The organism is Nocardiopsis deserti, assembly GCF_008638355.1.
Taxonomy (GTDB): Bacteria; Actinomycetota; Actinomycetes; order Streptosporangiales; family Streptosporangiaceae; genus Nocardiopsis; species Nocardiopsis alborubida.
On sequence record NZ_VWVS01000017.1, the window covers coordinates 57,127 to 112,058 of the forward strand.

56 protein-coding genes and 1 pseudogene (1 of these 57 running past the window's edge) are annotated in these 54,932 nt (G+C 72.8%); 27 read left to right on the forward strand and 30 right to left on the reverse strand.

Annotation, left to right across the window (positions count from 1 at the left end; all coding sequences use genetic code 11):
- Positions 1-1,488 carry the beginning of an AfsR/SARP family transcriptional regulator gene (locus FYW99_RS23075; protein WP_150254130.1) on the reverse strand. Its footprint begins 1,773 nt before the window's first position, so 1,488 of the gene's 3,261 nt are visible here — the first part of the coding sequence; the start codon lies at positions 1,486-1,488; its stop codon lies off the left edge, out of view.
- A gap of 352 nt (positions 1,489-1,840) precedes the next feature.
- On the opposite strand from FYW99_RS23075, the gene FYW99_RS23080 reads away from it, so the two are divergent.
- Positions 1,841-2,914, forward strand: coding sequence for a hypothetical protein (locus FYW99_RS23080; protein ID WP_190394767.1), 1,074 nt, complete (start codon positions 1,841-1,843; stop codon positions 2,912-2,914).
- A 101-nt stretch (positions 2,915-3,015) separates the two neighbouring features.
- Here FYW99_RS23080 and FYW99_RS23085 read toward each other — a convergent pair whose 3' ends face one another.
- The 5 genes from FYW99_RS23085 to FYW99_RS23105 all read right to left on the reverse strand — a co-directional run bounded on the left by FYW99_RS23085 (position 3,016) and on the right by FYW99_RS23105 (position 6,865).
- Positions 3,016-3,648 carry an MBL fold metallo-hydrolase gene (locus FYW99_RS23085; RefSeq protein WP_150254131.1) on the reverse strand — a complete coding sequence of 211 codons (633 nt, stop codon included), beginning with the start codon at positions 3,646-3,648 and terminating at the stop codon, positions 3,016-3,018.
- Positions 3,645-4,730 (reverse strand): S-(hydroxymethyl)mycothiol dehydrogenase, encoded by a 1,086-nt coding sequence (locus FYW99_RS23090; protein WP_061081071.1) that lies wholly within the window; start codon positions 4,728-4,730, stop codon positions 3,645-3,647. The genes FYW99_RS23085 and FYW99_RS23090 overlap by 4 nt, the downstream gene beginning before the upstream one ends.
- A gap of 158 nt (positions 4,731-4,888) precedes the next feature.
- Complete coding sequence (locus FYW99_RS23095) at positions 4,889-5,404, reverse strand: hypothetical protein (RefSeq protein WP_150254132.1); 516 nt, start codon at positions 5,402-5,404, stop codon at positions 4,889-4,891.
- Between the two features lie 120 nt (positions 5,405-5,524).
- On the reverse strand, positions 5,525-5,971 hold the full coding sequence (locus FYW99_RS23100) for a MarR family winged helix-turn-helix transcriptional regulator (protein ID WP_150254133.1): 447 nt from the start codon (positions 5,969-5,971) through the stop codon (positions 5,525-5,527).
- 132 nt (positions 5,972-6,103) lie between these two features.
- Entirely contained in the window at positions 6,104-6,865 is a 762-nt protein-coding gene (locus FYW99_RS23105; RefSeq protein ID WP_150254134.1) for an SDR family oxidoreductase, read from the reverse strand.
- 106 nt (positions 6,866-6,971) lie between these two features.
- On the opposite strand from FYW99_RS23105, the gene FYW99_RS23110 reads away from it, so the two are divergent.
- On the forward strand, positions 6,972-10,142 hold the full coding sequence (locus FYW99_RS23110; RefSeq protein WP_150254135.1) for an ATP-binding protein: 3,171 nt from the start codon (positions 6,972-6,974) through the stop codon (positions 10,140-10,142).
- Positions 10,143-10,203: 61 nt separating this feature from the next.
- Here the strand turns inward: FYW99_RS23110 and FYW99_RS23115 are convergent, their stop codons facing one another.
- On the reverse strand, positions 10,204-11,010 hold the full coding sequence (locus FYW99_RS23115) for a peptidoglycan recognition protein family protein (RefSeq protein ID WP_150254136.1): 807 nt from the start codon (positions 11,008-11,010) through the stop codon (positions 10,204-10,206).
- Between the two features lie 446 nt (positions 11,011-11,456).
- Here FYW99_RS23115 and FYW99_RS23120 point away from each other — a divergent pair, with 446 nt between their 5' ends.
- The gene (locus FYW99_RS23120) at positions 11,457-11,933 is read left to right on the forward strand and encodes a hypothetical protein (protein WP_150254137.1); all 477 of its coding nucleotides are present in this window, start codon (positions 11,457-11,459) and stop codon (positions 11,931-11,933) included.
- Between the two features lie 192 nt (positions 11,934-12,125).
- On the opposite strand, the gene FYW99_RS23125 is transcribed toward FYW99_RS23120, so the two are convergent.
- The 3 genes from FYW99_RS23125 to bla (FYW99_RS23135) form a co-directional block, all read right to left on the reverse strand.
- The gene (locus FYW99_RS23125) at positions 12,126-12,476 is read right to left on the reverse strand and encodes a DUF3817 domain-containing protein (protein ID WP_150254138.1); all 351 of its coding nucleotides are present in this window, start codon (positions 12,474-12,476) and stop codon (positions 12,126-12,128) included.
- A gap of 328 nt (positions 12,477-12,804) precedes the next feature.
- The gene (gene bla, locus FYW99_RS23130) at positions 12,805-13,758 is read right to left on the reverse strand and encodes a class A beta-lactamase (protein ID WP_150254139.1); all 954 of its coding nucleotides are present in this window, start codon (positions 13,756-13,758) and stop codon (positions 12,805-12,807) included.
- Positions 13,759-13,819: 61 nt separating this feature from the next.
- On the reverse strand, positions 13,820-14,737 hold the full coding sequence (gene bla, locus FYW99_RS23135; RefSeq protein WP_150254140.1) for a class A beta-lactamase: 918 nt from the start codon (positions 14,735-14,737) through the stop codon (positions 13,820-13,822).
- A gap of 208 nt (positions 14,738-14,945) precedes the next feature.
- On the opposite strand from bla (FYW99_RS23135), the gene FYW99_RS23140 reads away from it, so the two are divergent.
- Entirely contained in the window at positions 14,946-15,890 is a 945-nt protein-coding gene (locus FYW99_RS23140; RefSeq protein ID WP_150254141.1) for a LysR family transcriptional regulator, read from the forward strand.
- Positions 15,887-16,795 carry a serine hydrolase gene (locus FYW99_RS23145; RefSeq protein WP_150254142.1) on the forward strand — a complete coding sequence of 303 codons (909 nt, stop codon included), beginning with the start codon at positions 15,887-15,889 and terminating at the stop codon, positions 16,793-16,795. The genes FYW99_RS23140 and FYW99_RS23145 overlap by 4 nt, the downstream gene beginning before the upstream one ends.
- 184 nt (positions 16,796-16,979) lie before the next feature.
- On the opposite strand, the gene FYW99_RS23150 is transcribed toward FYW99_RS23145, so the two are convergent.
- Both FYW99_RS23150 and FYW99_RS23155 read right to left on the reverse strand, forming a co-directional pair.
- Positions 16,980-17,846 (reverse strand): LLM class F420-dependent oxidoreductase, encoded by an 867-nt coding sequence (locus FYW99_RS23150; protein ID WP_150254143.1) that lies wholly within the window; start codon positions 17,844-17,846, stop codon positions 16,980-16,982.
- Between the two features lie 194 nt (positions 17,847-18,040).
- Positions 18,041-18,934, reverse strand: coding sequence for a LysR family transcriptional regulator ArgP (locus tag FYW99_RS23155; RefSeq protein ID WP_150254144.1), 894 nt, complete (start codon positions 18,932-18,934; stop codon positions 18,041-18,043).
- Between the two features lie 72 nt (positions 18,935-19,006).
- On the opposite strand from FYW99_RS23155, the gene FYW99_RS23160 reads away from it, so the two are divergent.
- The 6 genes from FYW99_RS23160 to FYW99_RS23190 all read left to right on the forward strand — a co-directional run bounded on the left by FYW99_RS23160 (position 19,007) and on the right by FYW99_RS23190 (position 26,780).
- Entirely contained in the window at positions 19,007-19,627 is a 621-nt protein-coding gene (locus tag FYW99_RS23160; RefSeq protein ID WP_223839418.1) for a LysE/ArgO family amino acid transporter, read from the forward strand.
- 386 nt (positions 19,628-20,013) lie between these two features.
- Positions 20,014-21,192, forward strand: coding sequence for an L-rhamnose isomerase (gene rhaI, locus FYW99_RS23165; RefSeq protein WP_150254145.1), 1,179 nt, complete (start codon positions 20,014-20,016; stop codon positions 21,190-21,192).
- A complete protein-coding gene (locus FYW99_RS23170; protein ID WP_223839420.1) occupies positions 21,180-23,270 on the forward strand; it encodes a bifunctional aldolase/short-chain dehydrogenase in 2,091 nt (696 codons plus the stop codon). Before rhaI ends, FYW99_RS23170 begins: the two co-directional genes overlap by 13 nt.
- Positions 23,267-24,775: a rhamnulokinase gene (locus FYW99_RS23175; RefSeq protein ID WP_150254147.1), complete on the forward strand. Its 1,509-nt coding sequence runs from the start codon at positions 23,267-23,269 to the stop codon at positions 24,773-24,775. Before FYW99_RS23170 ends, FYW99_RS23175 begins: the two co-directional genes overlap by 4 nt.
- A 974-nt stretch (positions 24,776-25,749) precedes the next feature.
- Entirely contained in the window at positions 25,750-26,568 is an 819-nt protein-coding gene (locus FYW99_RS23185; RefSeq protein ID WP_190394768.1) for a helix-turn-helix domain-containing protein, read from the forward strand.
- Complete coding sequence (locus FYW99_RS23190; RefSeq protein WP_150254150.1) at positions 26,565-26,780, forward strand: DUF397 domain-containing protein; 216 nt, start codon at positions 26,565-26,567, stop codon at positions 26,778-26,780. Before FYW99_RS23185 ends, FYW99_RS23190 begins: the two co-directional genes overlap by 4 nt.
- Before the next feature lie 240 nt (positions 26,781-27,020).
- Here the strand turns inward: FYW99_RS23190 and FYW99_RS23195 are convergent, their stop codons facing one another.
- The 6 genes from FYW99_RS23195 to FYW99_RS23215 form a co-directional block, all read right to left on the reverse strand.
- A complete protein-coding gene (locus FYW99_RS23195) occupies positions 27,021-28,172 on the reverse strand; it encodes a methyltransferase domain-containing protein (RefSeq protein WP_223839422.1) in 1,152 nt (383 codons plus the stop codon).
- Positions 28,169-28,291 (reverse strand): hypothetical protein, encoded by a 123-nt coding sequence (locus tag FYW99_RS32860; RefSeq protein ID WP_263364088.1) that lies wholly within the window; start codon positions 28,289-28,291, stop codon positions 28,169-28,171. Before FYW99_RS32860 ends, FYW99_RS23195 begins: the two co-directional genes overlap by 4 nt.
- Before the next feature lie 39 nt (positions 28,292-28,330).
- Positions 28,331-28,585: a hypothetical protein gene (locus FYW99_RS23200; RefSeq protein ID WP_150254152.1), complete on the reverse strand. Its 255-nt coding sequence runs from the start codon at positions 28,583-28,585 to the stop codon at positions 28,331-28,333.
- A 90-nt stretch (positions 28,586-28,675) separates the two neighbouring features.
- Entirely contained in the window at positions 28,676-29,524 is an 849-nt protein-coding gene (locus FYW99_RS23205; protein WP_150254153.1) for a helix-turn-helix domain-containing protein, read from the reverse strand.
- A 25-nt stretch (positions 29,525-29,549) separates the two neighbouring features.
- The gene (locus FYW99_RS23210) at positions 29,550-30,077 is read right to left on the reverse strand and encodes a DUF6879 family protein (RefSeq protein ID WP_150254154.1); all 528 of its coding nucleotides are present in this window, start codon (positions 30,075-30,077) and stop codon (positions 29,550-29,552) included.
- Complete coding sequence (locus tag FYW99_RS23215) at positions 30,049-30,291, reverse strand: hypothetical protein (protein WP_150254155.1); 243 nt, start codon at positions 30,289-30,291, stop codon at positions 30,049-30,051. The genes FYW99_RS23210 and FYW99_RS23215 overlap by 29 nt, the downstream gene beginning before the upstream one ends.
- A 223-nt stretch (positions 30,292-30,514) precedes the next feature.
- On the opposite strand from FYW99_RS23215, the gene FYW99_RS23220 reads away from it, so the two are divergent.
- Positions 30,515-31,255, forward strand: a complete 741-nt coding sequence (locus FYW99_RS23220; protein ID WP_150254156.1) for a GNAT family N-acetyltransferase — start codon at positions 30,515-30,517, stop codon at positions 31,253-31,255.
- Between the two features lie 174 nt (positions 31,256-31,429).
- Here the strand turns inward: FYW99_RS23220 and FYW99_RS23225 are convergent, their stop codons facing one another.
- From FYW99_RS23225 to FYW99_RS23235, 3 genes are all read right to left on the reverse strand, one after another.
- Positions 31,430-32,233 (reverse strand): SAM-dependent methyltransferase, encoded by an 804-nt coding sequence (locus tag FYW99_RS23225; protein ID WP_150254157.1) that lies wholly within the window; start codon positions 32,231-32,233, stop codon positions 31,430-31,432.
- 142 nt (positions 32,234-32,375) lie between these two features.
- Positions 32,376-34,511, reverse strand: coding sequence for a serine/threonine-protein kinase (locus tag FYW99_RS23230; protein WP_150254158.1), 2,136 nt, complete (start codon positions 34,509-34,511; stop codon positions 32,376-32,378).
- 204 nt (positions 34,512-34,715) lie between these two features.
- Entirely contained in the window at positions 34,716-36,314 is a 1,599-nt protein-coding gene (locus tag FYW99_RS23235; RefSeq protein ID WP_394350375.1) for an MDR family MFS transporter, read from the reverse strand.
- A gap of 564 nt (positions 36,315-36,878) precedes the next feature.
- Here FYW99_RS23235 and FYW99_RS23240 point away from each other — a divergent pair.
- A complete protein-coding gene (locus FYW99_RS23240; protein ID WP_150254160.1) occupies positions 36,879-37,535 on the forward strand; it encodes a hypothetical protein in 657 nt (218 codons plus the stop codon).
- Between the two features lie 13 nt (positions 37,536-37,548).
- On the opposite strand, the gene FYW99_RS32865 is transcribed toward FYW99_RS23240, so the two are convergent.
- From FYW99_RS32865 to FYW99_RS23250, 3 genes and pseudogenes are all read right to left on the reverse strand, one after another.
- Entirely contained in the window at positions 37,549-37,812 is a 264-nt protein-coding gene (locus FYW99_RS32865; RefSeq protein ID WP_263364089.1) for a TetR-like C-terminal domain-containing protein, read from the reverse strand.
- 199 nt (positions 37,813-38,011) lie between these two features.
- Positions 38,012-38,140 (reverse strand): annotated as a pseudogene (locus FYW99_RS33005) (TetR/AcrR family transcriptional regulator); the annotation flags it as partial.
- 74 nt (positions 38,141-38,214) lie between these two features.
- The gene (locus FYW99_RS23250) at positions 38,215-39,159 is read right to left on the reverse strand and encodes an SDR family oxidoreductase (protein WP_150254161.1); all 945 of its coding nucleotides are present in this window, start codon (positions 39,157-39,159) and stop codon (positions 38,215-38,217) included.
- A gap of 261 nt (positions 39,160-39,420) precedes the next feature.
- On the opposite strand from FYW99_RS23250, the gene FYW99_RS23255 reads away from it, so the two are divergent.
- From FYW99_RS23255 to FYW99_RS23305, 11 genes are all read left to right on the forward strand, one after another.
- Positions 39,421-40,260, forward strand: coding sequence for a helix-turn-helix transcriptional regulator (locus tag FYW99_RS23255; protein WP_150254162.1), 840 nt, complete (start codon positions 39,421-39,423; stop codon positions 40,258-40,260).
- A 546-nt stretch (positions 40,261-40,806) separates the two neighbouring features.
- Positions 40,807-41,112: a gas vesicle protein GvpO gene (locus FYW99_RS23260; protein ID WP_150254163.1), complete on the forward strand. Its 306-nt coding sequence runs from the start codon at positions 40,807-40,809 to the stop codon at positions 41,110-41,112.
- A gap of 72 nt (positions 41,113-41,184) precedes the next feature.
- Entirely contained in the window at positions 41,185-41,598 is a 414-nt protein-coding gene (locus tag FYW99_RS23265; protein WP_130398325.1) for a gas vesicle structural protein GvpA, read from the forward strand.
- Entirely contained in the window at positions 41,595-42,326 is a 732-nt protein-coding gene (locus tag FYW99_RS23270) for a GvpL/GvpF family gas vesicle protein (protein ID WP_150254164.1), read from the forward strand. The genes FYW99_RS23265 and FYW99_RS23270 overlap by 4 nt, the downstream gene beginning before the upstream one ends.
- Positions 42,327-42,363: 37 nt before the next feature.
- Entirely contained in the window at positions 42,364-42,612 is a 249-nt protein-coding gene (locus FYW99_RS23275) for a gas vesicle protein GvpG (protein ID WP_017567116.1), read from the forward strand.
- Positions 42,613-42,633: 21 nt separating this feature from the next.
- Positions 42,634-43,287 (forward strand): hypothetical protein, encoded by a 654-nt coding sequence (locus FYW99_RS23280; protein ID WP_150254165.1) that lies wholly within the window; start codon positions 42,634-42,636, stop codon positions 43,285-43,287.
- Positions 43,271-44,527 carry an SRPBCC family protein gene (locus tag FYW99_RS23285; protein WP_150254166.1) on the forward strand — a complete coding sequence of 419 codons (1,257 nt, stop codon included), beginning with the start codon at positions 43,271-43,273 and terminating at the stop codon, positions 44,525-44,527. The genes FYW99_RS23280 and FYW99_RS23285 overlap by 17 nt, the downstream gene beginning before the upstream one ends.
- Positions 44,528-44,628: 101 nt before the next feature.
- Positions 44,629-45,093 carry a gas vesicle protein gene (locus FYW99_RS23290; RefSeq protein WP_150254167.1) on the forward strand — a complete coding sequence of 155 codons (465 nt, stop codon included), beginning with the start codon at positions 44,629-44,631 and terminating at the stop codon, positions 45,091-45,093.
- Entirely contained in the window at positions 45,080-45,874 is a 795-nt protein-coding gene (locus FYW99_RS23295; protein ID WP_150254168.1) for a GvpL/GvpF family gas vesicle protein, read from the forward strand. The genes FYW99_RS23290 and FYW99_RS23295 overlap by 14 nt, the downstream gene beginning before the upstream one ends.
- Complete coding sequence (locus FYW99_RS23300; protein ID WP_150254169.1) at positions 45,871-46,185, forward strand: gas vesicle protein; 315 nt, start codon at positions 45,871-45,873, stop codon at positions 46,183-46,185. Before FYW99_RS23295 ends, FYW99_RS23300 begins: the two co-directional genes overlap by 4 nt.
- A gap of 34 nt (positions 46,186-46,219) precedes the next feature.
- Positions 46,220-46,693 (forward strand): gas vesicle protein K, encoded by a 474-nt coding sequence (locus FYW99_RS23305; protein WP_150254170.1) that lies wholly within the window; start codon positions 46,220-46,222, stop codon positions 46,691-46,693.
- Positions 46,694-46,951: 258 nt separating this feature from the next.
- On the opposite strand, the gene FYW99_RS23310 is transcribed toward FYW99_RS23305, so the two are convergent.
- Genes FYW99_RS23310 through FYW99_RS23320 form a run of 3 tightly spaced genes read right to left on the reverse strand, consistent with a single transcriptional unit; the run spans position 46,952 to position 50,141 of the window.
- Positions 46,952-47,851, reverse strand: a complete 900-nt coding sequence (locus tag FYW99_RS23310; RefSeq protein WP_150254171.1) for a carbohydrate ABC transporter permease — start codon at positions 47,849-47,851, stop codon at positions 46,952-46,954.
- Positions 47,848-48,870, reverse strand: a complete 1,023-nt coding sequence (locus tag FYW99_RS23315; RefSeq protein ID WP_150254172.1) for a carbohydrate ABC transporter permease — start codon at positions 48,868-48,870, stop codon at positions 47,848-47,850. The genes FYW99_RS23310 and FYW99_RS23315 overlap by 4 nt, the downstream gene beginning before the upstream one ends.
- Positions 48,867-50,141 carry an ABC transporter substrate-binding protein gene (locus FYW99_RS23320; RefSeq protein WP_150254173.1) on the reverse strand — a complete coding sequence of 425 codons (1,275 nt, stop codon included), beginning with the start codon at positions 50,139-50,141 and terminating at the stop codon, positions 48,867-48,869. The genes FYW99_RS23315 and FYW99_RS23320 overlap by 4 nt, the downstream gene beginning before the upstream one ends.
- A 148-nt stretch (positions 50,142-50,289) precedes the next feature.
- Between FYW99_RS23320 and FYW99_RS23325 the strand changes: the two genes are divergently transcribed.
- Positions 50,290-51,339: a LacI family DNA-binding transcriptional regulator gene (locus FYW99_RS23325; RefSeq protein ID WP_223839426.1), complete on the forward strand. Its 1,050-nt coding sequence runs from the start codon at positions 50,290-50,292 to the stop codon at positions 51,337-51,339.
- A 91-nt stretch (positions 51,340-51,430) separates the two neighbouring features.
- Here the strand turns inward: FYW99_RS23325 and FYW99_RS23330 are convergent, their stop codons facing one another.
- On the reverse strand, positions 51,431-52,171 hold the full coding sequence (locus tag FYW99_RS23330; protein ID WP_150254174.1) for a class I SAM-dependent methyltransferase: 741 nt from the start codon (positions 52,169-52,171) through the stop codon (positions 51,431-51,433).
- Positions 52,172-52,536: 365 nt separating this feature from the next.
- Between FYW99_RS23330 and FYW99_RS23335 the strand changes: the two genes are divergently transcribed.
- Positions 52,537-52,785 carry a threonine dehydratase gene (locus FYW99_RS23335; RefSeq protein ID WP_223839428.1) on the forward strand — a complete coding sequence of 83 codons (249 nt, stop codon included), beginning with the start codon at positions 52,537-52,539 and terminating at the stop codon, positions 52,783-52,785.
- Positions 52,786-52,919: 134 nt separating this feature from the next.
- Here FYW99_RS23335 and rpsR read toward each other — a convergent pair whose 3' ends face one another.
- Positions 52,920-53,177 carry a 30S ribosomal protein S18 gene (gene rpsR, locus FYW99_RS23340; protein WP_150254176.1) on the reverse strand — a complete coding sequence of 86 codons (258 nt, stop codon included), beginning with the start codon at positions 53,175-53,177 and terminating at the stop codon, positions 52,920-52,922.
- 361 nt (positions 53,178-53,538) lie between these two features.
- Between rpsR and FYW99_RS23345 the strand changes: the two genes are divergently transcribed.
- Positions 53,539-54,351 carry an alpha/beta fold hydrolase gene (locus FYW99_RS23345; RefSeq protein ID WP_150254177.1) on the forward strand — a complete coding sequence of 271 codons (813 nt, stop codon included), beginning with the start codon at positions 53,539-53,541 and terminating at the stop codon, positions 54,349-54,351.
- Between the two features lie 57 nt (positions 54,352-54,408).
- Here FYW99_RS23345 and FYW99_RS31905 read toward each other — a convergent pair whose 3' ends face one another.
- Positions 54,409-54,762, reverse strand: coding sequence for a carboxypeptidase-like regulatory domain-containing protein (locus FYW99_RS31905; RefSeq protein WP_190394769.1), 354 nt, complete (start codon positions 54,760-54,762; stop codon positions 54,409-54,411).
- Positions 54,763-54,932: the final 170 nt, after the last annotated feature.

Here is a 54,932-nt window from a genome sequence, read left to right on the forward strand (position 1 = left end):
CTCGATGGCCAGGGGGAGGCCGTCCAGGCGCGCGCAGATCCGGTCCACCTCACCGGTGGGGGAGAAGTCCGGACGTGCCGCCCGCGCCCGGTCGGTGAACAGCCGCCGCGCCGCCTCCGGCGCGAGCGGGGGCACCGGGCACAGGGCCTCCCCGGCGACGCCGAGCGGTTCGCGGCTGGTGGCCAGGACGCGCAGTCGGGGACAGCGGCCCAGCAGTTCCTCGGCCAGCCGTGCGGCGGCGTCGACGACGTGTTCGCAGCAGTCCAGGACGAGCAGGGTGTCGGTGACCGACAGCGCTTCGACCAGGCGGGCCAAGGGGTCGGCCAGAACCCGCAGGCCCAGCGCCCCGGCGACCGCCTGGGGGACGTCGTCGGGGCCGCCGACCGGCCCCAGCTCCACCAGCCACACCCGGCCGCCGGTGTCGGCGGCGGCGACCGACGCCAGCCGGGTCTTGCCCACGCCGCCCGGGCCGACCAGGGTGACCAGCCGGTGCTCGGCCAGCCGCTCGCCGACCAGACGCAGTTCGCCCTCCCGGCCGACGAAGGCGTTGAGCGGGGTGCGCAGGTTGCCGTGTGGGGCGGACACGGGTTCCGGTGCGGACGCTGACGCGGACGTTGTCGCGGGGTCCGGCTGCGCGCAACCTTGCGGCTGTGCGGGAACGGGGGACGGCTGCGCTGCTCCGGGGTCCGATGGCACCGACTTCTGCGGCGCTGGCGCGGGAGTCGGGAGCGCGGGTGCGGGACCGCCCTCCTCACGCAGGATCCGCAGGTGGAGGGCGCGCAACCGCGGTCCGGGGTCGGTGCCCAGCTCCTCGGCCAGCCGGGTCCGGTAGGAGGCGTAGGCGGACAGGGCCTCGGCACGCCTGCCCTCGGCGTCGAGCACGGCGACGAGCAGTGTGCGCAGGCGTTCGCGCAGGGGGTGCTCGGCGGCCAGCGCCTCCAGTTCGGCGGCGCTCGGAGCCCGGCCGGGCAGGGCCAGCCCGGCCTCGGCCCGGTCCTCCACCGCGCCCAGACGCAGCTCCGCCAGGCGCACCGCCGCGGCCTCGGCGTAGGGCAGCGGGGCGATGTCGGCCAGCGGATCGCCCCGCCACAGTTCCAGGGCCCGGTCCAGGTGTTCGGCCGCCTCGCCGTGCCGACCTGCCCGTAGGGCGTCGCGTCCCCGCCGTGCCAGGCGTGCGAAGAGCACGGCGTCGACGGCGTCGGCGGGAAGGTCCAGGCGGTACCCGGCCGGTTCGGAGCGCAGGGCGCGGGGGTCGGGGAGGGCCCGCCGCAGCCGGGAGACCAGTGAGTGCAGTGCGGCCCGGGGGTTCTCCGGACCGACCGCGTCACCAGCTTCCGGCCACAGGTCCTCAGCCAGGGGCCGGTGACCGACCGGGCGGCCCGCGTCCAGGGCGAGCCGGGCCAGCAGCGCGCGCAGGCGGGGCCCGCCGACGTCCGCGCTCCGGCCGTCGGCGACCACTCGCAGGGGGCCCAGGATCGCGACGCGCATACCGGCATTCTCCCCCGGGTCGGGGCCCGACCGGATCCCTCCCTGCCCTGCCGGAGCCGACTCCGCCGCGTGCGGAGAGGCGGTGCGGACGGACCCGGGCCTCCTGGGAGGGACGGGCGACCGCCCCGGAGCCGGGCCGGTGGACGGGCCGCCGGGGCGAGTGCCGGGACGCCCCGGCCGAGGCGCGGCGGCGCGGAACCCCCGCCGTTCCCCGGCGCGGCCGCATACCGGGAACAGCGGAATGGCAATTCCCATAATGCGTGTGCTACTCTGGCCGGGTAAGGGTTTATGGGGAAAGAAAAATTGTCTTCCCCGGCCTTGTGTCCGGCCGTTTTCCGGTTATTCTCGGCCTATGCCAAGCCCCCTTTCTCCCGTCGTGCTGTCCGCGTCCGTCATGACCCACCCCCGCAGGATCGCCGACGCGCGCCGCGTCCTGGACTCCCTGGGGATCGCGGACGCCTGCATCGCCGTGGACCCCGAGCCCGACGGGCCGCCCAGTTCCCTGCGTGCCTCCCAGGTCGCCTTCTCCAGCGCGGAACGCTTCGACTCCACCCACCACCTCGTCCTCCAGGACGACGTCCGCGTCTGTGCGGATTTCGCCGATTCCGTGCGCGCCGCGGCGGAAAGGCATCCGGGGGCCGCGCTCTCCCTTTTCGTGGAATGGGGTTCGCGCACCGCCTGTCTGGCCCGGTGGGCGGTGTTCACCGGCGCCGGAGCCGTCCCGGTGGTCAACCCCTACATGCCCACGCTGGCCCTGCTCCTGCCGCGGGACCTGGCCGTGGACATGGGCCGCTTCATGGCGGACGCCGAGGGCCGCTCCGACGACCGCGCCGCCCTGCGGTTCCTGCGGGAGCGCGGCACCTCCACCCTGGTCGCGGCGCCCAACCTGGTCGAGCACGAGGACCTGCCCAGCATCAAGGGCAACGACGGCCACGGGCTCCGGCGCTCGGCCTGCTTCGCCGCGGAGGGAGCCCGCTTCGGCGGGCCGGTCCTGGACCTGCCCCCGCTGCTGCCGTTCCTGCGCTGGAACACCGGAGAGGCCGTGGTCATCGACACCGGCAACGACGTGCCCGAGGCCCACCGGCCCACACCGGACGTCCTGGCGGAGTGGGGCGCGGTGCCGGAAGAGCTGCGCCGGGACTGCGCCGAGCACCTGGGTGGCGACTCCGGCCCGCTGTTCGCGCTCTGGACCACCGCCGCCGCCTTCGGCGCGGTGCAGCAACAGCACTGGCCGGGCACGGTGGCCGGGCTGCGCGCCCGCCGGGACGATCCCCTGGTCGGGCGCGCGCTGGCCTCCTTCGCGCCGGGAGCGCTGCGCGTCGTCCTGGACCCGGACCGGCTGGCGCGGCTCTCCGGGCGGCTGGTACCGGCGGTGCTCGCCGCCATGGAGTACGGGGCCCGCCTCACCGAGGCACGCCCCGCCTGAACGGACGGCGGCCGCGCCGGCGCGGTCCGGCCCCGGCCCGTGGACGAGCGCGGCCCGGCCGGGCCCCGGATGGGTCCCGGCCCGGCTCGCGGGCGCACTCCTCAGTGGCCCCGGTCGATCCACTCCTGGAGGTGGGGGGCCTCGGCGCCGATCGTCGTGGACTCCCCGTGCCCGGTGTTGACCACCGTGTCCTCCGGCAGGGGCAGCAGCCGGTCGCGGATGGACTCCACGATCGTCGGGAAGTCCGAGTAGGACCGTCCCGTCGCCCCCGGGCCGCCCTGGAACAGGGTGTCGCCGCTGAACAGCACGCCCAGCTCGGGCGCGTACAGGCACACCGCGCCCGGGGCGTGCCCCGGGGTGTGCAGGACGGTCAGGGTGGTCCCGGCGATCCTGACGTCCTGTCCCTGGGACAGCTCGGCGTCGGGCGCACGGTCCGGATGGGTCATGTCCCACAGCACCCGGTCGGCCGGGTGCAGCAGGATGGGCGCACCCGTGGCCTCGGCCAGCGCCGGGGCCGCGTTGACGTGGTCGTTGTGCGCGTGCGTGCACACCACCGCCACCAGTTCGCGGTCGCCCACCGCTCCCAGGATCGCGCCCGCGTCGTGCGCGGCGTCGATGACCAGTGCCTGGTCGCGGTCGCCCACGATCCAGACGTTGTTCTCGACCTCCCACTCCCCGCCGTCCAGGGCGAAGACCCCCGAGGTGGTCAGGTGTTCCACGCGCGCGCCGCTCACAGGACCACCACCGAGCGCAGGACGTCGCCGCGTTCCATCCGGGCGAAGGCCTCCTCGACCTCGCCGAGTCCGATCTCCTCGGTGACGAAGCCGTCCAGGTCCAGGCGTCCCTGGAGGTAGAGGCTGATGAGCACGGGGAAGTCGCGCGAGGGCAGGCAGTCGCCGTACCAGGAGGACTTCAGCGCCCCGCCGCGGCCGAACACGTCCAGCAGTGGCAGCTCCAGGCGCATCTCCGGGGTGGGCACGCCCACCAGCACGACCGTGCCCGCCAGGTCGCGCGCGTAGAAGGCCTGCTCGTAGGTCCTGGGGGTGCCCACGGCGTCGATGACCACGTCGGCTCCGAAACCGCCGGTCAGGTCGCGGATGGTCTCGACCGGGTCGGCGAAGGAGGCGTTGACGGTGTGGGTGGCGCCGAAGCCGCGCGCCCATTCGAGCTTGCGGTCCTCCAGGTCCACGGCGATGATCCGCCCGGCCCCGGCCAGCCGCGCGCCCGCGACGGCGGCGCTGCCCACGCCTCCGCAGCCGATGACGGCGACCGAGTCCCCGAGGCCCACACCGCCGGTGTTGATGGCGGCACCGATCCCGGCCATGATCCCGCAGCCCAGCAGACCGGCCGCGGCGGGCGAGGCCTGCGGGTCCACCTTCGTGCACTGCCCGGCGGCGACCAGGGTCTTCTCCGCGAACGCGCCGATGCCCAGGGCGGGGGAGAGTTCGGTGCCGTCCTCCAGGGTCATCCGCTGCTCGGCGTTGTGCGTGTCGAAGCAGTACTGGTGCCGCCCCCGGCGGCAGGCGCGGCAGTCCCCGCACACCGCACGCCAGTTCAGGATCACGTGGTCGCCCGGTGCGACGGTGGTCACGCCCTCGCCCACGGACTCCACCATGCCCGCGGCCTCGTGCCCGAGCAGGAAGGGGAACTCGTCGTTGACGCCGCCCTCGCGGTAGTGCAGGTCGGTGTGGCACACCCCGCACGTCTGGACCCTGACCACGGCCTCGCCGGGGCCCGGATCGGGCACGACGACCGTGGTGATCTCCACCGGGGCCCCCTTGGACCGGGAGACCACCCCTTGTACCCGCTGAGACATCTTCGCTTACCCCCACACGTGGCCGGAGGCGGCGCGGGTACGCGCCGCTTCCGGCACCATTCCCCACCCGCGTCACACCTATCCCGGTCCCGGGGCGATGTCCTGCGCCGGACGGTCTCCGCCGGTTCCCGAGGGGCGGGGTCCGGGGACCGCGCCGGTCAGGTCCCCGAGCCCGGGCGGACGATCATGAGCACGACGACGGACGCCCACACCAGGTTGTAGATCCCGGTGATCATCGACAGCGTGCGCAGCGCGCGGGGGTCGCCGGGCTCGTGGAGCGCCTCGCGCTGGCGGGGGTAGATCAGCGCAGCCAGCATGAGGCCCGCGACGGCGGTGAGCAGCATCGAGACGATGATCCAGATCTCGCCCATCCGGCCCTGGAGCAGGGCCAGGGCGATCCCTACCGCGGGGACGACGATTCCGGCGACGGCGTAGCCGCGGGTGGTGCGGTGCAGCAGGGCGGCCACGGCGGCGTTGCGCTCGCCCGGGCCGCGCCTGTCGGGGGAGCGGGCGCCCGTGGGCGTGTCCGCGGTCCCCGCGTCGGCGGCGCCGACGGTGGCGGGCGCAGCGGCGGCGACGGGGGCGAACCGCGGGAAGAGGCTGGCCGCGACGGTCGATCCGCCGACGAACACGATGGCGGCGAGCACGTGGACCGAGAGCAGCAGGTGTTCCATGGGATCTCCTTCATCCTTCAGGGTGCCTGAAGCATATCCCTGGCTTCAGGCAGCCTGAAGGAGGGGTCGGTCCGCGACCCCGGAGTTTTCCTGGAAGTGGGACCGGCGGCGGACCGCCGCTCAGGAGGCGCCCGGGGCGCCGAACGCCGCGCGCACGGCGTCGCCCACCCGCCGCTGCACGGGGTCGGCGTCCGGCCCGAACATCGCGGTGTCCACCGCGGCCACCGCCTGCCTGGCCGCGTCGAGCAGGCGTGCGCCCTCGTCGGTGATCTCGATCGCCGAGGCGGCCCCGGCCCGCGACGTGTGGTCGCGCACCAGCCCCGCGGCGACCAGCGCCTTCACCGAGCTGTGCACGCTCTGGACCGTGATCCCCGACATCCGCGCCAGGTCGCTGAACGAGGCGCCCGGAATCCCGGAGACGTGGCCGAGCAGCCCGAGCCGGGCGACCGTGAGGTCCAGGGGGGCGAGGGCGGTGTTCAGCTCGGTCTCGATGCCGCGCGCCAGGGTCAGCAGAATGATCGAGGGGCTGGTCGCGGGCGGGCCGGGGCGGTTGTTCTCAGTGCTCACCCTCACCAGTCTCCCCCACCGCGCGGGGCGGACCCGCCCCGCGCGGTGGGGGGAGCGCCGCACCCGGCGCCGCCCCGCGAGGGGCGAACCGACCCGGCCGGGGCCTCTCCGCCGAGACCGGCCCCGAAGCGACTACAGGATGGTGCTCAGACCGAGCCCCAGACCGCCGTCCACGGGGATCTCCGCCCCGGAGGTGAAGGTGGCCTCGAACCCGAGGAAGAGAACGGCGCGGGCCACCTCCTCGACGGTGCCGTGGCGGCCCATCGGCGTGGCCGCGTCGCCCACGCGCACGAACTCCTCGCGCTCGGCGCCCTCGATGCCCACGATGCCCATCGTGGGGGTGTCGGTGAAGCCCGGCGCGACCGTGTTCACCCGGATACCGCGCGGCAGCAGTTCCGAGGCGAGCACCCGGCTGAAGCCCAGCACCGCCGCCTTGGCGCCCGTGTACACGCTCATCCCCGGCGTACCGGTCATGTTCGTCACCGCGGTGGTGAACACGATCGCCCCGCCGTCGGCGACCAGCGGCGCCAGCCGCTGGACCGTGAAGAAGGCCCCCTTGGTGTTGACCGCGAACATGCGGTCGTACGACTCCTCCGTCACCTCCTCGAACGGGCCGAGCTCCGCGGTGCCCACGTTCACGTGCAGGAGGTCGATCCCGCCCAGAGCGGAGCGCACGGCCTCCGCCAGCGCGTCGGTGCCGGCCAGGTCCGCCACGTCGGCGCGCACCGCGTGCGCCTCCGGCCCCAGACGGCCGCGCGCCTCCTCCAGGTTCTTCTCGCCGCGCCCGGTCAGCAGCACCCGGGCCCCTCCGGCGAGCAGTGCCTCGGCCACCCCCATTCCCATACCGTGCGTCCCGCCGATCACCACGGCCCGCTTGCCCGCGTAGTTCCCCATCGCCTCTCGCCCCGTCCTGTTCGGAGGGCGGCGCCTCACCGCCCCTCACAGGACCACGGTGGCGGCGGCCGCCACGGGTGTCCTACGGGATCGCTACGGTTGCGTCATGCGTTTCGGGGTGCTGGGTCCGCTGACGGTGCGGACCGACGACGGTGAGCCCGTCCGGATCCGCGACACCAAGGTGCGCGCCCTGCTGGCCCGGGGACGCCTGGTACCCGCCGACCGCCTCGTGCGGGACCTGTGGGGCCACACCCCTCCGGCGCGCCCGGCCGCCGTCCTCCAGGCCCGGGTCTCCCAGCTGCGCGGCGACCTGGAACGCGCCGAACCCGGCTCTCGCGCCCTGGTCCGCCACCGCGCGCCCGGTTACCTGCTGGCGGCCGACGACGTCGACGCCGCCCGGTTCGAGGACCTCCTGCGCCGGGCCGCGCGGGTCGCTGACCCGCGCGAGTGCGCGGACCTGCTCACCCGCGCCCTGGACCTGTGGCGCGGGCCCGTGCTGGCCGAGTTCGCCGACACCGAACCGGTGCTGTCCGCCGCGGCCCACTGGGAGGAGCTGCGGGTGACCGCCCTGGAGGACCGGGCCGAGACGCGCCTGGACCTTGGAGAACACGCGGCGCTGGCCGCCGAGTTGGCCGACGCCACCGCCCGCCATCCCTACCGCGAGCGCCTGCACGCCGCTCACATCCGCGCGCTCTACGGGGCGGGACGCCAACGGGAGGCCCTGGCCGCCTACGAACGGTTGCGCGCACGGCTGGCCGACGAGATGGGGATCGACCCCGGGCCCGAGCTGACGGCCCTGCACCGGGCGGTCCTGACCCAGGACCCGTCCCTGAACCCCGCCCCGCGCCCCGCGCCCCCGCCGGGCGCCGCCGCGGCCCCCGCCGCGCACAGGACGGCCTTCCCCGCCGCCGGACCGCCCGCGCCGGTCGGGGACCTCATCGGCCGGGACGACCACCTGCGGGCGCTGCGCTCCCTGGTGGGCGCCCAACGGATGGTCACCCTCACCGGACCCGGCGGGGTCGGCAAGACCCGACTGGCCCTGGCGGCGGCCCGCGCCCTGGCCCCCGGCACGGCCCTGCTCGTGGAACTCTCCGTACTCGCGCCCGGAGGCGACCCCGTTCCCCTCCTGGCCGCGGCCCTGGGAGTCCGCGACGACGCCTCCGCGCCCGGGGCCGCCCCGCACGAGCGCGTAGCCGAACTCCTGCGCGGCCGCGAGGTCCTGCTCGTCCTCGACAACTGCGAACACGTCGTCGGCCCCGCGGCGGACACGGTCGCCCTCCTGCTGGGGGCGGTGCCCGACCTGCGGGTCCTGGCCACCAGCCAGGTCCCCCTGGACGTGACCGGGGAGCACCTGTACGCGCTGCCCCCGCTGGACCTGCCCGACCCCGGCGCCGACGACCCCGTCGCACTCGCCGCCTCCGGGGCGGTACGGCTCTTCACCGCGCGCGCCCGAGCCGCCGTGGCCACGTTCGCCCTCGATGCCGACACCGCTCCCGCCGTCGCCGCGGTCTGCCGACGCCTGGACGGTATCCCCCTGGCCCTGGAACTGGCCGCGACCCGGCTGCGGCACATGGGCGTGGCCGACCTCGCCGCCCGCCTGGACGACCGCTTCGCCCTGCTCGGGGTCGGCCGCCGCGACGCGCCCGCGCGCCAGCGCACCCTGAGGGCCGTGATCGACTGGAGCTGGGAACCCCTTTCTCCGCCCGAACGCGCCGTGCTCGGCCGCCTTGCCGTGCACGCCGACGGCTGCGACCTGTCCGCCGCCGAGGCGGTGTGCTCCGACCCCGGCGCCGTTCCCGCGCACGAGGTCCTGGGGCTGGTGGGCGCGCTCGTGGACCGGTCGCTGGTCGTGGTCGCCGACCACCCCGACGGGACCCGGTACCACCTCAGGGAGTCGGTGTCCGCCTACGCCCTCGAACGGCTGGAGGAGGCCGGGGACGCGCGCCGCACCCGTGCCCGGCACGCCGCCCACTTCGCCGACCTGGCCGAGCACGCGGACGAGGGGCTGCGCGGCGCCGACCAGGAGCGCTGGCTCCGGCGCCTGGACCGGGAGTCGGCGAACCTGGACGCGGCCCTGGCCTTCGCGGTGGAGGAGGCGGACGTCCGCCTGGCGCTGCGTCTGGCCGAGGCCGCGTGCTGGTACCGGTACCTGCGCGGGCGCGCCGGTGCGGCGCGCGCCGCCCTGGACGCCGCCCTGTCCGTGTCCGGCGCGCCTCCCGGGGCCCGCGCCCGGGTGCGGGTGTGGCGGGCCGCCCTGGCGGTGCCCGCCTCGGAGGACGACCTGGGGTGGAGCGCCACCGTCGAGGAGGATCTGGTCCGGGTGGACGATCCGGTCGCGCACGCCCGCCTGACGTGGTTCACGGAGTTCACGCGCCGGGGGTTGGGCGATCCGGCCCAGGCGGCGGCCCGGGTGGAACGGGCCCGCGACGCCGCACGGCGGGCGGGGGACACGTGGACGGCGGCGGTCGCGCGGACCACCCTGGCCCAGGCGGCCTTCACCCGGGGGGACCTCGTCGGGGCCCGGCGCGGAGCACGGGAGGCCGAGCACGCCCTGCGCGGTCTCGGCGACCGGTGGGGGATCCTTCGTGCCTGCGACGTCCTGGCCCAGGTCGCGGAGGCGCGCGGCGACCTGGCGGAGACTGCCCGGCTCCACGCGGAGGGCCTGCGGATCGCGGAGGACCTGAGACTGTGGCACACGGTCTCCCTCAAGCTCTCCGGTCTGGGCCGGGTCGCCCTGCTCGGCGCGGACCTGGACCGTGCCGACGCGCTGCACCTCCGGGCGCTGCGGGTGGCCGAGGAGCACGCGGACCCGTTGGGCGAGCAGTTCGCGGACGCCGGGATCGCCCTGACCGCCCGCCGACGGGGCGACCTCGACCTGGCCGAGCGGTCGCTGCTGCGCCGCCTGGACTGGAACCGGCGCGTGGACGGCCGTATCGGGACCGCCTTCATCCTCACCCAGCTGGGATTCGTCGCCGAACAGCGCGGCGAGGCGGGCCGGGCGCTGGAGCTGCACACGCGGGCGCGGCGTGAGGCCGAGCGCAGCGGAGACCCGCGGGCGGTGGCCCTGGCGCTGGAGGGACTGGCCGGAGCGCACGCGCTGGCGGGCGGGCACGGCCGGGCGGCTCGGCTGCTGGAGCGGGCCGAGGCCCTGCGCGAGGAGGCGGGTGCGCCGCTGGCGGCGGTCGAGCGCTGGGACGTGGACCGGATCACCGGGCGGATCCGTGCGGGCGGTGCCCGCCGCGAGGCGACGGGCACCGCGATCCAGGACGCGCCCTGAGCGGAGCCGGGCCGGAACGCGCCGTGGGCGGCGCGGAGCCCGGAGCGCCCTGACGGGCGGGTCAGCGGGTGAAGTCGTCGGGGCCCCGGGCGGGGCCGTGGTAGAACACGCGCTCCGGCTCCTCCTCAGGCACGGTCGGGTAGGTCGGGCCGTTCCCGGCGGGTGCGCGGCGGGCGGCCAGCTCCAGGACCGGCGTCACCATGGCCTCGGCGACCGCGTCGCGCAGTCCCGGGAGCAGCGCGTACAGCACGTCGCCGGGGCACGCGGTGGCGTTGAAGTCGCGGTGGCCCAGGATCGCGCTGTGCGGATCGAGCCGGTAGGCCCCGCACAGCCACGCCAGGGTGGCCACCAACGCGTCGGTCAGGGCCTTGGTGGGCCCAGTGTCCGTGTAGAGGCCCTCGTTCTCGATGCCGATGCAGGTGCTGTTGTTGTTGGCCACGTGGGCGCCCATGACGTGGCTTCCCTCGCGGATGGCGGCGAAGCTGCGGTCGCGGCCCTCCATGACGTGGCCGCCGCGGCTGATGGTCAGCTGCTGGCCGGTGTCGAGCCAGCCGTTGGAGTCCATGTGGTAGTTCTGGATCGCCCTGGACAGGGCGTAGGCGTGGCCGAGCGAGTAGTCGGTGCTGTTGGCCGTCGCGGTGTGGTGGACCACGATGTAGCTGGGCGCTGTGGACAGGATCTGGATCCGGCCCGCAGGCGAGCGCGCTCCCCAGTCGGCCCGGGCGTGCAGGGACGGTTCGGCCACCCCCGCGGAGGCGCTCGCGCCGCCCGCGGTGAACGCCCCGCCGAGGACGGCGGCGCCGGAGGCCAACGCCGCCCCGCGCAGGATGGTGCGTCTGTCCGGACCTGACCGGTGGGTGTTGGTCATGGGTGATCCTTCGGCTCGTGTCATGACTTGCCAGTCCATAAGGGAACACGGACCACCCACGGTGCACAAAGGGTGACGCGGCGAATTTCCCCTGCCGTGACCGGACAGAACGCCACCCTTTGACCCCATGGGTAGAAGTAGGTCGTTGGTGTACAAGACGGCGAAGAAACGATAGAGCGGGAATGCGCGTTTTCCGCTGTTCCATCCCCGCCTTTTTGCGCGTCTTTTCCGTTGCCCTCGACAGGTCTTTTCCGAATCGCGGTGCCCGAGCCCGGCGCCGGTCCCCGTCGGGCGCCGGGAGGTGTCCCCCGGAGCGCCGCCGACGCCCTTGCCTGCACCGCTGTCCGGCCCCGGGCGTTTGCTGTACAGTTCCTGACTACTCAGGCGACCCGTGCCCCCGGGCTCCTTCTCCCCCCACCCGGAGAACCAGCAGAAGAAGAGGACCCATGACGAGTACGACCGCCGAGAGGACCGGACGTCCCGGGACGGTGGAGGCGGCCTTCCTGCTCCTGCTCGCCCTGATCGCCGTCGACCTCGTGCTGTGGGTGCTGAACGTGTTCGTTGTCGCCCCCACCGGGCTGGACAGTATGCGGGCGGCCGCGGGCGAGGAGGGAGGCCTGCGCCAGGCCGCCGTGTCCGGCGCCGCCACGCTGCTGTTCGCGGCGGTGGGCGTCCTCGTCGCCGTCCTGGTGCGCCGGGGCCGCAACTGGGCGCGCCTCCTGGTCACCGCCGCCGGTGCCCTCGTCGTGCTCATGGACCTGGCCACCGTCAACATGGACGCCACCGTGTGGCCGCCGAACGGGATGTCGGCCTACGACGTCCTCGGCGCCGTCGTTCCGGGACTGCTGGGGCTGTCCGCCCTCGTGCTGCTGTTCCTGCCCGCGTCCAACGCCTACTTCTCGCGCGGGGCGCGAGCCGAGTAGGTGCTGCGGCGGACGGCTCCGGCGTCAGCCGGTGCCCGTGCCGTGCGGGACGGCCACGGATGTCACCCCAAGCAGGCCCGCCCGGTCACCGGTCGCGGTGGCGGCCCCGGCGCAGTCGTCGTCCTGGCCCGGAAAGCGGCGCGGGGCCCAACGGAGGGTGAAGTCCCGTCGGGCCCCGCGGAGTCCGGGGGTTCAGGCCACGGGCTCGGGCGCGCGGTCCCGCTCCTCGGCGCGGGGGGCCAGACGCCCGGTGCGGTGCAGCCACCAGTCCGCGACCAGGGTGCCCAGGGGAGGCACGGAGGCTGCCAGGGCGACCAGCGTCGCCCACAGGTTCCAGCGCAGGTGCAGGGCGGCGGCCAGGGTGACCACCGCGTAGAGCACGAAGGCGCCCCCGTGCAGGGGACCGAAGAGGTGCACGCCCGCCTCGCTGCCACTGCCCAGGTACTTGACGTACATGCCGCCCAGGAGGCCGACCCAGGTCAGGGCCTCGATGACCGCCACCACTCGGAAGACGGTCGCTGTGACACGGGGACTGATGCTCACGCTGTTCCTCGGACTCGCTCGGACTGGACAGGAGGGGAGGTTCCCGGCGCCCGCCGGGCCCGGACCGCTCCCAGGCTAGGACACGTTTTCGAGTGGCCGGATCCGGGGCGGGCGGTGCGAGAGCGCGTGTTCGGGTGCCCTCCGCGTGCCGGTGACGGGGGTCTCCGTCCCGGCCTGTCGCGGTCGGGGGACGGGCCTGGGAAGGCGGCGGGCCCGGGGGTCGCGTGTCCCCGGGCCCGCCGCTGGCCCCGCGCGGTCAGCGCCTCTCGACCACGGCGCCCCCAACCGCGGAGCCTCCCAACCGCAGTGCTCCCCGACCGCGGTGCCGTCAGCCCAGGGCCTCCACCACGACCTCGGCGGCCCCGGCGATCAGCGCGTTGTCGTACTCGGCGTCCTCCGTCTCGCGGCTGGACATGACGGCGAGGACGATGGGGTCGCCCTCCGGCGGCCAGAGGACGGCGATGTCGTTGCGCGTGCCGTAACTCCCGTTCCCCGTCTTGTCGCCGACCCTCCAGTCCTCGGGCACCCCGGCGCGGATCAGCTCGTCACCGGTCAGGTTGTCGACGAGCATCCGCGTGAGCACCTCGCGCCGGTCCTCGGGCAGGGCGTCGCCGAGGGTGAACTCGCGCAGACTCTCGGCCATGGCGCGCGGCGTGCTCGTGTCCCGGGTGTCCCCGGGCGTCCACCGGCTCAGGCCGGGCTCGACGCGGTCGGCCTCGATCACGTCGTCGCCCATCTCCTCCATCGCCTCCTCGAACCCGTCGGGTCCGCCGAGTTCGTCGAAGAGCAGGTTGGCGGCGGTGTTGTCGCTGTAGCGGACGGCGGCGTCGGCCACCTCCACCAGGGGCAACCCGGTGTCGACGTGCTGCCCGGTGACCGGTGAGTGGCCGAACACGTCGTCGGCGTCGTAGGTGACGACCTCCTCCATCTCCTCGGGCGTGTTCTGCTGGAGCACCAGCGCCGCGGTGAAGGCCTTGTGGGTGGAGCAGTAGGCGAACCGCTCGTCGGGGCGGTGCGCGACCTCCTCACCGGTGCCGGTGTCCACCGCGTAGACGCCCAGCCGCGCATCGAACTCCTCCTCCAGATCCGCGAACTCGTCGGCGAACCCGGCGGAGAGGTCGGCCGGGGCCGAACGCCCGGCCGATCCCTCCGCCGAGGTTCCGGCCGAGGGCTCCGACCCCGGGGCCGGGCCGGAACCGGCCGACCCGCAGGCGGCGGTGGGAACGAGGGCGACCGCGGCCAGGGCCGCGAGTCCGGTGCGCCGTAGGGGTGAAAGCAACATCTTCCCTGCTCCTTCTGTCCTGGAGACGTCCGGTTCCGTGCCCGTGCGGCACGGAGCGGCGTCAGGCCAGCTCCTCCGCGACGACCTCGGCGGCCCGGGCGATCAGGGCGTTGTCGTACTCGGCGTCCTCCGCCTCGCGGCTGGACATGACGGCGAGGACGATGGGGTCGCCCTCCGCCGGCCAGATGACGGCGATGTCGTTGCGCGTGCCGTGGCTCGCGGCGCCCGTCTTGTCGCCGACCCTCCAGTCCTCGGGGACCCCGGCGCGGATCAGCTCGTCCCCGGTGGTGTTGTTGACGAGCATGTCGTTGAGCACCTCGCGCCGGTCCTCGGGCAGGGCGTCGCCGAGGGTGAACTCGCGCAGGCTCTCGGCCATGGCGCGCGGCGTGCTCGTGTCGCTGGTGTCCCCGGGCGTCCAGTCGTTCAGCTCGGTCTCGAGCCGCTCCGGGTCGGTGACGTCGTCGCCGATCTCCTCCAGTTCGTCCTCGAACGCGTCCGGCCCGCCCAGCTCCTCGAACAGCAGGTTGGCCGCGGTGTTGTCGCTGTGGCGGACGGCGGCGTCGGCCACCTCCGTCAGCGTCATGCCCGTGTCCACGTGCTGCTCGGTGATCGGCGAGTAGTCGACCAGGTCGTCCTCTGTGAAGGTGACGACCTCCTCCATCTCCTCGGGCGTGTTCTGCTGGAGCACCAGCGCCGCGGTGAGGGCCTTGTGCGTCGAGGCGTAGGCGAACCGCTCGTCGGGGCGGTGCGCGACCTCCTCGCCGGTGCCGGTGTCCACCGCGTAGACGCCCAGCCGTGCGTCGAACTCCTCCTCCAGCTGTTCGAACTCCCGGGCGGGGCCGCCGGAGGCCGCGGGGGAGGCCGACTGCTCCGGCTCGGGCGCGGCGGCGCCGTTGGCCGCCGCGCAGCCGGTGGCGGGGACGAGGACGACCGCGGCCAGGGCCGCGAGTCCGGTGCGCCGGTGGGATGAGAACACCATGTGTGCCTGCTCTTCCTGTCCTGGGTGTGCGCGGGGCTCCGGCCGGACCCGAAGGCGGCCCGGACCCGGGAGACCCCCGGTCAGCCGTGCGGGAACCCGCACGCGCCGCCCTGCCGGGCGGCTTCGTCCAGCAGTCTGACCGCTGGCAATGATGCTGTCCAAGACAGAAACGACCAGTTCCATGCCAAAACGGCATACCATGAGGGTCATGGACCTCGTCGGCGCCTGCAAGGCGTTCGTGAACGTGAGCGAGAGGGGCAGCTTCACCCTCGGAGCCGCCGCCGCGCGCATCCCCCAGCCGGTCGCCAGCAGACGCATCGCCGCCCTGGAGAGGCACCTGGGCGCCCGCCTGTTCGACCGCTCCACCCGCCGGGCGACCCTCACCCAGTTCGGCCGCGACATGCTGCCCTCGGCCAGGCGCCTGGTCCGGCTGGCCGAGGAGATGGAGCACGACGCCGAGAGGGCGGCGCTGCGGCCGCTGCGCCTGGCCGTGCCCGACACCTGCGCCACGCGCGACCTCGCCCTCCTGGGGGCCGAGGCCCGCGAGGAGGGTGTCCACCTGGACTTCCGCTCCGCCGCGCCCGCGGCGCGGACCGAGCTGCTGAGCGCCCGCGAGGTCCGCGCCGCCCTGGCGGGAGTGCCGCCCGGCGAGGCCGCGTGGACGGTCCCGCTGGGCCTGGCGGGCACGGGGGAGCCGCGCGCCGGGGCCGTCTACCTGGAGACCCTGCGCCTGTCCCGCGACCGCTCGTCCTCGCGCGGCCGCCGTGTCTGGCTCCAGCCCGAGGACGACGTCCCCCACGTGCGCGACCCCCTCAACCGCCTGCGCGACGCCGTGGGGCTGCGGCCCGGTCAGGTGGCCCTCGCCGCCTCCCTGGCCTCCGCCGCCGCCGAGGTCCTGGGTTCGCAGGACCTCCTGCTCTGTTCGCCCCGCCAGGCCGAGGACCTGGGGCTGCACTGGCGCCCCACGGGCGAGGTCCGCCTCGCCCGCGGCTACGAGGTGGCCGCCGAGACCGGGGACGAGGCCGAGCGGCTGCGCGGCCTCCTGGGACGGGCGATCGCCCGGTGCCTGGGCGCCCCGGCGGGCGAGGGCCGGGGCCGCCCCGGCCGAGGCGGGCCGCCCGGGCGGCCCGGCGCAGGGGAGGAGTCCGCGTGAGCGCCACCGCACTGGTCCGCGACCTGCGCCGTGAACTCGACGAGGGGGGACTGCGGGGCTCGTTCCTCGTGCGTGACCTGCGCACGGGCGAGGAACTGGGCATCGAACCCGAACTGGAGTTCTCGACGGCCTCGCTCGTCAAGGTCCCGCTCGCCGTCGCCACGCTCGAACGGATCCGCGCGGGGGAGATCGACGGCGCCGAGCAGCTCCTCGTGCAGCCGGGCCGGAACACCACCCCGGGCCCCACCGGGATGAGCCGGTTCCGCCACCCGGCCCGCGTCAGCGTCGAGGACCTGCTCTACCTGAGCATGTGCCTGAGCGACAACACCGCCACCGACGCCCTGTTCGAGCTCACCCCTCCCGAGCGGGTCGCCGCGTCGCTGCGCGCGGCCGGGCTGCGCGGCATCACCGTCCGGCACACGATGCGCGGCCTCAGCGACACCCCCGCCGACCGGCTCGGACCCGAGGGCGCGCACCTGGCGCACTCGCTGGCCATCGGCGAGGGCACCGCCGGACGGGGGCACCGCATCGAGCAGCTCGACGTCACCCGGGCCAGCTCCGGGGCGGCGCGGGCCTTCGCCGACCTGCTGGAGGCGCTGTGGCGGCCCCGGGCGATCGACCCGGACGTGGCCGCCCGGGTGCGGGAGCTGATGGGCGACAACCTGCTGCGCCACCGGCTGGCGCCCGACTTCACCTCCGACCTCTCCCGGTGGTCGTCCAAGACCGGAACCCTGCTCAACCTGCGCCACGAGATCGGTGTGGTCGAGCACGCCGACGGCCAGGCCTTCGCCGTCGCGGTGCTGACCGAGTCGCGCGTGCCCGCCTACCACCAGCCGGGGGCCGAGGCGCTCATGGCGCGCGTGGCGCGGTCCCTGCGCGACCACCTGCGAGCGGGCGCCCGCTGACCGGAAAAGGCGCACCCCCGCGCCGTGATCTTGTACTTATAGCGAGATTGGAGCACCGAGCCTCGCTATAAGTACAAGATCATCCCAGGTCAGGGACGCTCAGGTCATACCGGCAACATTTCCGGTCATGACACAGGGAGCTGACTGGGTCCGCGGTCGCGGAACGGTCGTCTGGACGGCGGCCTCAGCCCCGGGCGGTGAGTCCGAGCGCGGGAGCGAGCCGGGCCAGCACCGGCAGGATGTCGTCGTCCTCGGCCAGCGGCTGCACCGCGACGTGGTCCGCACCCGCCTCCAGGTGCGCGCGCAGCTCCGCCGCCGCCGTCTCCGGTCCGCCCTGCGCGACCATGGCGTCCACCAGCGCGTCGCTGCCGCCGTCGGCGAAGTCCTCGTCGGAGAAGCCCAGGCGCCGGAAGTTGGCGAGGTAGTTGGTCAGCCGGTTGTCGACGTAGACGCTGAGGCCCTTCCTTGCGGTGCGCCGGGTCCGCTCGCGGTCCTCGCCCAGGGCCACCTTGTGCTCGGGCGCCAGCAGCGGGCGCTCGCCCAGCGCCTCGCGGGCGCCGCGGGTGAACTCCGGGTTGACCAGGTACGGGTGGGCCCCCGCGGCGCGCTCGGCGGACAGGCCGAGCATCCGCGGCCCCAGGGCGGCGACCACGCGCCGGTCGGCGGGGACGCCTCTCCCGTCGAGGACGTCCAGGTAGTCCACCACCGCGCCGAAGGGCCTGACCGCCTCGGGGCCGTTGGCCTCGCGGTGTCCCGCGCCGATGCCGAGCAGGAAGCGTCCGGGGTGCTCGGACTCGATCCGGCGGAAGGAGTCGGCCACCGCCTCCGCGTCCGCGCTCCAGATGTTGACGATGCCCGTCGCGACCGCGAGCCGCGACGTCGCGGCCAGCGCCGTGGACACCTCGTCCAGGCCGGCGCCGGGGGAGCCGCCGACCCAGACGGTGCCGTAGCCCAGCCGCTCGATCTCGGCGGCCGCGTCGGCGGTCAGGTCGGTCCTCTTCACCCACACTCCGTAGGTCCCCAGGTCGACGGCGGTGGCGTTCAGGCTCATGTCAGGCCTTCCTTGACGGTGGTGTCGGCGGGCCGCTCCCGGCGGACCGCCGAACGGACACGGGGGGACCTACCCACCTTCCGTCCCGACCGAGCGCCTCGCGTCACGGGCGGTGGGGAGGGGGACCCCGGTTCGCGCTCCGCCTGCCAGAGGGCGCCCCCGTCGGAGAGGCCGCGCGTGCCCTCCGAACCGGGTCACAGCGGGTGCAGGCGCTCCGCCGCGCCCGCGCGCACGGTCTCCGAGACCCGGTCCAGGACCGGGGAGCGCAGGTTCCACCGCTGCCAGTACAGGCGCACGTCCACGGGGCGGTCCGGGGCCAGGGCCACGAGCCGTCCCGAGGCGATGTGCTCCGAGCACTGCGGTTCGGGGACCACGCCCCACCCGAACCCGAACAGGACGGCCCGGGCGAAGTCCTCCGAGGCCGGGATGTGGTGGCGGGGCCCGGAGGGCTCCCTGCCGGACTCGCGCAGGAACCGGTCCTGGAGGTCGTCGCGGCGGTCGAAGTTGACCACCGGCGCCCGGGCGAGCAGTTCCGGGTCCGCCCGGCCGCCGAGGTGCTCCCGGTCGAAGCCCGGACTGCACACCGCGTGGTAGCGCATCGCGCCGAGCCCCGCCGCGGTGCACCCCTGGACCGCCTCGGGGGTGGAGGTCACGGCGGCCATCACCGTCCCCGAGCGCAGCAGGGAGGTGGTGTGCTCCTCGTCCTCGCGGTGGACCTCGAACACCGCGCCCAGGTCGGCGGGCAGGTCCGCCAGCGCCTCCAGGAACCACGTGGCCAGGCTGTCGGCGTTGACGGCCAGCGGCACCGACACACGGCCCCGCTCGCGCTCGCCCCGCCGCAGCTCCGCGTCGGCGTCCTCGTCCAGCAGCAGCACCTGGCGGGCGTAGCGCAGCACCACGTCCCCGGCGGCGGTGGTCCGCACGGGGTTCGTGCGCTGGACCAGCACCCGGCCCGCGGTCTGCTCCATCGCCCGGACACGCTGGGACACCGCCGAGGCCGTCACGTGCAGCCGCCGCGCGGCGGCCTCGAAGGTGCCCTCGTCCACCAGGGTCGTCAGGGTGCGCAGATGGTCGAACTGGAACGGCATCTTAAGCCTCTCTCAGGGTTGCTAAGAAAGTTTAGCTTTACTGCACACGGGTGCCGGGCCTAGCGTTTCGGGGTGAACGCGACACTTCTCCCCGCCCTGCTCGGCCTCGGTACCGGGCTGGCGCTCATCGTGGCCATCGGCGCCCAGAACGCCCACGTCCTGCGGGTCGGCATCGAGGGCCGCGCCGGCACCGTCCTGCCGGTGGTGCTGGTCTGCGCCCTGTCCGACGCCGTGCTCATCACGGCCGGGGTCCTCGGCGTCGGCGTCGTCGTCGAGGCCGCGCCCCTCGCCGTGACCGTGGTCCGCCTGCTGGGCGCGGGCTTCCTCGTCGTCTACGGCCTGTCCGCCGCGCGCCGCGTCCTGCGTCCCGGCTCCCTCGTGGTCGGCGGCGGGCTCTCCGGCGGCCGCGGAGCAGCGGTGACCACGGCGCTGGTGCTCACCTGGCTCAACCCGCACGTGTACCTGGACACGGTGGTGTTCCTGGGCTCCCTGGCCAACCAGCAAGGCGGCGACGCGCGCTGGTGGTGGACGGCGGGCGCGGTCGCGGGCAGCTTCGCGTGGTTCTTCGGGCTGGGTTTCGGCGCCCGCCTGCTGCGTCCGGTCTTCGCCCGCCCGGGCGCTTGGCGGGTCCTGGACGCGCTCATCGCCGCCGTCATGCTCACCCTGGGCGTGCGCATGGCCCTCGGCGCCTGAGCGGTCGTCCCTTCGCCGGGGCGGCGCGCCGCCCCGGCCCCGAGGGGCGCGGGTGCCGAGGCCGGGGGGAGGCTCCCACGGGCGCGGTGGCCGGTGGGCCCCGTCCGCGGTGTTCAGGGGCCAGCGGCGGCCCTCCGGGCGACTTCCACGGACGGCGTCACGGGCGGCCCGCGGTGTGGCCCGGGTCTCCTACTGGACGGCCGTACACGCCCTGGTCATAAAACGTTTCAAGTACAGAAGACCCGGATGGTCGGGGCAAGGGGTGGGTAAACCTTGACACGTGAGAAGAGCTGGCGGTAGTTTCGGCGCAACCTGAGTGAAACGATTCAATGGGCGTCCTCGCCGGTCAGACCGGCAGGTGCGCCCTCCCCGAACGGAGCCCCACCGTGGCAGCACTCCCCGAACGCGGCGCGGACGCCCTGGCCGTCCTGCGGCGCCAGCACATCGAACTCCCCTCCTGGGCCTTCGGGAACTCCGGTACCCGGTTCAAGGTGTTCGCGCAGCCCGGCGTCCCCCGCGACCCCTGGGAGAAGATCGCCGACTCCGCCGAGGTCCACCGCCTCACCGGGGTCGCCCCCACGGTCGCCCTGCACATCCCCTGGGACCGGGTCGACGACTACGCCGCGCTCGCCGCCCACGCGCGCGACCTGGGCATCGGCGTCGGCACCATCAACGCCAACGTCTTCCAGGACGACGACTACAGGCTCGGCAGCGTCACCAACCCCGACCCGGGCGTGCGCCGCAAGGCGATCGACCACCTGCTGGAGTGCGTGGACGTCATGGACGCCACCGGCTCGCGCGACCTCAAGCTGTGGTTCGCCGACGGCACCAACTACCCCGGCCAGGACGACCTGCGCGCCCGCCAGGACCGCCTGGCCGAGACCCTGTCCGAGGTCTACGACCGGCTCGGCCCCGACCAGCGCCTGCTGCTGGAGTACAAGCTCTTCGAGCCCGCCTTCTACGCCACCGACGTCCCCGACTGGGGCACTGCCTACGCCCACTGCCTGGAGCTGGGGGAGAAGGCCGTGGTCTGCGTGGACACCGGCCACCACGCCGCGCACACCAACATCGAGTTCATCGTCGCGTTCCTGCTGCGCGCCGGGAAGCTCGGCGCCTTCGACTTCAACTCGCGCTTCTACGCCGACGACGACCTCATGGTCGGCGCCGCCGACCCCTTCCAGCTCTTCCGCATCATGTACGAGGTCGTGCGCGGCGGCGGCCTGGCCGCCGACACCGGGGTCGCGTTCATGCTCGACCAGTGCCACAACATCGAGCCCAAGATCGCCGGGCAGATCCGCTCGGTCATGAACGTGCAGGAGGCCACCGCCAAGGCCCTGCTCGTGGACGCCGACGCGCTCGCCGCCGCCCAGCGCGCGGGCGACGTCCTGGCCGCCAACGCCGCCCTGATGGACGCCTACAACACCGACGTGCGGCCCATGCTCGCCGACCTGCGCGAGAACCAGGGCCTGGATCCCGACCCCATGGCCGCGCACGCCCGCTCCGGCTACGTCGAGCGCGTCGCCGAGGAGCGCAGGGGCGGCGCCCAGGCCGGGTGGGGCGCGTGAGCCGGCCACCGACCCAGCACAGCAGCACCGAACAGGGAGACCCCGTGTCCGACGTCGTCGAGCAGCTCCTCGCCCGCAGCAACACCCTCGGCGCGGATCCGCGCAACACCAACTTCGCCGGGGGCAACACCTCCGCCGCGGGCACCCGCACCGACCCCGTCACCGGACAGGACGTCGACCTGCTGTGGGTCAAGGGCTCCGGCGGCGACCTGGGCACCCTCACCGAGGACGGCCTGGCCGTGCTGCGCCTGGACCGCCTGCGCGCCCTCGTGGACGTCTACCCCGGCGAGGACCGCGAGGACGAGATGGTCGCCGCCTTCGACCACTGCCTGTTCGGAAAGGGCGGCGCCGCGCCCTCCATCGACACCGCCATGCACGGCCTGCTGCGCGCCGCGCACGTGGACCACCTGCACCCCGACTCCGGCATCGCCCTGGCCACCGCCGCGGACGGCGAGCGCCTGACCCGCGAGTGCTTCGGCGACCGCGTGGTGTGGGTGCCCTGGCGCCGTCCCGGGTTCCAGCTCGGCCTGGACATCGCCCGTGTCGCGGAGGAGAACCCGAACGCCATCGGCGCGATTCTGGGCGGTCACGGCATCACCGCCTGGGCCGGGACCAGCGAGCAGTGCCAGGCCAACTCCCTGGAGATCATCCGCACCGCCGAGAGGTTCTTGGCGGAGAAGGGCCGCCCCGAGCCCTTCGGCCCCGCCCTGGACGGCTACGGCGCCCTGCCCGAGGCGAAGCGCCGCGAGCGCGCCGCCGCCCTGGCCCCGGTCATCCGCGGACTGGCCTCCACCGACCACCCCCAGGTGGGCCGCTTCACCGACAGCGACGTGGTCCTGGACTTCCTGGCCGGGGCCGAGCACCCCCGCCTGGCCGCGCTGGGCACCTCCTGCCCCGACCACTTCCTGCGCACCAAGGTCCGCCCCCTCGTGCTCGACCTGCCCGCCGACGCCCCGCTGGAGCGGGCCGTGGAGCGCCTGCGCGAGCTGCACGAGGAGTACCGGGCCGAGTACCGCGCCTACTACGAGCGCCACGCCGACGCCGACAGCCCCGCCATGCGCGGCGCGGACCCGGCGATCGTGCTGGTCCCCGGCGTGGGCATGTTCTCCTTCGGCAAGGACGCCAAGACCGCGCGCGTGGCGGGCGAGTTCTACGTCAACGCGATCAACGTGATGCGCGGCGCCGAGTCCGTCTCCACCTACCGGCCCATCGAGGAGTCGGAGAAGTTCCGCATCGAGTACTGGGCGCTGGAGGAGGCCAAGCTCGCCCGCCTGCCCAAGCCCAAGCCGCTCGCCACCCGGGTCGCCCTGGTCACGGGCGCGGCCAGCGGCATCGGCAAGGCCATCGCCGCCCGCCTGGCGGGCGAGGGCGCCTGCGTGGTCGTGGCCGACCTGGACGTGGACAAGGCGGCCGCCGCCGCGGCCGAACTGGGCGGCGCCGACACGGCCGTGGGCGTGGCCTGCGACGTCAGCGACTCGGGCGCGGTGGCCCGCGCCTTCGCCGCGGCGGCCCTGGCCTTCGGCGGCGTGGACCTGGTGGTCAACAACGCCGGGCTGTCCATCTCCAAGCCGCTGCTGGAGACCACCGAGCGCGACTGGGACCTCCAGCACGACGTCATGGCCAAGGGGTCCTTCCTGGTCTCGCGCGAGGCGGCCCGGACGATGACCGCCCAGGGCATGGGCGGCGACATCGTCTACATCGCTTCCAAGAACGCCGTGTTCGCCGGGCCCAACAACGTCGCCTACTCCGCCGTCAAGGCCGACCAGGCCCACCAGGTGCGGCTGCTGGCCGCCGAACTGGGCGGCGAGGGCATCCGGGTCAACGGCGTCAACCCCGACGGGGTGGTGCGCGGCTCGGGGATCTTCGCCGGGGGCTGGGGCGCCCAGCGGGCCAAGGTGTACGGGGTCAGGGAGGAGGACCTGGGCGCGTTCTACGCCCAGCGCACCATCCTGGGCCGCGAGGTGCTGCCCGAGCACGTGGCCAACGCGGTGTTCGCGCTGACCGCGGGGGAGCTCTCGCACACCACCGGCCTGCACATCCCCGTGGACAGCGGCGTCGCCGCCGCGTTCCTGCGATGAGCGCCGCCGGAGGGGGCGCCGTCCACGCCGCCGTCGACCTGGGCGCCTCCAGCGGCCGGGTCATCGCCGGGCGGATCGAGGACGGACGGCTGCGCACCGAGGAGGTGGCCCGCTTCCCCAACGGGCCGGTCACCGTGCCCGCGGGCGGTCGCGCCAGCCTGCACTGGGACGTGTTGTCCCTGTACGCGGGCGTGGTCGGGGGGCTGCGCCGGGCCGCCGAACCCCACGGCCTGGCCTCGGTCGGCGTGGACTCCTGGGCGGTGGACTACGGGCTGCTGGACGCCGACGGCGCCCTGCTCGGCAACCCCGTGCACTACCGCGACGGCCGCACCGACGGGGCGCCCGAGCGGGTGTTCGCGCACATGCCCGCCGAGCGGATGTACGCGGTCAACGGGTTGCAGGTGCAGCCGTTCAACACGGTGTTCCAGCTCGCCGCCGCCTCCGGCGGAGCCCAGCTGGCCGCGGCCCGCGGGCTGCTGCTCGTGCCCGACCTGCTCGGGTACTGGCTGACGGGGGAGCGGGTCGCGGAGCTGACCAACGCCTCCACCACCGGCCTGGTCGACGTGCGCGAACGCCGCTGGGCCGACGCCTGCCTGGACCTGCTGGAGGAGGGCTTCGGCGTTACGGCGCGGGACCTGCTGCCCGGTCTGGTCGAACCCGGAACCGTCGTCGGTGCCCTCCGGGAGGGCACCGACCTCGGGGCGGGCCTCGGCGCGGCGGCGGGCGCGCCGCTGGTGGCGGTGGGCTCGCACGACACCGCCTCCGCCGTGGTGGCCGTGCCCGCGGCCACGCGCCGCTTCGCCTACGTCTCCTCGGGGACGTGGTCGCTGGTGGGCGTGGAGTTGGACGCCCCGGTGCGCACCGAGGCGAGCCGGGCGGCCAACTTCACCAACGAGCTGGGCGTGGACGGCACGGTGCGCTACCTGCGCAACGTCGCCGGGCTGTGGCTGCTCCAGGAGTCGCTGCGCACCTGGCGCGAGCGGGGCCGGGAGGTGGACCTGGCCGACCTGCTGGAGCGGACCGCCCGCGTGCCCGCGCTCTCGTGCGTGGTGGACGTGGACGACCCCCGGTTCCTGCCGCCGGGGGACATGCCCGCGCGGATCGCCGCGTTCGCCGCCGAGACCGGGCAGCGCCCGCCGGAGGGCGAGGCCGAGGTGGCGCGGTGCGTGGTGGACTCGCTGGCGCTGGCCTACCGCCGGGCGGTGCGCCAGGCCGCCGAGCTGAGCGGGACGGACGTGGAGGTGGTCCACGTGGTCGGCGGGGGCTCGCGCAACGCGCTGCTGTGCCAGCTCACCGCGGACGCGGTCGGGCTGGAGGTGGTCGCCGGTCCCGCCGAGGGGGCGGCCGTCGGCAACCTGCTGGTGCAGGCCCGCGCGGTCGGGGCGGTGGAGGGCGGCCTGGCCGACCTGCGCCGGGTCGTGGCCGACTCCACCGAGGTCAGCCAGTACCGGCCGAGCGGGGCGCGGGCCCCGTGGGAGGCCGCCGAGCGTCTGCTCCACGGCTGAGGCCGGTCCGTACATGACGACGGGGCCGGTGCTCGTGGAGGAGCGCCGGCCCCGTTCGTTTGGTGCTCAGACGGCTGTCAGGTGAGGGAGGCCTTCGCGGCGGCGCGGCGCGGTCGGCCCGTTCGCGCGGGGCTCCCGTTCCAGGCGCGGCGAGCGCGGGACGGCGTGACGGTGATGCCCAGACCGGCCGGTTCGGTCTCGCGCCTCGGCTCCGGCACCCGGTTCTCAGGGGCGCCCTCCGCGGTCACGACCTGTGCGGGCGCGGGGGAGGGCTGAGAGTTCCGCCGCAACGCCGTGAGCGCCCTGCGCACCGCACCCCTGCGGACCCCCAGTCCGCTTCTGGACCCCATCGGGGCCAGGGTGTCCACGACCACCGCTACCGTGACCGCAACCGCTACGAGAATCGCCAGCGTCATGTTCCCCCGCTCCCCTTTTCCCCGGACGGCCGTGGCCGTTACTCGCTTACTCCCGGCCGCTGCGCCCTCCGCACCGAACGACCCGATGTCTCTGCAAGGTGCCCGTGTGCTCACCTCTGAAACCCCAGGGAAGACAGTGCGTCGTGTGCCGTGCGGTCGAGGATGACTCTAGGTGTGGCCTACGACGCTTTCGGGGGTCGTCGTCCGGCCGACGCTCGCCGCTCCGATCGCCACCGGAGTCTCCCTCGGCGGCTCCTCGGTGACCCTGGACCTGCCACGGGATCTGGGACCGCCTCCGCGACACTTATGCAATTTCTGAGGATTGCCAGAACCCTGCGGTGCTCCAGAAGAGTCATGTCCTGGGGGAAACCCAGTGGGCCCGCCTGGTGTGGGATTTCCTCTTAAACCCGAGCGGTCCCGGCAAAACTCTTCAAGGCGGACGGTCTTGAGAAATTTCAAATAGAAGGTTTCATTAACAGGCGCGTAGCCGTACTCTGAAGCCAGGACGAAAGGAACTCAGACATGGCGAGTCCCACGGTCGGTCGCAGGAGGCTCGGCATGGAGCTGCGCAAGCTCCGTGAGCAGAAGAAGCTCACGATGGAGCGCGTCGCGGAGGATTCCGGACTGTCCGAACCCACGCTCAGTCGCGTCGAGAACGGCAAGCGAGTTCTCAAACAGGTGGAGCTTCGAGGGCTGTTGGACCTGTACGGCGTGAGCGATCCCGTGCAACAGCAGCGGCTTCGGGACATGGCCAAGGTCGCGGCCGAGGACGCCTGGTGGGACCAGTACAACGACGTCCTTCCCCCAGGACTGGGCAGCTACGTAGGGCTGGAGGCCGAGGCCATCGCGCTGAGGTCGTACTCCGACCATCTCATCCATGGGCTTTTGCAGACGGCGGACTACTGTCGTGCGGTCATCGACGCGGGCGATCACCGGGCAGACGGGGAAACGGTGGAAAGCCGGATCCGGTTGCGGATGCAGCGGCAGGACCTGCTCCGCAAGCGGCGTCCCCCGCTGCTGCGAGCAATCATGGACGAGGCGGCGATCCGTCGGCCGATCGGTGGCCGCAGCACGATGGCGGCCCAACTCCGGCACTTGGTGGAGGCGGCGGAGTCACCGGACGTCTCGGTGCAGATCATCCCCTTCGCTCTTGGCGCGCACTCTGGAATCGACGGCCGCTTCACCCTCCTGGAGTTCGATGACTCCGAGGTGCACCAGCATGTCTACGTCGAGTCCGTGGCCGGAAACATCTTCGTCCAGAAGCGGCAGGCGGTGGCAGAATTCCGGGAGCGCTTCGATCGCCTCCAGATGGAGGCGCTGTCTCCCCAGGAGTCGCTGACTCTCATCACGAAGGCCGCAGAGGAGTACGAGAGATGAGCCCCAACCCCGACCTGAACGGCGCGATCTGGTCCAAGGCCAAGGCGAGCGAGGGTTCCAAGGGCTGCGTCGAGATCGCGCACCTGGACGAGGGCACCGCCGTGCGCAACTCCAGGGACCCGGAGGGCGGCACGCTGTTCTTCACCCCGCACGAGTGGGAGTGCTTCCTGGACGGAGCCCACAAGGGCGAGTTCGCCCGGCCCGCCCGGTAACCGAGAAAGCCACTGCCCGGGGCGAACACAAGGGCCGGGCGTTCGCCTGGGGAATGGACCTCCCCGACGGCACCACCCTCATCTACAACGTCCTGGACCGCTCCATCCCCAGGGGGGAGCGTGCCCGAGACCACCGCCCGGCGGCTGCGCGCCGAACTCGTGTGGCTCTAGCGGCTCCAGTGGCTTCAGCGAACAGTGGGGCCGGTGCTCTTCGTGAGCACCGGCCCCACACGTTCTGGGTCAGGCGGAGACGGGTTCCGTCGCGGCGCGGTGCAGCCAGCTCGGACCGGACGGGGTGCGGAGCCAGGCCGTGTGCTCACCGGACGCCGTCACGGTGAGCCCGTACTCCGTCAGCTCCGGGCACCCCTGTGCGGTCCAGTACTCGTGCGCCGCGACGACCTCCTCACCGACCGGGCGCGGGCCACCCTGCTCCACCCGGCCGTCCGCGTACAGCCGAGCCCAGGACGGCGAGTCCAGCGCCGAGAGCCACACGCACGTCTCGGGTTCGCCCCGGACCGCGCGCATGCCGATCCGGACACCGGGCACCATGAGCGCCAGCTGCGGTCCGGCTCCGCCCATGACCACCTCGCGTGCGTCCCCGCCGTGGTTCCACGTGCGCTCGGCGGCGCCGTGCAGGTCGTGCGGAGCGTCGTACCGGGCGCGCTGGTCCCGCAGCGGCATGAAGCTGGCGTCACCCGCGAAGCGGCCCCGCGCAGAGCCCCGGTCCGACACCACGAGACGCGCCATGGTGCCGCCGGGCAGGTCGGCCGCCGGAGCCCACGGTGTGACGACCACGCCTCCGGGCCGGGTCTGTTCGATCCACGCGTGGGGAACCTCGACCACGGCGCACGTGGCGATGACCGCGTCGTAGGGCGCTCCCTCCGCGTCCCCGGCGGCGCCGTCGGCCACGACGGTGCGCGGCGCGTAACCGGTCGCGCGGAGACGATCGGCGGCCTGCCCGGCGACACCGGTGTCCACCTCCACCGTGGTCACCTCACCGGCCGGACCCACGAGTTCGCACAGGATCGCGGCGTTGAAGCCCGTCCCGGTGCCTACCTCCAACACGTGCTGTCCGGGCCCCACCCCGGCGGCCTGGATCATCGCCGCCATGACCGAGGGCGCAGAGGAGGAGGACGTCGGGATGTTCATGGGCCCGCTGCCGCCGTCGTTGACCTGGGTGATGACCGGCGCGTCGGCGTAGGCGAGGTCCGCCCATCGCTGCGGCGCTTCCCGCCGGTCAAGAGGATCGCCCACCGCCCGGGGCCACACGCGGTCGGGGATGAACAGGTGCCGGGGAACCTTGGCGAAGGCCTCTCGGATGTGCGCGGTCGTCTCCAGCGCGGCGGCCAGCCGGTTCCGCCGTTCCAACAGCGAGGCGTGGTTGGGGGTCATACGCCGCCGGTCCCGTCGCACAGCGGGCAGTCGATGAGTTCCTTGTCGGTCCAGGGGCCGCTGCCGTCGCCTCCGGCGATGACCTTGCCCGTTCCGTTGCAGGGGGAGCAGTCTGCCATTCTCAACCTCTTTCGAGAACAGGTGAGGAGCGCTGGGTTTCAGGAGCGCTGGGGTTCGGGCGGAAACGGTCTGCCGAAGCGCTGTCCCGGAGCTTTCAGCGCGGCCACGAACGCCTCCACCGTCGGCTCGATGACCGTGGGCGCCGTCAGACCCGAGGGCGACCTGTCGGTGGCCACCCACAGGTCGCCGTTGTGGTGGATGGCGTAGCGGTCGCCGTAGTACCTGCGCAGGGCGAGGAGCACGACTTCGGCACGGTCGACCTGGGGTTCGCCGGGTGGGGGAGGACTCTGCACGGGAGCGTCCGATCTGCGTCGGGGACTGATCAGAACGCTACAGAGCGTGGTCTACGAACACCTAGTGAGTTGCACGAAGTTGCACGGAAACTAGTCGAGCGCTTCGATCGCCGAGGTGATCAGGGCCCGCGCCTCGGGCCCGTAGACGGCGAGTTTCTGGAGGCGGCCGAACGCCTTCGCATACGTCGCCACCTCGGTCGGGGCCTCGATGGTGAGTTCCGCGGTGGTGAGTTCGACACGGACGAGGTTGTCGTCGTAGACGGTGAAGCCTTCGAGCGGCAGAACGAGACGCCGTGTGGAGAAGGGAATGACTCCCACAGAGACGTTGGGCAGGGACATGACGGACAGAACATGCCCGAGTTGCCCGGCCATCATTTCGGGAGTGCCCATGCGATAGCGCAGGACGGACTCTTCGAGCAGCATCGAGAACCGGTGGCCGCTCCGTTTGAGGATGCGTGAGCGGTCCATCCGGGCGTCCACGGCCGCGTCGATGTCCTCGTCTTCACCGTCGAGATCGGTGATGGCGGTGAAGAGCGCGGCGATGTAGCCAGGGGTCTGGAGGAACCCGGGGATCACGTTCGGGGTGTAGATCCGAAAGAGTCCGGTCTGTTCGTACAGCGGAACGTAGGACTCCTGGAGGTGCCGGAGTCCGGCGCGCTGCTTGCGTCTCCACTCCACGTACAGCGACTCGGCGTTCCGCGATGCGGAGAGCAGGTCCTCCGCCTGGACGTCCGCTCCACAGGCCCGGCACCAAGCCCTGATGTCGGCGTCGGAGGGCGGTGTCTTCGCGTTCTCGATGCGCGAGGACTTCGACTTGTTCCACTGACAGAGGGATGCCAGTTCGGTCCCCGTCAGCCCGGCGTCCAGGCGGATTTCTCTCAGCCGCGAAGCGACGGCCTCGCGGGCCGCTCGGGCACTGGATCTGGAAGACGAGGGCACGAACTGGTATCCGGTGTTCTAGTGGTCAGAGGCGGAAGTCGGTGTGGGGGATGGCGCGTTCCCAGACGGCCTCGAAGGCCGAGGAGCAGAGCTTGGCCAGCTCTGGGTCCTCAGTGACTTCCTCCTCAAGCCATCGCCCGTCTCCCGTGAAGTGGTTGACGTGGACGATGCGGCCGTCGAAGAGCCAGAAGTCGTTGCCGGGGAACGCGATGTCGGTCGCCTGGCGGCGTGGGAGCCAGCGTACGTGTTCTCCCGCGATGATGTTTCCCTGGGTGCCCGCGTGCTCGAAACGGATGTAGTCCGTCACCGGCATCGAGACCACCCGTGCCCGACGCACCGTGACGCCTCGGGCCGTGGCGTCGGCGACCGCCTGGTAGAAGGGGGCCCACCAGGACTCGCGATCGTTCCAGTCGCCGCGGTGCCCGACGCGCTTCCATTCCTCGAAGCCCGCGACCTCGTCGGCCACACCGTAGACGTCACGCAGTTCCAGGTGGATCGCGGACTCCCGGCAGGAGTTGAGCAGGTCATCGAAGGTGGGTGCGCTCTGCGTCATTGCAGGCCTCCCTCAGGATCTTGACCATACGGGCGGGAACGCGCACGACCGCTTCGTGGTCGGGAATGGTGCCGACCTCCCGGCATGCGGTCAGGGTGTCTTCGCTGGCTTTCCACCCCTGGATGACCAGGTCGGCTGTGACCTCGTCGACGAAGACCGTCGGCGAGCCCTTCGTGTCTGATTCCGGGTCCTTGCCGAAGTAGCGCAGTGCCATGGATGCTTTCCTCTCGGGCTGGTTGCATCCGGTTGCACGAACATCCCACGCCATCACCATACGTGTCGAGCTCGTGACCGGTTACGGACAGTGTGGGATGCGAAGGGGTGCCGGAAGAAAGCGGTGGCGCCGCGGCCCGCGAACGTGTTCAATCCAGGGCGAAACGGTCCCGGTTCCTGGGCAGTAGCCCCGTGCGGGGACAGCCAGCGGCGAAAAGGGGCACATGGACACGGTGGAGGCGTACGCGCGGAACCACGCCGAGGCGTGGAGGCATCTCCTGGCGGGCCGGATCGAGGAGGACTGCACCCACGACGGGTTCGACGTCCTGCGCACGACGGACCCCATGGAGACGAGGGTGCACCTCACGCGTTCCTCGGTGCACATCCCGGACCGGGTGTCGTCCGCCCTGTCCGCGCCGGGCCGCGTCAGTCTGGACGATCCGTTCGGCGAGCTCCGGGCCCCGGAGGGGTTCGCGCGGACCCCGCGGCCCGTCATGGTGCGCCGGGGATCCGCGGCGCCCGAGCCTGCAGCCCGGCCCCGCCCGGAGGTCGAGATCGTCGCCGTGAGCGGGGAGAAGGCGCTGCTCACGGTGGAACGGCTCGTCGTGGACGGCTTTCCCCTGCCGTCCCGCCAGCCTCACACACCCTGGTGCTTCCTTCCCGTCAGCCTTCTGGACGCGCAGGGCTGGCAGGCCTGGCTCGCCACGTACCGGGGCTCGCCCGCCTCGGCCTGCCTGACCTTCGACCACGGCGGGGTGGTCGCCCTCTACTGGCTGGTGACCGTGTCCGAACACCGGTCGCGTGGAATCGCGCGTGCGGCGCTGTCCCAGGTCCTGCGCCACCACCGGGGGCGTGACGTGGTCCTCGTCCCGACCGAGGACGGCCGCCCCCTCTACGACTCGCTCGGCTTCGTCGAGGTGGGCAGGGGAGACCTCCACACGAGGACGAACGCCGCGACCCCGTAGACGCCGCTGAGCGACCCCCCGCGGCGCTCCCGGGGAGGATGATCGGCGCGTCCCGCCCCGCCCCGCCCTGCTCCGTCCCGTCCAGTGGCACCGCCCGGTGCTCCGGGCGCTCGGCCGCCCCGAGCCCGCCGGAGCGTCCTCCTCTCTCCGACCGCACCCGCGGGGAGCCGTGCCTCAGGCCTTGCGGGCCAGGCCGCAGTACTGGGGGATGTCGCGCACCCTCCCGACCTCGACCGGCTCGGGCCGCCACCGGGTGACGCAGACGACCCCGGGATCGACCAGCGCGAACCCGTCGAAGAAGCGGGTGAAGTCCTCCACCGAGCGCATGTGGTACGGCTGGGCGACGCTCTCCTGCCAGCGCTGGAGCGCCTGCACCGCGCGCTCGTCGGTGACGGCCTCCACGTGGGCGAGGACGCCGTCGCACACGGCCAGGAAACTGCCGGGCGCCAGGGCGTCCATGTAGGCGCGCACAATGCCCAGGGCCTCGTCCAGGTCGCCGAAGTGGCCCATCGTCCCCAGCAGGGTCAGCGCGACCGGGCGGTCCAGGTCGAGGGTCCCGCGGGCGCTCTCCAGCACGCGGACGGTGTCGCGCAGGTCCGCCTCCACGTACCGGGTCCGCTTCTCGCTGGTGCCCACCAGCAGGGCGCGCGCGTGGGCCAGGACCATGGGGTCGTTGTCCACGTAGACCACGCGCGCGTCCGGGGCGTGGGCCCGCGCCACCTCGTGGGTGTTGTCGGCGGCGGGCAGTCCGGCGCCGATGTCGAGGAACTGGCGGATCCCCTCTTCCACGGCCAGGTGGCTGACCGCGCGGCGCAGGAAGAGCCGGTCCCCCCGGGCGGCCTCGACGACCTGGGGCATCAGCCCTCCGACGGTGTCGCCCATCTCGCGGTCCACGGGGTAGTTGTCCCTGCCGCCGAGCCAGTAGTTCCGCACCCGTGCGGTGTGCGCGACGCTGGTGTCGATGGGGATGTCCGTCATGGTGGCCTCTCGGGTGGGGCGGACCGTAACAAGCGGTACGCGCAGTCTCATGCGTCCCATGACCCGCCCGCAACCCGAAAAATCCTGTCATGAGGGGCGCTGCGCTCCACCCGGCCCTACCGCCGCCGTGCCGCGCCTGGCCTCAAAACGGTGGGTTCTCGAAATACACACGCTTCCAGTGAGCCAGATCCCCCCGCACCTCGAGGGTGTCCTCGTGGTCTGGTCCCAAGGCATGGGAGTGTTCCTCGGCCAGGAGCTGTAGGGCTTCGACGGCGCCCCAGTGGTCTCCTGACTTCCCCAGCCAGAAGGCGGTGTTCCGGCGACAGCGCAGGGTTTCGGGGTGGTGGACGCCAAGGATACGGGCGTAGTCATCACTGAGGGCGCGGAAGGTGGCCAGAGCGCCTTCGGCGTCCCCGTTCTCCCCCGTCCAGTAGGCCACGTCGAAACGGGTGGCTAGGGTCTCAGGGCTCTCCGGCCCCTGGAGCCTGATCCTCTCGGAGAGGAGCTTGTTGTGGGCTTCCAGGGTGCTTCGGGTGTCCGCGGAGTCGCTCAGGAACGCGGCGATGTTATGGCGTGTGAGCAGGACATCCGGATGGTCACGGCCCAGGACGCGGAGCTGTTCGCCCAGAAGTCGCTGGAGGATGCGCAGGGCGCCTTCGGTATCCCCGGAGTCACCCAGGTAGGTCGCGTACTCATGTTCCAGGGTTAAGGTTCTGGGATGGTCGGGGCCCAGTACACGAACGTGCTCCGCCAGCGCCGTCTTATGACTCCTGACTGTGCCTTTTAGGTCTCCTGCTCCGCCTGCCGCAGCGGCGATGCCACGGAGGCATTCCAAGGTTTCCAGGTGTTCGGCCCCCAGGATGCGGAGCATGTCCTCACGGAGCGCGTGCAGAGCCCGCAGTGTGTTCTCATGGTCTCCGCCCTCTCCACGCCAGTGAGCAACCCGGTTGCGTGTCGCCAGGGTTTCGGGATGCTCTGGGCCCAGTACACGGATGTGGTCCCGGAGAAGAGGCTCCAGGAGGCGGAGAGCGGCGTGGTGGCCTTCGGCCAGACCGATCTGGTAGGCATGCTGCCGTCGTGTGACGAGGGTTTCGACGTGGTTCGACCCCAGCACAAGGTTCATCTCCGTCAGGAGGGATTCGTAGTTGTGCAGAGTGTCCTCGGTGTTTCTGTCAATCGCCGCCCAGCGGACGGTCTCCCGACGGGTGGCCAAGGTGTCGGGGTGGTGGGGGCCCAGAACTCGGAGCTGTTCCAGGTAGAGGGCGCGGTGAGTGAGGAGGGCTTCCTTGGGTGCCTCCGCCTCGCCCGCCCTGCGTGCCCTCTCCCCTAGCACGGCGAGAGCGCCGGAGCCGGCGCCGGGAGCGGCGGTCGCGACCAGGGTCGGTGGTAGCGGTGCGAGGACCTCGGTGGCCAGGGGTTCCGCCGTTCCCATGGCGGCACGGCCCATCAGATGGGGCGGCGGCCACGCACCGCTGAGGTCGGTGTCCTCGAAACGGGAGAGCACCTCGGCGGGACTCGGCCGCCGACTGGGCTCGTGGTTCCAGCAGTCGAGGACCAGCGAACGCAGTTCCTCCGGTACCCCGCTCGGATCGGGCACGGGACCGATCAAGCGCCGGACGACGGAGGCCAGGGAGGGACCGGCGAACGGATTGGTGCCGGTGGCCGCGTAGACGAGTACCGTCCCCAGCGAGAACATGTCGGAGGCGGGGCCCACCGGCACGCCTTCGGTCTGCTCGGGGGACATGTAGGACGGGGTTCCCACCGGCATGCCGCTGCGGGTCACCCTCATCGCGTCGGGAGCGCGGGCGATGCCGAAGTCGATGATGCGCGGCCCCTCCGTGCTCAAGATGATGTTGTCGGGTTTGAGGTCGCGGTGGGTGAGTCCGCAGGAGTGGATGGCCTCCAGACCCTCGGCGAGCCCCGCAGCCAGGACGCGGAGCGCCGAAAGCGCCAGCGGCCCGTGGTCGCGTACCGTCCGCTCCAGCGAGGGACCGGGGACGTAGGCGGTCGCGATCCAGGGGGACTCGGCGTCGGGCTCAGCGTCCACCAGCTGCGCGGTGTGGAAACCGCCCACCAGGCGGGCGGCCTCGACCTCGCGGGCGAATCGGGCCCGGAAGTCGGGGTCCTCGGCGTACTCGGCGAGGATGACCTTGACGGCGATCCTCCTGCTCGCCGGGGTGAGGGCGAGGTAGACCCGGCCCATGCCTCCCGCGCCGAGGCGGTGGGTGAGGCGGTAGCGGCCGATACGCGGGGGATCAGTCGGGTGGAGCGGCTGCACGGGTTGTCAGCTTTCCGGGCGTGGGGGGTGATCGCGGAGATTATCCCATTCTGGTTCCGTCCCGGGGTGAGTCGAGTCCGTAGGGAGAGTTGCGCGCCTGGATCTTTCGGCCTCGTGCCCGGACCGTCCGTCGGTTCCGGCCCGGAACGCGAGAGGCCCTCCCCGGGGGCGATTCCGGGGAGGGCCTTTCCTATGCGGGGTTGGTCAGTCGGCGGACGGCTCCCGGCCGGTCCGCGCCGTGTCTCCGGTGCCCGTGGGCTCCGTCAGGGCCCCGGCCTGCGGGGTCCGCGTGTCCTGCGCGACCCCCGCGAGCTCCTCGGAGTCCTCGGCCCCCGTGGTCCTGGCGGCCTCCGCGGCCGGATCGGGCAGGTCGAGGCTGTCCCGCAGCTGGACCCGGGGCAGGAACACCGCCAGCACCAGGCCGACGAGGGCGATGCCCGTGGCGAGCAGGAACAGGTCACCGGTGGACGTACCGTAGGCGCCCTCGACGATCTCGCGCAGGAACGGCGGCATGGCGTCCAGGTTCAGGGTGCTGGCGTCCCCGCCTCCGGCGGTGGGGCTCACCCCGGCCTCGGACAGGCCGTCGGAGATGTTCGTGGAGACGCGGTTGGCCAGGAAGGCGCCCAGCACGGACACGCCCATGGTGCCGCCCAGGGTGCGGAAGAAGGCGACCGTGCCGCTGGCCGCGCCGATCTCGCGCAGCGGGACGGAGTTCTGCACCACCAGGACCAGGTTCTGCATGGACATGCCGACCCCCAGCCCCATCAGCACCATGCCCCCGCACACGATGAGCAAGGGCGTGGTCGCGTCGATGGTGGCCAGCACGAGGAAGCCCAGGGTCAGCGTGACCATGCCGGTGACCACGTAGGACTTGACCCGTCCCGAACGCGAGACCATGCGCCCGGACACGGTCGAGGAGATCATGGTCCCCAGCATGAGCGGGGCGGTCAGCAGCCCGGCCTCGGTCGGGGAGTAGCCGCGCGACAGCTGGAAGTACTGGCCCAGGAAGACCGCGCCGCCGAACATGGCCATGCCGACCGCGGAGCTGGCCAGGATGGCGATGGCCGTCTCGCGCCGCATGACCAGGTGCAGGGGCACGACCGGCTCCGACACGCGCGCCTCCACCCACACGGCCAGGCCGAGCAGCAGGAGGCTTCCGGCGACCATGGCCCCGGACTGCCAGGAGACCCACGCGAAGTCGTTGCCCACGAAGGTCACCCACAGCAGCAGGAGGCTGACGCCCGCGGCGATGAGCGTGGCGCCCGCGTAGTCCACCTTGGTGTCGGGACGGCGCACGTCCACCAGCTTGAGTGTGCGGCTCAGCGCCACCAGGGCCACCAGCATGAACGGCACGCCGATGAAGAAGCACCAGCGCCAGCCCAGGCCGGGCAGGTCGGCCAGCAGTCCGCCGATCAGCGGTCCGCCGACGGTGGCCACGGCCATCACCGCGCCGAGGTAGCCGTTGAGGGTGCCGCGCTCCTTGGGGCTGACCATCGAGGCGATGATCACCTGGACCAGGACCTGGGAGGCGCCCATCCCCAGCCCCTGCACGGCCCGGAACGCGATGAGCTGGCCGGTGGTCTGCGCGAACCCGCACAGCAGCGACGAGACGATGAACAGCACGATCGACAGCTGGAGCAGCTTCTTCTTGTCGAAGAGGTCGGCCAGCTTGCCCCAGACCGGAGTGGAGGCGGTGGAGGCCAGCAGGGTCGCGGTCACCACCCACGTGTACTGCGACTGACTGCCGTCCAACGACCCGACGATCTGGGGAAGGGCGACCGACACGATCGTGCTGCTGAGCATCGTCACGCCCAGCACTATGAACAGTCCGCTCAGGGAACGCAGGAGCGAGGGTTGCCCGGTGTCAGGTAAGGGGCGGGAAGTGCGCACGGATGGACCTCTGAGGAAAGGAAACGGGGCGGCGCGGGAGGCCGCTGGACTGCTGGGTTGCCATGGGTGGCCAAAAATGTGCAGAAGAGGAATTTTTGCACCCACTGTAGAATATCACCGGGGTCACGATCCGGAAGCTGGTCAAACGTGGGAAAGCCGACACCTGCTCCCGGGAATGCCCGCGTCGTCCGCCTCGGGGGCTCCGCCTCTGGCCGACGGGGAGTCCGTCCCCGGCTCGCGCCCTTCCGCGGCCCCCGTGCGCGGCCTGCTCCGCTCCTGCTCAGCGCTTCGCCGTGCCCGCGGTTCGCGCCCTCCGCCCCGGTCCTCCCGAAGTGCCGGTCCCACGCGCGGATCCTCGGCGGGGGAGGGGGCCGACAGAGCAAGCGGTCGGCGTGCATGGCGTTCCTTCGACGGGGCAGACTGCCGAGGTAAGCCTCGAAAACCTGCCTTCTCGGAAAACAAGATGGAAGGGCGAGCATGACCTCCCTCCTCTTCGCCGCGTTCGCGCTGGCCCACCTGTGCCTGACGGTCTGGCTGGTCCGGCTGGCGCTCTCCCGGCGTTCCCCGCACACCTGGCTGGTGGCGGCCGTGGCCGCCGGGCTCGTCTACGACAACGGGATCGTGGCGCTGGGCTCCACCCTCGGCGAGGGGGACCTCCTGCTCGCGCTGAACCTCCCGCGCTTCGTCGTGCACGCCCTGGTCACGCCCCTGCTGATCGTCTTCGCCGCGGGGGCGGCCCGCGACGCCGGGCTCGCCTGGGCCCGCCCGCGCGCGGTGAGCGCCGGGTTCTGGCTGCTGGCGGCCGCGCTGATCGTCTACGGCGTCGTGACCGAACTCGTGGGGCTCACCCTGGTGCCCGGCCGCGAGGGCGACGCTCTGCGCTACTCGGCGGCCGAGTCGGCCCTGCCGGTCCCGGCCGTGACGACCGTCGTCGTGCTGCTCCTGGTCGGGGCGGCGCTGCTGGTGCGGGCGCGCGGCGGGTGGATGCTGCTGGGGGCCGCGGTCATGTTCGCTGCCTCGGCCGTGCCCTCGGCGCCGCTGGCGGTGGGGAACCTGGGCGAGGTGGCGCTCATCGCCGGGCTCGCCCTCACCGCGCGGAGGGCGGACCACACCCCCTCCCGCGCACCGGCGTGACCGGGCCGAACCCTCAGGTCCTCGGTCTCATCCCGGTGAAGAGGGCTTCGAGGACCTGGTCGACGTAGGCGTGGGTCAGGGGCTCGTCGGTGATCAGCAGCCGGTAGTACAGAGGACCCGACAGGATCGCCATGCCCAGGCCGATGTCGTAGTCCTCCGCGATCTGCCCCTGTTCCTGGGCCGCGCTGAGGCGGGCGAACGTCCTCTCCGTCTGCGGGCGGACGAAGCGCTCGTTGAGGCCGGCGGCGACCAGGGGGTCGTGCTGGGCCTCGCCCACCAGGGACCGGATAGAGCGGCCCCCACGGGGGGCTGCCCAGCAGGTCCACCACCGCGTGGACCTGCCGGCGCAGGTCGGCCGCGATGTCGCCGGTGTCGGGGTAGTCCGGTGCGGGCTCGTTGAGCGACAGCAGCGAGTCGAGGAACAGCAGGCCCTTCGAGGGCCAGCGGCGGTAGATCGTGTGCTTGCCGACACCGGCGCGGGCGGCGACCGCCTCGATGCTGAGCGCCGCGTAACCGCCCTCCTGGGCGAGGGCGAGCGTGGCCCGCATGATCGCCGTTGTGCGGACGGCGGCTCGCTCGGAGTTGCTGAGGGTCATGGCACGCATACTAACGACACGACACGAGCCGTTTTGAAACACGCGACCTCCCGACCGGCCGCACCGGCGACGGGGCTGCGCGGTCAGGCACCGGGGATGGCGGTCCCGGTGAGCTGCTCGGAGACCCGCCAGACCCGCTCGGCCTCGTCGGCACTGCGCAGGGGGGAGTAGAGCCGCTGCTCGGCGGGCGGGCCGCCGAGGTTGCCGGGGCCGCTGGGACCGTAGAGCACGCCCGGCCTGGCGGCCGGGTCGGTCGCGGCCATGAGGGCGGGCAGCTTCGCGGTCTCGACGGTGCCCGCCAGGACGCCGCGGGCCGAGAGCGCGCGGATCAGCCGCACGCCCAGGGTGTCCCGGTCGCGGCCGAGTTCGGGGCGGGCGGCCAGGAGGCTGGTCGGGGCCACCCCGGGGTGGGACAGGTTGCTGGTGACGCCCCACCCGCCAGCCCTGCTGCGCCGCTCCAGTTCGAGGCCGAACAGCCCGAACGCGATCTTGGACTGGCTGTAGGCGCGCATGCCGTCGTAGGAGCGTTCCCAGTTCAGGTCCTCCCAGTTGACGGCGCCCCGCCTCGCGGCGATGCTGACCTGCGACGTGACGCGGGCGCGACCGGCGCGCAGCAGCGGGAGGAGGTGGCCCACGAGGGCGAAGTGGCCGAGGTGGTTGGTGCCGAACTGGACCTCGAAGCCGTCCGCCGTGGTCTGCCGGTCCGGCGGGGTCATCACGCCCGCGTTGTTGACGAGGATGTGGATCGGCAGGCCCTCCTCACGCAGGGTGTCGCCGAGGGCCGCGACCGAGGCGAGGGAGGACAGGTCGAGGCCGCGCAGCGAGACCCGGGCGTCGGGGTGGCTCCGGCGGATCCTGGCGATCGCGTCCTCGCCCTTTCGGGGGTTGCGGACGGGCATGATCACCTCGGCGCCCGCGGCGGCCAGCCGCTCGGCCATGCCCAGGCCCATCCCGTCGCTGGCGCCGGTGACGAGCGCGCGCTTGCCGGTCAGGTCGGGCACGGTGATGTCGATGGTTCGGCGTGGCATGGTTCTGCTCCCTCGTGTCCTCGTGGACGCGCGTTCGGGCGGGCCCGTTTCCTCCGTGCCTGGTGCACGGTGCACGGTGCACGGGAACGATCCTCCGCCCGGAGCGGGGCGTTAACCACGGCCTCCCGATCCCAGGATCGGCGGGTCACCCCTCGCGTCCCCTCCCGCCCCTCGGACCGTCAAGGGGGGATCGACGGTCCGTGGTTACCGCCGCGCGCGCAAGGTAGACACGAAGCAGTACCACCGGGAAGAAGGAGTGCCGTGATCGATCGCACCGGGCTGGCGGAGTTCCTGCGCAACCGCCGGGAGGCGCTGCAACCCGAGGACGTCGGTCTGCCGCGCGGGCAGCGCCGCCGGACCAGCGGCCTGCGGCGCGAGGAGGTCGCGGCGCTGTGCCACATGTCGACCGACTACTACTCCCGTCTGGAGCGGGAGCGCGGACCGCGGCCGTCGGGCCAGATGCTCTCCTCCATCGCCCAGGGGCTGCACCTGTCACTCGACGAGAGGGACCACCTGTTCCGCCTCGCCGGGCACAACCCGCCCGCGCGCGGCACGGTCAGCGAGCACATCAGCCCCGGCCTGCTGCGGGTCCTGGACCGCCTGGACGACACGCCCGCGGAGATCGTCACCGAACTCGGCGAGACCCTGCGCCAGAGCCCGATGGGCGTCGCGCTCACCGGCGACGCGACCAAGTACACCGGTCCCGCCCGCAGCGTGGGGTACCGGTGGTTCACCGACCCCGACTCCCGGCGGATCTACGCGCCCGAGGAGCACCCGTTCCTCACCCGCATGTACGCCTCGGGCCTGCGCGAGCTCGTCACCCTCCGCGGCCCCGGCTCACGGGCCGCCTACCTCGCCGACCTGCTCCTCGGCCAGAGCGAGGAGTTCCGGCGGGTGTGGGAGGACCACGAGATCGGCGTGCGCCCCCACCACGTCAAGCACTTCGTGCACCCCGAGGTCGGTCCCCTGGAACTGAACTGCCAGAGACTGGTCGACCCCGGCCAGGCCCACTCGCTGCTCGTCTACACCGCCGTCCCCGGCAGCGAGAGCCACGACAGACTGCACCTGCTGTCCGTCATCGGAGCCCAGGCACTGGGCTGAGGGGCCCGCTGTCACGCGCCGCCCCACCCCTCACGGGCTGGAGGCGGCGGTGTCCTGGTCCCTGTCGAGGACGCCGCGAGGGTCCCCGTCCACGCTCCCGGCGCGCGTACCCGGCCCCGGCCCCGGCCGTGACGCGCCGGCGGACGAGGCGCACACGCTGCTCCGCCTCCTGCGCGCCGGGTGAGGCCCTTCCCGCCGCGTCGCCACGCGATTTCCCTTTCCTGATAAGAGGTTGCGGGCCTGAACATTCTCGCGGGCGTTTTCCCGTGCCGCGATTTCCGGGACCGGTGCCCGGGAAGGCCTTCCTGTCCTGCCGCTTTCCCGCGCCCCCTGGAACAACCGAAGCCCCGGCGTCCCGGCGGTCTCGGTTTTCCCGGGGTGCTCGGCGTTCCCGTGCTCCCCGTTTCCCCGTGCTCGTGCGTTCCCGAGCGGCGTGTTTGCCCCCGCATTGACCTGGAGGAGGTTTTGCCCCGGTCTTTCTCGGTAGTGGGTCAAGCCAAGGGCACGGCAAGAGAAACCGGATAATGGCCGACGGCCAGGAGATCCATGAGTCAGGACAGCAAGGACGACGGTTCCCCTCCGCGCGAGGAACGGCGCAAGACGATGATGCAGCGTCTGCGCGAGGCCCAGGATCAGTTCGAGGAAGTGACCGGGCTGGAGGTCGAGGGCGTCTCCGGGTTCCAACGCTCCGGAGACGGCTGGGACCTGACCCTCGAAACGCTCGAACTGCGCCGGGTCCCGGACACGGTGAGCCTGCTGGCCACGTATTCCGTGGAACTCGACGCCGACGGGGAGATCCAGGGGTACCGGCGCACGAAGCGCTACACCCGCGGTCGCTCCGACGGCATGTGAGCCCGGTCGACTCCGGGCGGACGGGGCGCCTGCCCTCCCCACAACCTCACCGACGAAAGGAGCATGATTCCGATGACGGTGATGCAGCAGTCATCCGGAGGCGGCCGCAGCTCCGGCAACCTCTACGAGGTCCTCGACCTCATCCTCGACAAGGGGCTGGTGATCGACGTGTTCGCCAGGGTCTCCCTCGTGGGCATCGAACTCCTCACGGTCGACGTGCGCATCGTGGTCGCCAGCGTCGACACCTACCTGCGCTTCGCCGAGGCGTGCAACCGCCTCGACCTGACCAGCAGCGGCGGCGCCGGACTCCCCGACCTGCTCGACAGCGGCATGGAGAAGGGCGCGCGCAGCAAGTCCAAGGGCGCGCTCTCCGGGGCGGCCGAGGCCATCTCCGAGTCCTTCTCCAAGGGGCAGTCCGACGAGCAGGAGAAGCAGCCCGCGCGCGCCCGCCGCCGCTCCTCCGCCAAGAAGGAGGGCGAGGAGTGAGCACCTACGTCTACGGGATCGTCCGCGACGACGAGACCCTCGACGGCATGAAGCTGTCCGGTGTGGGCGAGGACGCGGCGCCCGTGCGCTTCGTCCGCGCCTACGGTGTGGCCGCCGCCGTCAGCGACGCCCCCGAGGGGCTGCGCGCCAAGCGACGCGACCTGACCGCGCACCAGAACGTGCTCCAGGACCTGGCCCTGGGCCACGGCGTCCTGCCCCTGCGCTTCGGCGCGGTGAGCGAGGACGACGACGCGGTCGCCGCCGAGCTGGCCCGCTTCGCGGACCACTACTCCGTGCTCCTGGACCAGCTCCAGGACCGGGTGGAGTTCAACGTCAAGGCCAGCCACATCGAGGAGGCGGCCCTGCGCGCCGTGCTCCGCGGCGACGAGGGCCTGCGGGCGCGCAACGAGGCCCTCAAGGCGGCCGGAGGCGGCACCCCCGCCGAGCGGATGGCCTTCGGGGAGCAGGTCTCCCAGGCGGTGGAGGAGCTGAGGCGCCGCGACGCCGAGACCGTCCTCCAGCCCCTGGAAGGCCTGGCCGAGCGCGTGTCCGCCTGGCCCGCCGTGGACGGCGGCCTGGCCAACGCGTCCTTCCTCGTGCACCGGGACCAGACCGAGGACTTCCTGCGCGAGGCGGCCCGGGTCCAACAGGAACTGGCCTCCTCCATGGAGGTCCGCGTCAACGGACCCCTGCCGCCCTACAGCTTCGTGGCGTCCCCCCAACAGTGACCCCGCCGAGCGGGGACACCGAACAGGAGTCAGGGGCATGGGCCTCCTCAGCATGATCCTCACCGCTCCCGCCGCGCCGGTCCGGTTCGTCGACTGGACGGCGCGCCAGGTCCTGGACGCGGCGGAGCGGGAGATGTACGACCCCTCACGCATCCGACAGCAGCTGGCGGAACTGTCCGAGCGCTTCGACGCCGGAGAGCTGTCCGAGAGCGAGTTCGACCGGATGGAGGACGAACTGCTGGACCAGCTGGAGGAAGCCGAGAGTTACCAACAAGGTCTCCGATAGACGATATTGAGGTGAGATCCCGTGGGGGACACGGCGAAAATCGTGGCCGCCGCAGTGGGCGGCTACGTCCTCGGCCGGAGGAAGAAGTTCAAGCTGGCCCTGGGACTGGGCCTCTACCTGGGAGCCAGGAAGCTCGACATCAACCCCGGTCAGCTCGCCCAGGGACTGCTCAAGGAGGTCTCCGCGCTTCCGGTGGTGGGTGAGCTCAAGGGCCAGTCGCGCGAGCAGCTGCTCAACGTCGGCAGGACCGCGGCGGGCAACATCGCGGGCAAGTGGGCGGGCGGCCTGGCCGACTCCCTCAACAGCCGAACCGAACGCCTGCGCGACGGCGCGGCCGACTCCGACGAGAGTGCCGACGAGGACGAGGACACCGGGGGCGGCGCCGCGCGGGGCGAGGCCGCCGAGGACGGGGAGGAGCCCCGAGGTGACGGCGACGCCGGGGCCCGGGAGGAGGCGGAGCCGAGCGAGACCCCTGCCTCCGGGCGCCGGGCCGGGTCCAAGGCCGCGAAGACGTCCCGCAGCGCCGCCTCGGGCACCGCCACACGGGCCAAGGGAGCCACCGCGCGCACCAAGGGCACCGCCAAGCGCGCCTCGGGCGCCACCGGCAGGCCCGCCCGGCGCAAGCGCGCCGCGGACACCGGCGGAGAGGGGGGCGACGATGGCCGCGACGACTGAGTCCCAGGGACCGCTGGCCCGGCTGCGCTCGGCCGCCGACAGGAACGAGGGCACGTCCAAGCTCGCCGACGCCCTCCAGGACTACCTCAGCGCCAAGGCCGCCAGCGTGGTGGGCGGCGCGGCCCGCAGGCTCGGAGCCACGGTGGAGCGCCTCACCGGTGACGGCGCCTCCGCCGCCCCGGTGGCGGCCGGGGTCGGCCGCAAGCTCGCCCAGGGCAGGAACCCGGTGAACGCCGTGGTGACCGGCGGGGCCAAGGGCCTCAAGGACAAGGCCCAGAAGGGCATCAAGGACAAGGTCGGCCTGGGCACGGGGCCCTCCGGAGGGGGCGGCAAGCCCGCCACGATGGTCAACATCGTCGAGGACGTCGACGTGGGCGTCCCGGTCCGCGTGGCCTACAACCAGTGGACCCGCTTCCCCGACTTCGGCTCCTTCGCCAAGGGCGTGCAGAGCGCGGAGCGCACCGGGGACACCTCCTCCCACTGGAGGGGCAGGGTCTTCTGGTCCAGCCGCAGCTGGAGCGCCGAGGTCACCGAGCAGGTCCAGGACCAGCGGATCGCCTGGTCGACCGAGGCCGCCAAGGGCACCATGAAGGGGGTCGTGACCTTCCACCCCCTGGGGGAGAACCTCACCCGAGTCCTGCTGGTGGTGGAGTACCGCCCCAAGGGCCTCTTCGAGCGCACGGGCAACCTCTGGCGGGCCCAGGGCAGGCGCCTGCGCCTGGACCTCAAGCACTACCGGCGCCAGGTCATGATGCTGCCCCGGGACGAGGCGGCCGAACTCCGGGGCTGGCGCGGCGAGGTCCGCGAGGGCGAGGTCGTCCTCTCCCACGAGGACGCCGTCGCCCTGGAGGAGGCGGACCTCACCGAGGAGCAGTGGGCCGAGCTGGAGGAGCTGGACCCCGACGAACGGGCCGAACTCGCCGACCTGGACTCCGAGGAGCGGTCGGAGCTCGCCGACCTGGACGACGGGAGCGGGGCAGCCTCGGACGATGGGCCCGAGGACCGGGCCGACGACGAGCCCGAGGACGGGTTCGAGGACGGGTTCGAGGAGGAACCCGAGGAAGAGGACGCGGAAGAGTTCGAGGAAGAGCCCGAGGACGACGAGGGCGAAGAGGAAGAGGAGCTCCTCGATGACGAGGCTGAGGGCGAGGACGCTGATGAGGCGGACGAGCAGGACCTGGACGGAGAGGAGGACGAGTACCCCGACGAGGAGGAGCGGCCCGCGGCCGAGCGCTCCTGAGCCGGGAGCCGCCTCCGTACCGGAGGCCGGGGCCGCGACGGCGGCGCGCGCGTGACCCGTGGCCGTGACGGCTCCGCGGGACCGGGAGGGAACTGGTACGCATGAGTGAACCCACGCCCTGGCGGGGCGAGCCGAGGCAGATCCGCTCCTCCGGCGGATCCTCCTCCGCCAACCTCGCCGACGTACTCGAACGCGTTCTCGACAAGGGCGTCGTGATCGCGGGCGACATCAAGATCAACCTGCTGGACATCGAACTCCTCACGGTCAAGCTCCGGCTGCTCGTCGCCTCGGTGGACAAGGCCAAGGAGATGGGCATCGACTGGTGGGAGCACGACCCCGCCCTGTCCTCCCGCGCGTCGCGGCGCGAGGACGACGAGCTGGCCGAGGAGAACAGGCGCCTGCGCGAGCGCATCGAGGCCCTGGAGGAGCACCGCACGGCGGAGGTCACCGCGGCCGATGCCCGGCCCACCGCCGAGGAGGGGTCCGAGGCCCCGGCCGCGGAGGGCTCCGGCGCCCGGCACACGCCCGGGCGGACCCGGGAGGAGGGGGACCATGGAACGGCCTGAGCAGGCCAGCTACGTCTACGCGGTGTGCCGCCCCTTCGGCCTGGCGACCACCGAGGGCCTGAGGGGCGTGGGCGGCCATCCCGTCCACCTCGTCGTCGAGGGCGACCTGGCCGCCGCGGTCAGCACCGTCCCCCTGGACGAGTTCGACGAGCAGGCGCTCCACGCCAAGCTGGAGGACCTGCGCTGGCTGGAGGAGGTGGCCCGGGCCCACCACGGCGTCGTGGACGCGGTGGCCCTGCGGTCCGTGGCCCTGCCGCTGCGGCTGGCCACCGTCTACCGAGGGGACGCACGGGTCCGCCAGGTCCTGCGGGACAACGCGCGGGCCTTCTCGGAGACCCTGGACGAACTCGTGGACCGGGTCGAGGTCGGGGTGAAGGTCTACGCCGAGGCGGGCGTCCGCGCCGCCGCGCCGCCCGAGAGGGAAGCCCCCGCCGACGAGAGCCCCGGCAAGGCCTACCTGCGCAGGCGCAGGGAGCAGCGCGACCGCCGCGACGACACCTGGCAGCGGGCGTCCGCGCTGTGCGAGCGGGCCGATGAGGTCCTGGGCGCGATGGCCCGGGCGCGCGCCCAGCACCAGACGCAGAACGCCGCGCTGTCCGAGGCCCCCGGCGAGAACGTCATGAACAACGCCTACCTCGTGGACGAGGAGCGGGTGGCGGAGTTCCTCGCGGCGGTGGACGGGCTGAACTCCCAGGCGCCGGAGGGCACCAGGATCGAGGCCTCCGGACCGTGGGCCCCCTACTCCTTCGCCTCCCCGCGAGCGGCGGAGGCGGGCACGTGAGCACGGCGAACGGATCCGGCCCCGCCGGGGACGGCCCGCCCGGCACCGGCGGCTTCCCCGGTCAGGCCCACTCCCTGACCACGATGCTGGACGAGGACCACCCCCTGGCCAACCGGGAGATCTCCCTGGTCGACCTGCTCGACCGGGTCCTGGCCAAGGGGGTGGTGGTCTCGGGGGACCTGACCGTCTCCATCGCCGACGTGGACCTGGTCCGGGTCTCCCTGCACGCCCTGGTGTCGTCGATCAACGAGAACGTGCCCTCGCCCTGGGAGCACGGTCACCCCCTGAGCGGATGGATCCGGCAGGAGTGAGGACCGGTCCCGGAGGGAGGGGGAAGGAGACGGTATGCCAGAGGTGAACGGGAACCCGCTCCGGCGGGCGGAGGGCCCCGAGGGGCGGGCACCCGTGCGGGTCGCCGACGCCGACACGGTTCCGGGGGAGGGGAACGACATCCTGGGACGGCTCCAGGACGCCCTGGACGAGACGGCTGACCCGGAGCGGACCGGCGAAGGGGCTCCGGAGTCCGAGAGGCAGCGGCTGCGCCACCGGATCGAGACCGAACCCGACACGGTCGAGCGCGACCTGATCAAACTGGTGCTCACCGTGGTGGAGCTGGTGCGCCAGCTCATGGAGCGCCAGGCTCTGCGGCGCGTGGACCAGGGGGACCTCACCGAGGACCAGGAGGAGCGCATCGGCATGACGCTGATGCTGCTGGAGGAGCGCATGACCGAGCTGCGCGAGCGCTACGGCCTCTCCGCCGCCGACCTCAACCTGGACCTGGGCCCGCTGGGGTCCCTGCTGCCCAGGAACGGGGAGTAGGGGGACGGAGTAGGGGGACAGCGCGCGGGGATCCGCCGGAGCCGGGCGGAAAGCGTCCGTCGTGCGCACCGGCCGGGTACGCGTGGAGGAGCCGCCGAAACCCGGTGCGCACCGCCTCCGGTCAGGAGAGGGCGGCCGCACACGCCCGGTGCCCGCCTCAGGGGGAGAACCTGACAGAGGGCGGGCACCGGGGTGGGAGAGGGAGCGGCGGGGCCTCGCGCGGCCGCGGCCGCCGGGCGGGAGTGGAGTGGCCCGGGGCTACTTTCCGCCGACCCCCATCATGCCGCGCACCAGGGAGCGGCGCGCGAAGAGGTACACGAGGAAGAGGGGCAGGGTGGCCAGCACGACCGCGGCCAGCATGCCGGGCACGTCCACGCGGTACTCGCCCTGGAACTCGAACAGGCCCATGGTGATCAGCCGGTTGTCCGCCGACTGGGTGAGGATCAGCGGGAACAGGAATCCGTTCCAGGCCTGGAGCGCGGCGTACACGCCGATGGTGCTCAGCCCCGACCGCGACATGGGCACCACCAGCTGGAGGAAGGTGCGCACCGGGCCCGCGCCGTCCAGGGCCATGGCCTCGTACAGCTCCTCGGAGATGTCGCGCATCGACCCCACCAGGATCAGCACGCACACCGGCAGCGCGAACGCCGCCGTGGGCAGCACGATGGCGGTCAGGGTGTCGTACAGCCCCAGTTCGATGATGATCAGGTACACCGGGATGATCACCGCCTGGGACGGGATCGCCAGGCCCACCAGGAACATCCGGAACACCCCCGTGGTCCACCGGGTGCGCGAGCGCACCACGGCGAACCCGGTCATGGAGGCGAGCACCAGCACGATCGCCACCACCGCGACGGTGACGATCGCGGTGTTGAGCACGAAGCCGAGCACCCCGTTCTCGATCGCCTTCACGTAGTTGCCCAGGGTCGGGTCCGTGGGCGGGGTGAGCGGCCCCTCGGAGGTGTAGTTCTCGGAGCGCTGCACCGTGGCCACGAGCAGCGCGTACAGCGGCACCCCCACGACGGCCAGCCACACCAGGGCGCCCAGCCCGGCCAGGACGTTGGGGCGCCGGCGGCCCGGCCGCCGCCGCAGGAGGGCGGGGCGGCCGCCGTTCGGGAGCTGCCGGGAGGCGGGCCTCTCGGCGAGACGGATGGTCACATGCCCTCCCTGGTGCTGCGCATGTCGCCGAAACCGGTGAAGCGGACGAGGAGCAGGGCGATCAGCGTCGCCGTCACCACCAGGGTGAACGCGACGGCGCTGGCGTAGCCCAGCTCCCAGCTCTGGAAACCGGCCTGGTACATCAGGTACGGGACGATGGTGGTGTTGGTGCCGGGCCCGCCCCCGGTCATGATGAGCACGGTGTCGAAGTAGGTCAGCGCGCCCACGATCATCAGCACCGACGAGGTGGTGACGGTGTGCCTGAGCTGGGGCAGCGTGATGTACCAGAACGCCCGCAGCTTTCCCGCCCCGTCGATCTCGGCGGCCTGGTACAGCGTCGCCGGGATCTGCCGGGCGCCGCCCTGGTAGAGCAGCATGTGCAGCGGGATGAACTGCCAGGCGCTGACGAACACGATCACCAGGAACGCGCTGTCGGGGCCGCCCAGCACGTCCACCGACGACAGGCCCAGGCGGGGCCCCAGCCAGGCCAGCGGGCCGAAGTTGGGGTCCAGCAGGGCCCGCCAGACGAGCGCGATCGCCGCGGAGGACAGCAGCAGCGGCAGGAAGAAGACCGCGGAGAGCACCGCGCGGTTGCGCTGCCGACCGGCGGCCCAGACTCCCAGCAGCAGGCTGATGGGGGTCTGGACGAGCCAGGACAGGGCGGTCAGCAGCACGCTCAGCCACACGGCGTTGCGCATCAGCGGGTCGCCCACCAGGCGCGACCAGTTCTCCAGGCCGATGAAGCGGGGCGAGCCCAGCCCGCCCCAGGAGGTCAGGGACAGGTAGGCCACCAGCACCATCGGCAGGGCGGCGAAGACCCCGAAGTACAGCAGGCCGGGCACCGCCCACACCGGGCCGGGCCGCCCCGTGCGGGGGGCGGCGCCCCGCGCGGCGGCTCCGCCGCGCGGGAGGCCGGGCCGGGGGCCCCGGGGGGCGGAGCCGCCCGCCCCGGCGCCCCCGGACGCCGGGTTGCCGGTCATGGTGCCACCGGTCGCCTGGCTGTCGGTGCGGCCGGTCACAGGGCCGCCAGCGCGTCGACGAACTGCTCGGGCGTGCTCTCGCCGTTGAACAGCGACTCGATCTCGGTGACCATCGGCGTGGCCACCTCCGGGGGCAGCGCCTGGTCCCACGAGAGCTGGAAGTGCGGCGCGTCGCGCACCATCTCGTACTGGAAGGTGGCGAAGTCCGGGCTGGGGCTGTCGGCCACGGCCTCCTCGGCGTTGGTGGTGGTGGGCACCTCGCCGTTCTCCACCATGTCGGCCACGTACTCCTCCTCCGACATGTACGTCAGGAACTCCATGGCCTGGTCCGTGTACTCGGTCTCGGCGGACACCGAGAAGTAGTTGGTCGGGTTGCCGACCACGTTGGCGGGGTCGCCCTCCCCGCCCTCGATCGGCGGGAAGGCCACGTATCCCAGGTCGTTCGTCGCGAACTCCTCGTTCTGGTCCAGGATGGTGGAGTACTCCCACGAGCCCATCAGGTGCATGGCGGCCCGGCCCTCGGACAGCAGCGCGGAGGCCGCGCCCTCGGTGTAGCTCACCGAGGCGTAGGAGTCGCCGAACGCGCCCTGGTCCACCAGTTCCTGGACCATCTGGGCGGCCTCCAGCACGGCGGGGTCGCGCCAGCCCTCGGAGTCGCCCTCGACGATGCGCGCGAACACCTCCGGTCCGCCGATGCGGTCCACGAGGTACTGGAGCCACATCTGCTCGGTCCAGGGGTCGGCCCCGGCCAGGGCGAAGGGGGTGACGCCCTCCTCGGTGAAGGTGTCGACCAGGTCCAGGATGTCCTCCCAGGTCTCGGGGGGCTCCGCCCCGGCATCCTCGAACACCGTCTCGTTGTAGAAGAGGATGACCGGCTGGGTGCCGCGCAGGGGGATGCCGTACTGCACACCGCCGACCTGGCCCGCCTCCAGGATGGAGGGGATGAAGGAGTCGGCGAGCTCGGGGTTCTCGGCGAGCATGTCGTCCAGGGGCACGAGCATGTCCTGTTCGACGTAGGGCTCGATGCTGCCGCCGCCCCAGTTGAAGAACACGTCGGGCTTCTCACTGGAGCCCATCGCGGTGCGCAGACGCTCCTCGTAGCTGTCGCCGGGGACCTCGTCGATGACCGCCTCGGTCTCGGAGGCCTCGTTGAACCTTTCGACGGCGCCCTCCTGCACCACGACCAGGGTGTCCTGGTACATCCACACGTGCATGCGGTCGTCTCCGCCGCCGCCACCGGAACAGGCGGTGACGGCGAGCAGGCAGAGCGCCGTCGCTCCGGCGGCGGAGCCCAGGCGGGGGGTTCTCATGGCCTCTCCTCTTTCGAAACTATCGGTCAGTATTTCGAAATATTTGCGCCCGAATGTACGCGGCGTCACCCCGAGCGTCAATAGGAGGATGAGAGCTGGGTCACCTGGAGCCGCGCGGAGTTGCCATGACCGCGTAGGATCAGGCGTCGTGAGCGCAGACCCGACCCCCGACTCCGCCCGGACCACCCTTTCGGAGCCGGTCACCATCTCGAAAATTGCGGAAGCCGCAGGCGTATCGGTACCGACGGTCTCGAAGGTGCTGAACGGACGCGCCGACGTGGCCAGCGAGACCCGTGCACGCGTGGAGGAGCTGATCCGCCGCCACGGCTACCGGCGACGCCGGGGCCCGGGCGGAGGCCGTTCCTCCATGGTCGACCTGGTCTTCCACGAACTCGACAGCGCCTGGGCGGTCGAGGTCATCCGGGGCGTGGAGAGCGTGGCGCGCTCGGAGGGCCTCAGCGTCGTGCTGACCGAGTCCGGAGGCGCCCAGACCCCCCGCGACGACTGGGTCGACGCCGTGCTCGCCCGCCAGTCCACCGCCGTGATCCTGGTCTTCTCCGACCTGGCGCCCGAACAGCGCACCCGTCTGACCGCGCGCGGCATCCCCTTCGTCGTGGTCGACCCGGCGGGAGACCCGGGCCCGGACATGCCCTCGGTGGGCTCGGCCAACTGGAACGGCGGCCTGGTCGCCACCCGCCACCTCATCGAACTCGGCCACCGGCGTATCGGCGTCATCGGCGGGCCCCGGCACGTGCTGTGCAGCAAGGCCCGCATCGACGGCTACGCCTCCGCGCTGGACTCCGCAGGGCTGACGCCCGACCCGGCGCTCGTCCGCTACGGCGACTTCCACGTCGAGAGCGGGCGCGACCGGGGCCGGGAACTGCTCCGGCTGGACGACCCGCCCACGGCCGTCTTCGCGGGCAACGACCTCCAGGCCATGGGCCTGTACGAGGCCGCCCGCGAGCTGGGCGTGCGCATCCCCGAGGACCTGAGCGTGGTCGGCTACGACGACCTGCCGGTGGCCCGCTGGATGGGGCCGCCGCTGACCACCGTGCGCCAGCCGCTCACCGAGATGGCCGAGGAGGCGACCCGGATGGCGCTCACCCTGGCGCGCGGCGGCACCCCCGCCAACCTGCGCCTGGACCTGGCCACCGACCTGGTGGTCAGGCGCAGCAGCGCTCCGCCCTCCGCCTCCTGAGGCGGGAGGCCGACGGAGGCCGCGGTCCCCGTGTCGGTCCCGCGGCGGTTCCCGTCAGCCCGCGCGGTGGCGGGCGTGCTGGCCGTGCACGTCATCCCTCCGGGAGGAGCTTGTACAGTCCGGCCTCGGCGGGGCCGTGGGGCAGGACCCGCAGGCGGTGGGGTGCGGTCTCGGCGCGCAGCGCGTCCTCGGTGAGGGTCCACCAGGCGTAGTGGACCTCGTCGCGGGCCAGGACCCGGTCCTGCTCGTGGACCTCGTAGGTCATGTGCCACTCGACCTGTTCGGGGCCGCTGGGTTCGGCGGCGGCCCAGCCGAGGTAGGAGCGGTCGCCGACGCGGACCTCGCTCATCCGCGCCCGCTCCACCCGCTCGGGTTCCAGCGGGGCGGCGAGGTTGAGCAGGACGAAGGCTCCCGGAGCCAGTCGCGGGGCCAGGTCCTCCCACAGGCGGTCGCGCTCGTGGGGGCTGAAGTGGCCGACGAGGTTGGCCATCACCATGCCGCCGATCCGGTCGGGCAGGTTCGCTGAGAGCAGGTCGTCGCCGTCCACGGTCACCCTCTCGCGCAGGCCGGGGTCGTCGGCGATCCGGGAGAGCAGCACCGTCCTCAGCAGGGGGGAGGGTTCGACGGCCAGGACGCGGGCTTGGGGCAGGGCCGCGGCGATGAGGCGGGTTCCGTGGCCGCCGCCCGCGCCGGCGTCCACGACGGGGCCGGAGTCCTCGGGCAGGGAGGCCAGCGCCTCGGAGAGGATCGACCGGTGGTGTTCCCACCATCCGGCGATCATCAGGTCCAGGTACTGCCCGGAACGGGCGTAGGGGTCGTCGTGCTCAGGCATCGCGTGTCTCCTCGCGGGTGCGGGTGCGGGTGCGGGTGCGTCGCGGCCCCGCACGGGGAAGGGGGCCGCCCGCCATGGCGAAACGGTCCCTGTCGCCGTTCTCAGTGGAATGGGCGCGGTTCTGCCGCGGTGGTCGATGAAATGAAAACCGCAATCATCCCCCGGGGCTCCGGTGTGAAATTCCGGTGGGGGGCGGATAAATTCTCCGTACCCCGCCCCGGCGGCGCTTGATATGCAACCGGTGGTCGAATAGTCCTGGGTGTGCTCGCGTTTTGTCGTCTGATCGTTTCCGAGGGGGAGAGATGGCCGCACAGCATCCTGTTCACGAGGGGCACGCGCACGAGCACGGTCACGGGTGCGGACACGTGTCCGTTCCGCACCAGGGCCACGTGGACTACGTCCATGACGGTCACCTGCACCGCGAGCACGACGGACACTGGGACGAGTGCTCCGCGCAGGGCCACACCGTTCACGAGGGGCACGCGCACGAGCACGGTCACGGGTGCGGACACGTGTCCGTTCCGCACGAGGACCACGTGGACTACGTCCATGACGGTCACCTGCACCGCGAGCACGACGGACACTGGGACGAACACGCTCCCGGCCACTCCTGACCGCGCCCGGCCCCGGAGGCGCGCACCGGCCGGGCGCCCCCTCGGGCGGGGCCGTCCACGGATTCCCGGGCGCGGCCCCCGGGCTCCGTGGACGCCGCGGGCGGTCCTTCTCCTCCGGACCGGTCGCCGGGCCCTCAGGGCCTGTTCGCCGGAGTGTTGGACGGGTAGGGCAGCAGGGCCATCTCGCGCGCGTTCTTGACCGCCGCCGCGATCAGCCGCTGTTGGCGTGCGGTCACCCGCGTGACCCTGCGGCTACGGATCTTCCCCTTCTCGGAGATGAACTTGCGCAGGAGAGTGGTGTCCTTGTAGTCGATGTAGTCCATTTCCCCCAGCGGATTGGCGAAACTCCGCGTGGGCTTGCGCTTTCCCGGGCGGTGTGCTGAAGGGGACATGTTCACCTTTCTGAGAAGTCCGCGAAGGGATCGGTGCTGAATTCCTGTTGTGTTTCCTCGTCCGGGACCGGGCGGGAGCCCGGCAGCGACTCCGGGACTTCGGCGCTCAGCCGCGGCCCGACGCCGTCCCGGGCCACGCGGCGGACGGTGCGTGCCGGTGCCACGCGCATGCGCCCTCCTCTCCCCGCCCCTCGCGGAAACTGAAAACGATTATCGTTTCCGAAAGCTTACACGGTCAGGGGCAGACGTGTGCCCCGACCTCCGCCGGGCAGGGGGAGCGCGCGTCCTCCCAGGCCCCGGAGCCCCCGGCGCCGCTCTCTGAGGGCGTGTGCGAGGATGGCCCCGGATGTGGGGAGGGGCGATGACGGTGGTCACCACGGACGACGGGCTTGGCATCGAGTACACCGAACACGGTGACGTCCGGGGGCGCCCGGTCGTACTCCTGGCCGGTTTCAAGGCCCCCGCGACCTCCTGGTGCCACCAGGTCCCCGCGCTCACGGACGCCGGATACCGGGTGTTCACCGTGGACCTGCCCGGCCACGGCGCAGCGGGGCCGCTGCCCCCGGGTATGACCATGGACCGGCGCGGCGACTGCGTCCACGCCCTCCTGGAGCACCTGGACCTGGCGGGCGCCGTGCTCGTCGGCGGCTCCATGGGCGCCAACACCGTCTGGGCGTACACCTCCGCGCACGGCACCGGCCGCCTGGCGGGCGCGGTGTCGGTGGACCAGACGCCGAAGATGCTCAACACCGAGGACTGGCCGTACGGTTTCTACGGCTACGACGAGGGCAACGCCGACACCTACTTCGCCGACGGCATCCCCGCCACCGGGCACGGCACGCCCCTGTGGCGGCGCGGCGTGCGGCTGGTCAGGACGCTGCGCGCGATGCGCGGCACCGACCGCGAACTCACCCCCGCGGAGCTGGAGCTGCTGGGCGACCACGCCCGGCGCGACTGGCGCGACGCGGTCGCCGGACTCGACGTGTCCGCCCTGTTCGTGGCCGGGGCCGAGAGCGAGCTGTGGCCCGCCGAGCACGCCGCGGCCGCGGCCAAGCCCAACCCGCGCGCCGGTGCGGCCGTGGTGCGCGAGGCCGGGCACGCCGTGAACATGGAGCGGCCGGGCGCCTTCAACGCCGGGCTGCTGCGCTTCCTCGCCCGCGTCGAGGGCTTCTGACCCGAGCTGGACCGACACGGGGCGGGGCCCGACCGCACAAGCTTCGGTGGGAGCGGCCTACCGGGTGAAGCGCAGGTCGACGGTCACGTCGTCCTCACCGAGAACGACGGTCTCCGTCCCGGTCCGCGCGCCGTCGTCCCCCACCCCGTGGAGATCCCAGCTCCCCGGGAGCAGGGAGACCCGGTAGCTTCCGTCGGCGACGGTGGACACCCCCATCTCGTGCGAGGCCACGACGGGGTCCTCGTTGGAGGACCACCGGATGAAGACCCCTTCCACCGGTTGCCCGGAGGAGTCGAGGACCGTTCCCGTGACGGTCGAGAACCGGGATTCCCCGGTGCCCGTAGGCGGGTCCTCGTCGCTGACCACGGTCCAGGGGGCGGCGCAGGAGATGCCGAGGAGGACCGCTGGCAAGGCGACCGCGAGACGTCGCGCACCATCTGTCACCCGCGCCACTCGCCTCACCACCAAGGATCGTCGGGCCGTAGGCCCGGAGCGTTCATCCCACCCTGCCACGGGGCCTCGGGCCCTCAGGAGGGAGGGGGCCGGGAGCGACGGCGGATTCCGGCGTGGTGGGATGTCGG

Coding starts and splice junctions, on each gene's coding strand:
- FYW99_RS23110 (WP_150254135.1), top strand. CDS start 6,972: ATGCGTTTCGGGGTGCTGGGTCCGCTGACGGTGCGGACCGACGACGGT.
- rpsR (WP_150254176.1), bottom strand. CDS start 53,177: ATGTCCCCTTCAGCACACCGCCCGGGAAAGCGCAAGCCCACGCGGAGT.
- FYW99_RS23140 (WP_150254141.1), top strand. CDS start 14,946: ATGGACCTCGTCGGCGCCTGCAAGGCGTTCGTGAACGTGAGCGAGAGG.
- FYW99_RS23265 (WP_130398325.1), top strand. CDS start 41,185: ATGACGGTGATGCAGCAGTCATCCGGAGGCGGCCGCAGCTCCGGCAAC.
- FYW99_RS23305 (WP_150254170.1), top strand. CDS start 46,220: ATGCCAGAGGTGAACGGGAACCCGCTCCGGCGGGCGGAGGGCCCCGAG.
- FYW99_RS23240 (WP_150254160.1), top strand. CDS start 36,879: ATGACCTCCCTCCTCTTCGCCGCGTTCGCGCTGGCCCACCTGTGCCTG.
- FYW99_RS23210 (WP_150254154.1), bottom strand. CDS start 30,077: ATGACGCAGAGCGCACCCACCTTCGATGACCTGCTCAACTCCTGCCGG.
- FYW99_RS23330 (WP_150254174.1), bottom strand. CDS start 52,171: ATGCCTGAGCACGACGACCCCTACGCCCGTTCCGGGCAGTACCTGGAC.
- FYW99_RS23185 (WP_190394768.1), top strand. CDS start 25,750: ATGGAGCTGCGCAAGCTCCGTGAGCAGAAGAAGCTCACGATGGAGCGC.
- FYW99_RS23155 (WP_150254144.1), bottom strand. CDS start 18,934: ATGCCGTTCCAGTTCGACCATCTGCGCACCCTGACGACCCTGGTGGAC.
- FYW99_RS23260 (WP_150254163.1), top strand. CDS start 40,807: ATGAGTCAGGACAGCAAGGACGACGGTTCCCCTCCGCGCGAGGAACGG.
- FYW99_RS23095 (WP_150254132.1), bottom strand. CDS start 5,404: ATGGAACACCTGCTGCTCTCGGTCCACGTGCTCGCCGCCATCGTGTTC.
- FYW99_RS23115 (WP_150254136.1), bottom strand. CDS start 11,010: ATGACCAACACCCACCGGTCAGGTCCGGACAGACGCACCATCCTGCGC.
- bla (WP_150254139.1), bottom strand. CDS start 13,758: ATGTTGCTTTCACCCCTACGGCGCACCGGACTCGCGGCCCTGGCCGCG.
- FYW99_RS23320 (WP_150254173.1), bottom strand. CDS start 50,141: ATGAGAACCCCCCGCCTGGGCTCCGCCGCCGGAGCGACGGCGCTCTGC.
- FYW99_RS23285 (WP_150254166.1), top strand. CDS start 43,271: ATGGCCGCGACGACTGAGTCCCAGGGACCGCTGGCCCGGCTGCGCTCG.
- FYW99_RS23290 (WP_150254167.1), top strand. CDS start 44,629: ATGAGTGAACCCACGCCCTGGCGGGGCGAGCCGAGGCAGATCCGCTCC.
- FYW99_RS23275 (WP_017567116.1), top strand. CDS start 42,364: ATGGGCCTCCTCAGCATGATCCTCACCGCTCCCGCCGCGCCGGTCCGG.
- FYW99_RS23120 (WP_150254137.1), top strand. CDS start 11,457: ATGACGAGTACGACCGCCGAGAGGACCGGACGTCCCGGGACGGTGGAG.
- FYW99_RS23175 (WP_150254147.1), top strand. CDS start 23,267: ATGAGCGCCGCCGGAGGGGGCGCCGTCCACGCCGCCGTCGACCTGGGC.
- FYW99_RS23215 (WP_150254155.1), bottom strand. CDS start 30,291: ATGGCACTGCGCTACTTCGGCAAGGACCCGGAATCAGACACGAAGGGC.
- FYW99_RS23235 (WP_394350375.1), bottom strand. CDS start 36,314: ATGCTCAGCAGCACGATCGTGTCGGTCGCCCTTCCCCAGATCGTCGGG.
- bla (WP_150254140.1), bottom strand. CDS start 14,737: ATGGTGTTCTCATCCCACCGGCGCACCGGACTCGCGGCCCTGGCCGCG.
- FYW99_RS23225 (WP_150254157.1), bottom strand. CDS start 32,233: ATGACGGACATCCCCATCGACACCAGCGTCGCGCACACCGCACGGGTG.
- FYW99_RS23295 (WP_150254168.1), top strand. CDS start 45,080: ATGGAACGGCCTGAGCAGGCCAGCTACGTCTACGCGGTGTGCCGCCCC.
- FYW99_RS23150 (WP_150254143.1), bottom strand. CDS start 17,846: ATGAGCCTGAACGCCACCGCCGTCGACCTGGGGACCTACGGAGTGTGG.
- FYW99_RS23220 (WP_150254156.1), top strand. CDS start 30,515: ATGGACACGGTGGAGGCGTACGCGCGGAACCACGCCGAGGCGTGGAGG.
- FYW99_RS23090 (WP_061081071.1), bottom strand. CDS start 4,730: ATGTCTCAGCGGGTACAAGGGGTGGTCTCCCGGTCCAAGGGGGCCCCG.
- FYW99_RS23105 (WP_150254134.1), bottom strand. CDS start 6,865: ATGGGGAACTACGCGGGCAAGCGGGCCGTGGTGATCGGCGGGACGCAC.
- FYW99_RS23195 (WP_223839422.1), bottom strand. CDS start 28,172: ATGACCCCCAACCACGCCTCGCTGTTGGAACGGCGGAACCGGCTGGCC.
- FYW99_RS23080 (WP_190394767.1), top strand. CDS start 1,841: ATGCCAAGCCCCCTTTCTCCCGTCGTGCTGTCCGCGTCCGTCATGACC.
- FYW99_RS32860 (WP_263364088.1), bottom strand. CDS start 28,291: ATGGCAGACTGCTCCCCCTGCAACGGAACGGGCAAGGTCATCGCCGGA.
- FYW99_RS23250 (WP_150254161.1), bottom strand. CDS start 39,159: ATGCCACGCCGAACCATCGACATCACCGTGCCCGACCTGACCGGCAAG.
- FYW99_RS23190 (WP_150254150.1), top strand. CDS start 26,565: ATGAGCCCCAACCCCGACCTGAACGGCGCGATCTGGTCCAAGGCCAAG.
- FYW99_RS23345 (WP_150254177.1), top strand. CDS start 53,539: ATGACGGTGGTCACCACGGACGACGGGCTTGGCATCGAGTACACCGAA.